The sequence below is a fragment of the Streptomyces sp. NPDC029159 genome (assembly GCF_055564055.1).
In genome coordinates this window covers 393,620-447,789 of record NZ_JBVHWT010000003.1, presented here as the reverse complement: position 1 = coordinate 447,789, position 54,170 = coordinate 393,620, and the positions used below count along the sequence as shown (strand labels likewise).

Annotated in this window: 53 protein-coding genes (1 of these 53 cut by a window edge); 19 read left to right on the top strand and 34 right to left on the bottom strand. The window is 72.6% G+C overall.

From position 1 onward, the window contains the following. Nucleotides 1-95 precede the first annotated feature (95 nt). From ACZ4U4_RS09040 to ACZ4U4_RS09025, 4 genes are all read right to left on the bottom strand, one after another. A complete protein-coding gene (locus ACZ4U4_RS09040; RefSeq protein WP_467870620.1) occupies nt 96-1,400 on the bottom strand; it encodes a hypothetical protein in 1,305 nt (434 codons plus the stop codon). Beyond that, nucleotides 1,390-1,944, bottom strand: coding sequence for a DUF6114 domain-containing protein (locus ACZ4U4_RS09035; protein ID WP_467870618.1), 555 nt, complete (start codon nt 1,942-1,944; stop codon nt 1,390-1,392). Before ACZ4U4_RS09035 ends, ACZ4U4_RS09040 begins: the two co-directional genes overlap by 11 nt. Before the next feature lie 152 nt (nt 1,945-2,096). Then, complete coding sequence (locus tag ACZ4U4_RS09030; protein WP_391640197.1) at nt 2,097-2,714, bottom strand: DUF6230 family protein; 618 nt, start codon at nt 2,712-2,714, stop codon at nt 2,097-2,099. 604 nt (nt 2,715-3,318) lie between these two features. Then, nucleotides 3,319-4,284, bottom strand: a complete 966-nt coding sequence (locus ACZ4U4_RS09025) for a tetratricopeptide repeat protein (RefSeq protein ID WP_467870614.1) — start codon at nt 4,282-4,284, stop codon at nt 3,319-3,321. A gap of 331 nt (nt 4,285-4,615) precedes the next feature. On the opposite strand from ACZ4U4_RS09025, the gene ACZ4U4_RS09020 reads away from it, so the two are divergent. Continuing rightward, on the top strand, nt 4,616-5,257 hold the full coding sequence (locus ACZ4U4_RS09020) for a TetR/AcrR family transcriptional regulator (protein ID WP_467870612.1): 642 nt from the start codon (nt 4,616-4,618) through the stop codon (nt 5,255-5,257). Between the two features lie 203 nt (nt 5,258-5,460). Here the strand turns inward: ACZ4U4_RS09020 and ACZ4U4_RS09015 are convergent, their stop codons facing one another. From ACZ4U4_RS09015 to ACZ4U4_RS08990, 6 genes are all read right to left on the bottom strand, one after another. Further along, nucleotides 5,461-6,537, bottom strand: coding sequence for an alpha/beta fold hydrolase (locus ACZ4U4_RS09015; RefSeq protein ID WP_467870609.1), 1,077 nt, complete (start codon nt 6,535-6,537; stop codon nt 5,461-5,463). A 128-nt stretch (nt 6,538-6,665) separates the two neighbouring features. Continuing rightward, on the bottom strand, nt 6,666-8,366 hold the full coding sequence (locus tag ACZ4U4_RS09010) for an acyl-CoA mutase large subunit family protein (RefSeq protein ID WP_467870607.1): 1,701 nt from the start codon (nt 8,364-8,366) through the stop codon (nt 6,666-6,668). A gap of 170 nt (nt 8,367-8,536) precedes the next feature. Then, nucleotides 8,537-8,869, bottom strand: a complete 333-nt coding sequence (locus tag ACZ4U4_RS09005) for a DUF3817 domain-containing protein (RefSeq protein WP_143939954.1) — start codon at nt 8,867-8,869, stop codon at nt 8,537-8,539. Nucleotides 8,870-9,005: 136 nt separating this feature from the next. Next, nucleotides 9,006-9,515, bottom strand: coding sequence for a MarR family winged helix-turn-helix transcriptional regulator (locus ACZ4U4_RS09000; protein ID WP_467870604.1), 510 nt, complete (start codon nt 9,513-9,515; stop codon nt 9,006-9,008). A gap of 154 nt (nt 9,516-9,669) precedes the next feature. Continuing rightward, on the bottom strand, nt 9,670-9,996 hold the full coding sequence (locus ACZ4U4_RS08995; protein WP_467870600.1) for an MTH1187 family thiamine-binding protein: 327 nt from the start codon (nt 9,994-9,996) through the stop codon (nt 9,670-9,672). After that, the gene (locus ACZ4U4_RS08990; protein ID WP_467870598.1) at nt 9,993-10,337 is read right to left on the bottom strand and encodes a DUF3817 domain-containing protein; all 345 of its coding nucleotides are present in this window, start codon (nt 10,335-10,337) and stop codon (nt 9,993-9,995) included. The genes ACZ4U4_RS08995 and ACZ4U4_RS08990 overlap by 4 nt, the downstream gene beginning before the upstream one ends. Before the next feature lie 237 nt (nt 10,338-10,574). On the opposite strand from ACZ4U4_RS08990, the gene ACZ4U4_RS08985 reads away from it, so the two are divergent. The 4 genes from ACZ4U4_RS08985 (at nt 10,575) to ACZ4U4_RS08970 (ending at nt 13,252) form a co-directional block, all read left to right on the top strand. After that, entirely contained in the window at nt 10,575-11,213 is a 639-nt protein-coding gene (locus ACZ4U4_RS08985) for an AIM24 family protein (protein WP_078653823.1), read from the top strand. Continuing rightward, nucleotides 11,213-11,863 carry an AIM24 family protein gene (locus ACZ4U4_RS08980; RefSeq protein ID WP_467870594.1) on the top strand — a complete coding sequence of 217 codons (651 nt, stop codon included), beginning with the start codon at nt 11,213-11,215 and terminating at the stop codon, nt 11,861-11,863. The genes ACZ4U4_RS08985 and ACZ4U4_RS08980 overlap by 1 nt, the downstream gene beginning before the upstream one ends. After that, complete coding sequence (locus ACZ4U4_RS08975; RefSeq protein ID WP_467870591.1) at nt 11,860-12,633, top strand: AIM24 family protein; 774 nt, start codon at nt 11,860-11,862, stop codon at nt 12,631-12,633. The genes ACZ4U4_RS08980 and ACZ4U4_RS08975 overlap by 4 nt, the downstream gene beginning before the upstream one ends. A 142-nt stretch (nt 12,634-12,775) precedes the next feature. Further along, complete coding sequence (locus tag ACZ4U4_RS08970; RefSeq protein ID WP_467870587.1) at nt 12,776-13,252, top strand: MarR family winged helix-turn-helix transcriptional regulator; 477 nt, start codon at nt 12,776-12,778, stop codon at nt 13,250-13,252. 118 nt (nt 13,253-13,370) lie between these two features. On the opposite strand, the gene ACZ4U4_RS08965 is transcribed toward ACZ4U4_RS08970, so the two are convergent. Further along, nucleotides 13,371-14,756 carry a sensor histidine kinase gene (locus ACZ4U4_RS08965; protein ID WP_467870584.1) on the bottom strand — a complete coding sequence of 462 codons (1,386 nt, stop codon included), beginning with the start codon at nt 14,754-14,756 and terminating at the stop codon, nt 13,371-13,373. Beyond that, nucleotides 14,749-15,438, bottom strand: coding sequence for a response regulator transcription factor (locus ACZ4U4_RS08960; protein WP_467870581.1), 690 nt, complete (start codon nt 15,436-15,438; stop codon nt 14,749-14,751). Before ACZ4U4_RS08960 ends, ACZ4U4_RS08965 begins: the two co-directional genes overlap by 8 nt. Nucleotides 15,439-15,548: 110 nt before the next feature. Between ACZ4U4_RS08960 and ACZ4U4_RS08955 the strand changes: the two genes are divergently transcribed. Further along, entirely contained in the window at nt 15,549-16,277 is a 729-nt protein-coding gene (locus ACZ4U4_RS08955) for a PepSY domain-containing protein (RefSeq protein WP_467870579.1), read from the top strand. A 75-nt stretch (nt 16,278-16,352) separates the two neighbouring features. Here the strand turns inward: ACZ4U4_RS08955 and meaB are convergent, their stop codons facing one another. Together meaB and ACZ4U4_RS08945 are read right to left on the bottom strand one after the other, a co-directional pair. Then, complete coding sequence (gene meaB / locus ACZ4U4_RS08950; RefSeq protein ID WP_467870576.1) at nt 16,353-17,309, bottom strand: methylmalonyl Co-A mutase-associated GTPase MeaB; 957 nt, start codon at nt 17,307-17,309, stop codon at nt 16,353-16,355. A gap of 65 nt (nt 17,310-17,374) precedes the next feature. Next, nucleotides 17,375-18,550 carry an acetyl-CoA C-acetyltransferase gene (locus ACZ4U4_RS08945; RefSeq protein WP_467870945.1) on the bottom strand — a complete coding sequence of 392 codons (1,176 nt, stop codon included), beginning with the start codon at nt 18,548-18,550 and terminating at the stop codon, nt 17,375-17,377. A gap of 173 nt (nt 18,551-18,723) precedes the next feature. On the opposite strand from ACZ4U4_RS08945, the gene mce reads away from it, so the two are divergent. From mce to ACZ4U4_RS08905, 8 genes are all read left to right on the top strand, one after another. Further along, nucleotides 18,724-19,164: a methylmalonyl-CoA epimerase gene (gene mce / locus ACZ4U4_RS08940; protein ID WP_030280672.1), complete on the top strand. Its 441-nt coding sequence runs from the start codon at nt 18,724-18,726 to the stop codon at nt 19,162-19,164. Between the two features lie 237 nt (nt 19,165-19,401). Further along, complete coding sequence (gene scy / locus ACZ4U4_RS08935) at nt 19,402-23,727, top strand: polarized growth protein Scy (protein ID WP_467870572.1); 4,326 nt, start codon at nt 19,402-19,404, stop codon at nt 23,725-23,727. A 114-nt stretch (nt 23,728-23,841) separates the two neighbouring features. After that, nucleotides 23,842-24,777, top strand: a complete 936-nt coding sequence (locus tag ACZ4U4_RS08930; protein ID WP_030280676.1) for a coiled-coil domain-containing protein — start codon at nt 23,842-23,844, stop codon at nt 24,775-24,777. A gap of 120 nt (nt 24,778-24,897) precedes the next feature. After that, nucleotides 24,898-25,896, top strand: coding sequence for an ABC transporter ATP-binding protein (locus tag ACZ4U4_RS08925; protein ID WP_467870568.1), 999 nt, complete (start codon nt 24,898-24,900; stop codon nt 25,894-25,896). Nucleotides 25,897-25,898: 2 nt separating this feature from the next. Further along, nucleotides 25,899-26,669: an ABC transporter permease gene (locus ACZ4U4_RS08920; protein WP_467870566.1), complete on the top strand. Its 771-nt coding sequence runs from the start codon at nt 25,899-25,901 to the stop codon at nt 26,667-26,669. Nucleotides 26,670-26,833: 164 nt separating this feature from the next. Then, nucleotides 26,834-28,096: an ABC transporter ATP-binding protein gene (locus ACZ4U4_RS08915; RefSeq protein ID WP_467870563.1), complete on the top strand. Its 1,263-nt coding sequence runs from the start codon at nt 26,834-26,836 to the stop codon at nt 28,094-28,096. A 482-nt stretch (nt 28,097-28,578) separates the two neighbouring features. Further along, nucleotides 28,579-29,466 (top strand): ABC transporter permease, encoded by an 888-nt coding sequence (locus ACZ4U4_RS08910; RefSeq protein WP_467870943.1) that lies wholly within the window; start codon nt 28,579-28,581, stop codon nt 29,464-29,466. 147 nt (nt 29,467-29,613) lie between these two features. Beyond that, nucleotides 29,614-30,354, top strand: a complete 741-nt coding sequence (locus ACZ4U4_RS08905) for a GNAT family N-acetyltransferase (RefSeq protein ID WP_467870561.1) — start codon at nt 29,614-29,616, stop codon at nt 30,352-30,354. Here ACZ4U4_RS08905 and ACZ4U4_RS08900 read toward each other — a convergent pair. Then, nucleotides 30,351-30,668 (bottom strand): ATP/GTP-binding protein, encoded by a 318-nt coding sequence (locus ACZ4U4_RS08900; RefSeq protein ID WP_467870559.1) that lies wholly within the window; start codon nt 30,666-30,668, stop codon nt 30,351-30,353. The genes ACZ4U4_RS08905 and ACZ4U4_RS08900 overlap by 4 nt on opposite strands. 177 nt (nt 30,669-30,845) lie before the next feature. Here ACZ4U4_RS08900 and ACZ4U4_RS08895 point away from each other — a divergent pair, with 177 nt between their 5' ends. Then, complete coding sequence (locus ACZ4U4_RS08895) at nt 30,846-31,895, top strand: LLM class flavin-dependent oxidoreductase (protein WP_467870557.1); 1,050 nt, start codon at nt 30,846-30,848, stop codon at nt 31,893-31,895. A 139-nt stretch (nt 31,896-32,034) separates the two neighbouring features. On the opposite strand, the gene ACZ4U4_RS08890 is transcribed toward ACZ4U4_RS08895, so the two are convergent. Next, nucleotides 32,035-32,427, bottom strand: coding sequence for an SCO5389 family protein (locus tag ACZ4U4_RS08890; protein WP_391640221.1), 393 nt, complete (start codon nt 32,425-32,427; stop codon nt 32,035-32,037). 249 nt (nt 32,428-32,676) lie between these two features. Here ACZ4U4_RS08890 and nucS point away from each other — a divergent pair, with 249 nt between their 5' ends. After that, nucleotides 32,677-33,339, top strand: coding sequence for an endonuclease NucS (gene nucS, locus ACZ4U4_RS08885; protein ID WP_467870554.1), 663 nt, complete (start codon nt 32,677-32,679; stop codon nt 33,337-33,339). A 110-nt stretch (nt 33,340-33,449) separates the two neighbouring features. Here nucS and ACZ4U4_RS08880 read toward each other — a convergent pair whose 3' ends face one another. From ACZ4U4_RS08880 to ACZ4U4_RS08870, 3 genes are all read right to left on the bottom strand, one after another. Then, a complete protein-coding gene (locus ACZ4U4_RS08880) occupies nt 33,450-35,894 on the bottom strand; it encodes an ATP-binding protein (protein WP_467870552.1) in 2,445 nt (814 codons plus the stop codon). Between the two features lie 305 nt (nt 35,895-36,199). Next, nucleotides 36,200-36,523, bottom strand: coding sequence for an STAS domain-containing protein (locus ACZ4U4_RS08875; protein WP_467870549.1), 324 nt, complete (start codon nt 36,521-36,523; stop codon nt 36,200-36,202). Between the two features lie 363 nt (nt 36,524-36,886). Continuing rightward, nucleotides 36,887-37,735: a 3-hydroxyacyl-CoA dehydrogenase family protein gene (locus tag ACZ4U4_RS08870; RefSeq protein ID WP_391640224.1), complete on the bottom strand. Its 849-nt coding sequence runs from the start codon at nt 37,733-37,735 to the stop codon at nt 36,887-36,889. A gap of 253 nt (nt 37,736-37,988) precedes the next feature. On the opposite strand from ACZ4U4_RS08870, the gene ACZ4U4_RS08865 reads away from it, so the two are divergent. Beyond that, on the top strand, nt 37,989-38,561 hold the full coding sequence (locus ACZ4U4_RS08865; protein WP_467870544.1) for a cob(I)yrinic acid a,c-diamide adenosyltransferase: 573 nt from the start codon (nt 37,989-37,991) through the stop codon (nt 38,559-38,561). Between the two features lie 42 nt (nt 38,562-38,603). Here ACZ4U4_RS08865 and ACZ4U4_RS08860 read toward each other — a convergent pair whose 3' ends face one another. Continuing rightward, nucleotides 38,604-39,176: a hypothetical protein gene (locus ACZ4U4_RS08860; protein ID WP_467870542.1), complete on the bottom strand. Its 573-nt coding sequence runs from the start codon at nt 39,174-39,176 to the stop codon at nt 38,604-38,606. An 88-nt stretch (nt 39,177-39,264) separates the two neighbouring features. Here ACZ4U4_RS08860 and ACZ4U4_RS08855 point away from each other — a divergent pair, with 88 nt between their 5' ends. Then, nucleotides 39,265-40,569: a sensor histidine kinase gene (locus ACZ4U4_RS08855; protein WP_467870538.1), complete on the top strand. Its 1,305-nt coding sequence runs from the start codon at nt 39,265-39,267 to the stop codon at nt 40,567-40,569. Continuing rightward, complete coding sequence (locus tag ACZ4U4_RS08850; RefSeq protein WP_467870536.1) at nt 40,566-41,252, top strand: response regulator; 687 nt, start codon at nt 40,566-40,568, stop codon at nt 41,250-41,252. The genes ACZ4U4_RS08855 and ACZ4U4_RS08850 overlap by 4 nt, the downstream gene beginning before the upstream one ends. Before the next feature lie 10 nt (nt 41,253-41,262). On the opposite strand, the gene ACZ4U4_RS08845 is transcribed toward ACZ4U4_RS08850, so the two are convergent. From ACZ4U4_RS08845 to ACZ4U4_RS08780, 14 genes are all read right to left on the bottom strand, one after another. Beyond that, a complete protein-coding gene (locus ACZ4U4_RS08845; RefSeq protein WP_467870533.1) occupies nt 41,263-41,712 on the bottom strand; it encodes a DUF2550 domain-containing protein in 450 nt (149 codons plus the stop codon). 148 nt (nt 41,713-41,860) lie between these two features. Next, the gene (locus tag ACZ4U4_RS08840) at nt 41,861-42,244 is read right to left on the bottom strand and encodes a F0F1 ATP synthase subunit epsilon (protein ID WP_018087383.1); all 384 of its coding nucleotides are present in this window, start codon (nt 42,242-42,244) and stop codon (nt 41,861-41,863) included. A gap of 108 nt (nt 42,245-42,352) precedes the next feature. After that, nucleotides 42,353-43,807, bottom strand: coding sequence for a F0F1 ATP synthase subunit beta (gene atpD / locus ACZ4U4_RS08835; RefSeq protein ID WP_467870531.1), 1,455 nt, complete (start codon nt 43,805-43,807; stop codon nt 42,353-42,355). A gap of 5 nt (nt 43,808-43,812) precedes the next feature. Then, nucleotides 43,813-44,736: a F0F1 ATP synthase subunit gamma gene (locus ACZ4U4_RS08830; RefSeq protein WP_467870529.1), complete on the bottom strand. Its 924-nt coding sequence runs from the start codon at nt 44,734-44,736 to the stop codon at nt 43,813-43,815. 20 nt (nt 44,737-44,756) lie between these two features. Further along, nucleotides 44,757-46,349 carry a F0F1 ATP synthase subunit alpha gene (gene atpA, locus ACZ4U4_RS08825; RefSeq protein WP_467870527.1) on the bottom strand — a complete coding sequence of 531 codons (1,593 nt, stop codon included), beginning with the start codon at nt 46,347-46,349 and terminating at the stop codon, nt 44,757-44,759. Nucleotides 46,350-46,564: 215 nt separating this feature from the next. Continuing rightward, a complete protein-coding gene (locus tag ACZ4U4_RS08820) occupies nt 46,565-47,380 on the bottom strand; it encodes a F0F1 ATP synthase subunit delta (RefSeq protein WP_467870525.1) in 816 nt (271 codons plus the stop codon). Then, nucleotides 47,377-47,949 carry a F0F1 ATP synthase subunit B gene (locus ACZ4U4_RS08815; RefSeq protein ID WP_467870940.1) on the bottom strand — a complete coding sequence of 191 codons (573 nt, stop codon included), beginning with the start codon at nt 47,947-47,949 and terminating at the stop codon, nt 47,377-47,379. Before ACZ4U4_RS08815 ends, ACZ4U4_RS08820 begins: the two co-directional genes overlap by 4 nt. Before the next feature lie 47 nt (nt 47,950-47,996). Then, nucleotides 47,997-48,239 (bottom strand): ATP synthase F0 subunit C, encoded by a 243-nt coding sequence (gene atpE, locus ACZ4U4_RS08810; RefSeq protein ID WP_030280712.1) that lies wholly within the window; start codon nt 48,237-48,239, stop codon nt 47,997-47,999. Between the two features lie 76 nt (nt 48,240-48,315). Then, the gene (atpB, locus tag ACZ4U4_RS08805; protein ID WP_467870937.1) at nt 48,316-49,113 is read right to left on the bottom strand and encodes a F0F1 ATP synthase subunit A; all 798 of its coding nucleotides are present in this window, start codon (nt 49,111-49,113) and stop codon (nt 48,316-48,318) included. A 279-nt stretch (nt 49,114-49,392) separates the two neighbouring features. Continuing rightward, the gene (locus ACZ4U4_RS08800) at nt 49,393-49,830 is read right to left on the bottom strand and encodes a hypothetical protein (protein WP_391640233.1); all 438 of its coding nucleotides are present in this window, start codon (nt 49,828-49,830) and stop codon (nt 49,393-49,395) included. A gap of 301 nt (nt 49,831-50,131) precedes the next feature. Continuing rightward, nucleotides 50,132-51,475 (bottom strand): MraY family glycosyltransferase, encoded by a 1,344-nt coding sequence (locus tag ACZ4U4_RS08795; RefSeq protein WP_467870522.1) that lies wholly within the window; start codon nt 51,473-51,475, stop codon nt 50,132-50,134. Nucleotides 51,476-51,616: 141 nt separating this feature from the next. Next, nucleotides 51,617-52,942 carry a serine hydroxymethyltransferase gene (locus tag ACZ4U4_RS08790; protein ID WP_467870519.1) on the bottom strand — a complete coding sequence of 442 codons (1,326 nt, stop codon included), beginning with the start codon at nt 52,940-52,942 and terminating at the stop codon, nt 51,617-51,619. 308 nt (nt 52,943-53,250) lie between these two features. Next, nucleotides 53,251-53,982: an arsenate reductase/protein-tyrosine-phosphatase family protein gene (locus ACZ4U4_RS08785; protein ID WP_425423804.1), complete on the bottom strand. Its 732-nt coding sequence runs from the start codon at nt 53,980-53,982 to the stop codon at nt 53,251-53,253. Next, nucleotides 53,979-54,170, bottom strand: partial view of an L-threonylcarbamoyladenylate synthase gene (locus ACZ4U4_RS08780; RefSeq protein WP_030280723.1) — the 3' end only. The gene runs 456 nt beyond the window's last position; 192 of the gene's 648 nt are visible here — the last part of the coding sequence; its start codon lies off the right edge, out of view; the stop codon is at nt 53,979-53,981. Before ACZ4U4_RS08780 ends, ACZ4U4_RS08785 begins: the two co-directional genes overlap by 4 nt.

Sequence of the window (54,170 nt, the reverse complement as noted above, 5' to 3'; positions counted from 1 at the left end):
GGGAGGGTGTCTCTGCCGCTGAAAAAACACAGCGGGGTTTCCCCCCCCTTCGCGCGGGGGGCCCCCCACCGCCGTTTTTCCCGGTTCCTGCCGTCTCAGCTGTTCTCGATGGTCTCGTGGAGCCCGGGGACATGCAGGGTGCCGCCGAACTGTCCCGCCTGGGCGAGCTTCACCTTGGTGAAGAACGCGAACGGGATGTTGATGGGCGGCGGGTGCTCCGGGTCGAAGACGATCGGGATCAGCCCGAAGAGGTTGCCCTGGAGCCGCTCGGTGTAGAGCGTGACCTGTCCGTCGCGGATGGTCGACGTGGAGCCGGGCGTGGACCGGACGTGGTACTTCAGGCCGTTCGGCCCGTCCACGATCTGGTGCAGATCACCGATGTCGATACCGCCGGCGGTGAACTTCAGCGCCTGCTTGGTCCGCCCGCTCGGCGTCCGGAGGTTGACCACACCCTTGTAGTCGAGGTCCTTCAGCGTCAGCGAGGTGGCTTCCAGGTGCCAGGGGCCCTCCGGCACGGCGGCCGGGGGCTGCTCGTCCGTACCGTCCGACTTCTTCTCGACGACACACGGGAACGGCTTCTTCCCGTCCGCGTCCGGCGCACCGGGATCGGCCGTCGCCCCGGCCGTGGGCGTGGCGTCGTCCTTCCCGTCGGTGGCGTTGCCCGCCGCGTCCCCCGCGTCCTGCGCAGGATCCGCGGAGGTGTCCGCCGTGTCCTTCGCCGGATCGGCGGGCTTCGGTGCGGACGGCTTCGCCGGGGCCGACGCCTTCGAGGGCTCCGGCGTCGCGGACGGGCTCGGGCCCGGCGACGCCGCGTCCTCGCCGGTGTCCTTCGTACCGCCGGGGTGGAAGGCGTCCTCGATCTTCTTGCCCCAGCCCAGCGGGTCGTACCAGGGGTTCCCTTCGTCGTCCGTGGGGGACGGCGACGGGGTGGCGGACGGGGACGGCGCGGAGCCGGTGTCCTTGCCGCCGGACGCGGAGCCGGACGGCGACGGCGAGGCGTCGGGCGACGGCGTGCCCGGCTCCGGCGCCTTCTCCTTCTCCCCGGCCTTGGCGTCCTCGGCGGCCTTGGCGTCCTCGGCGGCCTTCTTGTCCTTGGCGGCCTTCTCCTCCGCGGCCTTCTTCCTGGCGGCCTTCTCCTTGGCCTGCGCCTCCTGCTCCTGCTGGTCCGGAGCGGTGACGCACGGACCGTCCTTGAAGGGGCTCTTGGGCGCCGGCTTGGCCACCGCCAACTGGGGTGTGAACCCCATGCCCATGAGCACGGCGGACGGCATCGCGGCGATGGCTATCGCCTTGCCTGCGGGCACATGGAACCGCGTCAGCAGCGGCTTCTTCGGTGCCGCGTGCCTCGGTCCGGATCTCGCCCCGGCGGCTGCGTTCTCGTGCAGCTCGTCACCCGGCACGGTGCCTCCCGTTCGTTCCGTTGGTCGGGCTCGTTCCTGACAGGTCGTCCAGTCCGTCGCCCGGCCCCGGGGCCGCCCCGGCCACCGCCGGCTGCCCGCCGACCGCCGCCGCGGCCCGCGCGCCCTGCGGCCCGTCGCCCTCCGTCGCCCGGCCCGGCGCCCAGGAGACACCGAGCGCCCCGCCGAACAGTCCCAGCAGGAAGCCGACGAGGAAGGCACCGAAGTTCGAGACGACCAGGGAGACGAGGGAGAGCAGGATGGCCGCCACCCCCGCGAAGACCCGCGAGGCCGGCTGGAACCACAGGGTCAGACCGAGGACGACCAGCAGCACGCCGATGATCAGCGATCCGGCGCCGGCGGTGGTCGCCATGCGCACGGTCAGCGAGCCGATCGTGAGATTGGCGTAGGGGAAGTACATGATCGGCAGACCGGCCAGCAGCGTCAGAAGACCGGCCCAGAACGGGCGTTGCCCGCGCCACTGCCGGAACACGAGACGCTTCCGTCCGAAGTTCTCGTTCAGTCGTGGTCGCGTATCGGCGCTCATGCCATACCTTCGCTTCGCTCGGCCCCGCATCCACGCGGCGCGCACGGTGGTTCTGGGCTGGACGACGTGACTGCTGACGCCCTCGCGGACAGGCGCGGGGTCGCCACGGCGCGGCCACCGGCCCCGCCCCCCGCGCCCGTACGCTCAGCGCGTCAGTAGCACTCGCTCTTGCCCTTGGTGACCTTCATCTGCAGGCCACTCAGCTTGAACGTGCCGGCCGTGGTCGCCCACGCCGTCTGCTTGACGCCGGTCAGCGTGGCCGTGTCGGCTTCCTGGGCGAACGAGCCGGGATCGGCCTTGTCGCCCTTCTTCATGCCGGGGCCCTTGGACGTCGAACCCGCCGCCACACCGATGTTGATGTTCTGGAAGGTCGCATCGGCGTTGAGCTGATCGAGGTCGATGTAGAGGTTCTTCGCCTCGACCGGCGTGCTGCCGCCGCCCGCCATGAGCTTCATCGACACATCGCCGAAGACCGGCACCGGTACGACGACCGACTGGCACAGGTTCTTGATCTTGGCGTCGGAGAACGCCGAGACCGCGACCGGTACCTGCTTGCCGTCCTTCTGGGCGTCGACCGCTCCGTACTGGACGAAGCCGGTGCCGTCCAGCCGGTCGGTGCTGACCTTGAACTGCTGGCCGGACACGCTGAACGATGCCGCGAGGGCGCCCTGCGACAGGGCGACGCCTATCGCGGCGGTCGCCGCGACGCTGGGCACCATGACGACGGCGAACCGCTTCCATCTGGTCCCGCCACGAGCCAGGGACTCCATGACTTTCCTCCTTCTCGGACGTACATCTCCGGCACCGGCGGACTCGGTCGAGTTCCGCGGTACCCGGGATGGGAGAAGTGCTACGTCCTCGGGAAGGAGAGCGCCCGTGCTCGAAAGGCGCATGGCGTTCCGAATACCGGCGTTCACCCCCGAGCGACAACCACTGGCCACGCTCTCGCGCAACCTCCTGGGCAGGCCCTGCCGTTGATGGCCGAGACCCCCCTGCCCACGGTCGGCAACAGGGGCCGCCGACCCACTCGGTGGGGACCCATCTGCCCGCGGTGTCGACCGGCTGCCGCACTACGGAAATGGACCGAGCGTGGCCGATCGTGGTGCATTCCACGCCGCCGCACAAGGGGTTCGTTACTTGCGGGTAACGGGCAGATCACCGGGGTGCGACCGAGCGATATCACGCAGGCACACAGCGTTGCCGCGCCCGACCCGGAAATACGGGGCAATCCCGGCGATACGCCGACACATCACCCCGCAGGACTTACTACGAGTAACAGCGGCCACGATTACCAAGATTTGGTAAAGCGTGGCCGCTGATCGTTTCACCCGTCCGGTGTACGCCCCGGTCGGCGGGCGGGCCTTCGAGGAGCCGTCAGAAGAGCACCCGGGCCAGCGCGGTACGCGCCGAGACGACCCGCGGATCGTCCGTGCCGATCACCTCGAACAGCTCGAGGAGGCGCACCCGCGCGGTCTCCCGGTCGTCACCGGCGGAGCGCTTGACCGTGTCGACGAGACGGCCGAAGGCATCCTCGACATGACCGCCGACGAGATCGAGATCGGCGGCACGCATCTGCGCCTGCACGTCGGCCGGGCTCTCGGCTGCGGCCTTGCGGACGTCCGCGGGGACGAGGTCCTGCACCCGGCGCAGCAGTTCGGCCTGGGCGAGACCGAGCTTCGCCTCGGGGTTGGCGGGGTCGTCGGAGAGGACGTTCTTGTACGCCTGCACCGCACCGCCCAGATCACCGGCGTCCAGCGCGGCACCGGCGGCCGCGAGCGCCGCGTCGTACGGACCGGCCGGGGCCTCGGCGGGCGCCGGGGCGTCCGCGGCCTGCGGTTCGACGGGGGCACCGACGATGCCGAACTGCTGCTCGGCGGCCTGGATCAGCTGGTCGAGCACCTGGCGGATCTGCGCCTCGGGGGCCGCACCCTGGAACAGCGGGATGGGCTGCCCGGCGACGACGGCGAAGACGGCGGGGATGCCCTGCACGCCGAACTGCTGGAAGAGCATCTGGTTGGCGTCGACGTCGACCTTGGCGAGCACGAACTTCCCGGCGTACTCACCGGCCAGCCGCTCCAGCAGCGGGCCCAGCTGCTTGCACGGCTCGCACCATTCGGCCCAGAAATCGAGGACGACCGGCACTTCGGTGGAGCGCTGCAGGACGTCCTGCTGGAACCCCGCCTCGTCGACGTTGATCACCAAGGGGGTACCGGCGGCGGGCGTCGCGCCCGTGCGCGCCGCTTCGGCGCGCGCCTGCTCGGCCTTCTGCTTCGCCTCCCCGGCGGCCTTCACCGCTGCGAGGTCGACGACTCCGCTCATGGACATGTTGCGTGGCTGCATGGGTCCATCCTCCCCCCTGAACGGCCCGTTCCGGAAAGCGATGCCGAAAATCCGGCCCGAGGGCCGCACCGGATCCTCTTCCCGGGTGCTCCGGCCGTCCGTACACTCCGCCGGGATGCGGTGCACGGCCGGGCCTGGCGCCCGATTCCGGCCCCTCGCGGGGCCCCTGCGTGGCCGCGGGTCCCCACCCGGGCCGATGTGATCGTCGCTCTTACGCTACGACCCGTAGCGTAACTACTGGTGGTCCCGCGACGACACCCCCGCCGAGCAGCCGCAGCCGTGATCTGCCTCACCAGAGGCAGCGGAGCTACCGGCCGGTATGGTCGCCCGCATGCCGCACTCCTGCCCCCGGAAACGCCGCACGGGCCGCCCGCGCAGCGTCGAGACCGACCGCGCGATCCTCGACGCGGCGCGGGCCGCCCTGGTCGATCTGGGGTGGGGCCGGTTCACCATGGGCGATGTCGCCGCCCGCGCCGGGGTCGCCAAGACGACGCTCTACCGGCGCTGGGCCAACAAGAACGAACTGGTCGTCGACGCCGTCGCGGTCCTCTTCGACGAGCTGGAACTCCCCGACCGCGGCAGTCTCCAGGCCGACATCGAGGACGTGGTGCTGCAGTTCGGCCGGTTGCTGGAGCGGCCGGAGACGAAGACGGCGCTGATGGCGGTGGTCGCCGAGTCGACCGCCGACGCGGCGCTGCGCGAGCGCATCCGCACCACCATCGTCGACCGGCAGATGGGCCTGGTGATCCTGGGCCGCGAACGCGCCCAGGACCGCGGCGAACTCCCCCCGGACCCGCCCGACCACGACGGCACCCGCGCCGCCGCCGAGACCGTGGGCCTGATCTTCGACGTCATCGCCGGCACGGTCGTCCACCGCACCCTGGTCTCCGCGGAACCCGTCGACGCCGTCTGGGCCCGCCGCCTCGCCACCATCCTGCTGACGGGACTGGCGGGGCTGGCGGGGTTGGGGTGAGGGGGCGGGGGCGGGGGCGGGAGTTGTAGGGGCGACGTTGTGCCGCGGGCCCGTAGGGCTCATCCCGTAGGGGTTCGGCGCCCCCCTTGGGGGCCAACTACCCGCCGGACCAGCGGATTTAACGATTCCATCCGGCGGCACTCGACGGCGCCAGGCACCCAGCACCCAGCCCCCGGCACCCCGCCCCCGGGCCCCCTCCCCCGCTACTTCTTCTCCCGCCAGGCGCAACTGCCCAGCGTGGCGCTTCCCTTCGCGAGCAGCCGGCGGGCCTCCGCGGCCGGGGCCATGGCGCTGTGGCCGCGGTGGCAGATGACGGTGCGGTCGCCGTGGCCCGCGAGGTCGACCAGGATCTGGTCCCAGTGGCGGTACTGCACGTCGTGCCCGGTGTCCGCGTACGAGCGCACCACCGGCGCGGCCGGCAGGTGGTGCCGCCAGGCGGCGAGGGTGACGGGCGGCACGGTGGTGTCCTTCTTGCCGCTGTAGAGGTACACCGGCGCGGTCAGCCGCGACAGGTCCGGGCCCGGCCGCTCGCAGTAGAGCCGCTGCTCATGGACCTGAGGCGCCGGATCGGCCTGCTGCCCGCGCTGGTTGTACGTGCGGGCACCCTCCTCGTACGCGGTGTCGGCGAAGCCGGGGATCTGCTGCACCGGGCTGTCGTCGGGGAACGCCCACCAGACGCGCGGGTCGGTGATCTGCTTCTTGACGGCGGCGGTCAACTGCTCGTCCGACAGGGCGCAGTAGGCGGGCCGGGCTCCGTACGGCGGCAGCGCGGCGGCCAGGTGCAGCGCCTGGATGCGCTGCGGGGCCCGGGCGGCCAGCTCGGCGGCGTACGGGCCGCCGCCGGAGATGGCGATCACGGAGACCTTCCGGACGCCGAGGCGGTCGAGGACCGCGAGGGCGTCCTCGGCGAAGTCGGCCTTGCCCAGCTTCGGGTCGTAGGCGGTGTCGCCGAAGCCGTTGCGTTCGACGGATATCAGCCGCAGCCCCAGCGATGCGCGGGTGGAGCGGAAGAAGTCGGTCATGTGGGCGGCGCGGGCGCTGGTGCCCGTACCGCCGATGAAGAGCACCGGGCGGCCGTCGCGCGGCCCGTCGTCGATGTAGTGCGCGGTCCGCCCGGAGGCGAGTCGGGCGGCGTGGACGTCGGGCCCGAGCGGGTCGAAGTCGTCCTGGACGCGGGCCGGTCGGCCGCCCGCCCCCTCCGGCGCGGATGGCTCGGCGCTCGCGACGGCGGACCCGCCCAGCAACGCCGCCGCGAGCACGGCGGCGGAGGCGGCACACACGGTACGGACTGTTCTCTTCACGCGTTCTCCCGGTACGACGAGGGGCACACAACTGCCTGCACCTACCCCGAAGTTCCGGGAGAACGCCTGGTCATGGGCGAGGGCGCGGCCGGACGGCCACGCTCCGCTCAGAACCCCGCCGGCTCCGTGTAGACCCCCCACTCGTCGCGCAGGGCGTTGCAGATCTCGCCGAGGGTGGCTTCGGCGCGGACCGCCTCCAGCATCGGTTCGATCATGTTGCCGCCGTTGCGGGCGGCGGTGAGCATCGCGTCGAGGGAGGCGGTGACGCGGGCGTCGTCGCGGGCGGCCTTGCGGTCGGTGAGGGTGCGGACCTGTTCGCGTTCGACCTCGTGGCTGACGCGGAGGATCTCCAGATCGCCGGTGACCGAGCCGTGGTGGCAGTTGACGCCGACGACCTTCTTGTCGCCCTTCTCCAGGGACTGCTGGTAGCGGAAGGCGGATTCGGCGATCTCGCCGGTGAACCAGCCGTCCTCGATGCCACGCAGGATGCCGGAGGTGACGGGGCCGATGGCGTGCTGCCCGTCGGGCACCGCCCGGGCGCCGCGCGCCTTGATCTGCTCGAAGATCTTCTCGGCGTCGGCCTCGATCCGGTCGGTGAGCTGCTCGATGAACCACGAACCGCCCAGCGGGTCGGCGACGTTGGCGACGCCGGTCTCCTCCATCAGCACCTGCTGGGTGCGGAGCGCGATCTCGGCGGCCTGTTCGCTGGGGAGCGCCAGGGTCTCGTCGAGGGCGTTGGTGTGCAGGGAGTTGGTGCCGCCGAGGACCGCGGCGAGCGCCTCGACGGCGGTGCGGACGACGTTGTTGTACGGCTGCTGGGCGGTGAGCGAGACCCCGGCGGTCTGGGTGTGGAACCGCAGCCACTGGGCCTTCTCGCTGGTCGCGCCGTAGACGTCGCGCATCCAGCGGGCCCAGATGCGGCGTGCGGCGCGGAACTTGGCGATCTCCTCGAAGAAGTCGAGGTGCGCGTCGAAGAAGAAGGAGAGGCCGGGGGCGAAGGTGTTGACGTCCAGGCCGCGGCTGAGGCCCAGCTCGACGTAGCCGAAGCCGTCGGCGAGGGTGTACGCCAGCTCCTGCGCGGCCGTCGCCCCGGCCTCGCGGATGTGGTAGCCGGAGACGGAGAGCGGCTTGTACGCGGGGATCCGCGCCGCGCAGTGCTCCATGAGGTCGCCGATCAGCCGCAGATGCGGCTCGGGCGGGAAGAGCCACTCCTTCTGGGCGATGTACTCCTTGAAGATGTCCGTCTGAAGGGTGCCGTTGAGGACGGCGGGGTCGACGCCCTGGCGTTCGGCGGCGACGAGGTACATGCAGAAGACGGGGACCGCGGGGCCGCTGATCGTCATCGAGGTCGTGACGTCGCCGAGCGGGATGTCCTTGAAGAGGATCTCCATGTCGGCGGCGGAGTCGATGGCGACGCCGCAGTGGCCGACCTCGCCGAGCGAGCGCGGGTCGTCGGAGTCGCGGCCCATCAGCGTCGGCATGTCGAAGGCGACGGAGAGGCCACCGCCGCCCGCCTCCAGGATCATCTTGTACCGCTCGTTGGTCTGCTCGGCGTTGCCGAAGCCGGCGAACTGGCGGATGGTCCAGGTGCGGCCCCGGTAGCCGGTGGGGTACAGGCCGCGGGTGAAGGGGTACTCGCCGGGCCAGCCGATCCGCTCGAAGCCGTCGACGGTGTCGCCGGGGCGCGGGCCGTAGACGGGCTCCACGGGGTCACCCGAGAGTGTGGAGAAGTCCGCATCGCGCTTACGGGCGGAGTCGTACCGGGCCTGCCAGCGGCGGCGGCCCTCTTCGATCGCGTCGGCGTCCATACCGTTGAATTTACTAGGACGTCCTAGTAGTTGTCGATGGCAAGCGCCTGCCGTGTCCCCTGATCACTCCCCCATTTACTCCCCTACGGGTTCCGCACCCGCCCTGAACAGCACGAACGCGCCCGTCCCCGGGCGGGGAGGGCGCGTGGCGCGGGTGGGGTGCGGCGCGGTCAGACCTTGACCGGCTGCGGTGTGCCGTCCTGGAGCTGCGGGCGGATCTCGGCGACGACCTGGCGCTCGACGAAGAACGCGGCGGTCGGGATGGTGCCGGCGACCAGCACCCACAGCAGCTTGCCGAACTTCCACTTCGCCTTGGAGCCCAGGTCGAAGGCGAAGACGAGGTAGATGATGAACAGCACGCCGTGGATCTGGGAGACGACGAGGGTGAGGTCCTTGCCCGCACCGAAGCCGTACTTGGCCACCATGCAGGCGCACAGGACGAGGAGCATCACGGCGGTGGCGTAGGCCATCACCCGGTAGCGGGTCAGGACACTGGGCTTCATGCCCCCGAGCGTAACCGGACCTCCTGGGGCGATCTTCGCCACCCCCGTGGCGTGGCGGCGAAGATCGGGGGCGCGTGAGAACGGCCAGGTCGGGCGTGGGTGGGCGGCCTGACGGGGCTCCGGTGGGCGGGCCCGGTCAGTCCTCGGCGAAGTCGCCCGCGGCGACCCGCAGCGGGCGGAGCATGGCGAAGATCTCCGCGCACTCCTCGGCGTCGTAGGCGCCCAGACCGAAGTCCATCCCCATCAGGTCACGGGTGGCGGCGTCGCACATCTCGCGGCCCTTCTCGGTGATGGTGGCGAGGGTGCCGCGGCCGTCGTTGGGGTTGGGCCGCTTGGCGACCAGACCCGACTTGACCAGCCGGTCGACGGTGTTGGTGACCGAGGTCGGGTGCACCATCAGCCGCTCGCCGATCTTCGACATCGGCAGCTCGCCCGCCTTCGAGAAGGTCAGCAGCACCAGCGCCTCGTAACGCGCGAAGGTCAGGCCGTACGGCTTGACCACCGCGTCCACCTCGGAGAGCAGGATCTGGTGGGCCCGCATGATCGAGGTGATCGCGGACATCGACGGCACGGCTCCCCAGCGCTGCTGCCAGAGTTCATCGGCGCGCGCGATGGGATCGAAAGCAAGACTGAGCGGCTTCGGCACGCCCTTGACCCTATCGGGCGGCCATATACCGGTCGGGGGCGTCTCGGGATACGGGCGACCCGCCGGCGCTTTCCGGCAGCGAACGGCCCGCCCGGCCGCCGCCCCGTCGCGTGCGGGAGGGGTGGCGGCCGGGCGGGCCCGGGGTGGTGCGGGGTCAGGCCGGGATGGCGCCGTCCGCCGGGGCGGTGTCGGCGGCGAGGTGGCGTTCGACGGTGGCGACCTTCGAGGTCAGGCCGTCGGTGACGCCCGGCCGGATGTCGGCCTTGAGGACGAGGGAGACCCGGCCCGCGCGGGCCTCGACGGCGGCGACGGCGCGCTTGACGACGTCCATCACCTCGTCCCACTCGCCCTCGATCGAGGTGAACATGGCATCGGTGCGGTTCGGCAGGCCGGACTCGCGGACGACGCGGACGGCGTCGGCGACGTATTCGCCGACGTCCTCGCCCACGCCCAGCGGGCTGACCGAGAAGGCGACGATCATGCGTTGACCGTGCTTTCCCGGCGGGCGCGGGCCGCGATGACCGAGCTCTCGGCCTCCCGCTTGAGCTTGCGCTCGGCGAAGAAACCGCCGGTCGGCAGCACCGAGAGGACGAAGTAGAGGGCAGCGGTCCTCAGGTCCCACTTGGTGCGGTTCCAGGCGTCCAGCCAGAAGACGACGTACAGGATGAAGAGCACGCCGTGGACCATGCCCATGACCATGACGCCGTCGAAGCTGGTGGTGCGCTTGAGGACCGAGCAGCACAGCAGCAGGAGGAAGGAGATCGCCTCGGGGGCGGAGATCAGGCGGAGCCGGTGGAGTGCGGCGGCGGTCTTGATGTCCACGGGAACCTCGTTCGGGTGGCAGGGGCGACAGGCGGAGGGGAAAAGCGCTTGTGCAAGGGTTCACAAGCCTGCCGACCATTGTTACAGCCGCGCCCGGGATCACTGCGCCGGGGGCCGGGCGGCGGCCCGTAGGGGAGGAACGGCCGTGGCCGTCGGGGAAGAGCCAGGGGAACCCCGAGCGGTTCAGGGGGCGGTGGACCTCCCGCGGCGGGTGACCTGGCGGCTACCGTCTGGGACGTGGCTCAGTTTCGGCTCCACGGGAGCAAGGTGCTCGCCGTCGACATGTCGGGCGACGCCGTCAAGGCGAAGAACGGCGCGATGGTCGCGTACGAGGGACAGATGTCGTTCAAGAAGAAGACCGGAGGGGGTGAGGGACTGCGCGGGATGGTCACCCGGCGGCTGACCGGTGAGCAGATGGCGGTCATGGAGGTGAAGGGGCAGGGCACCTGCTATTTCGCCGACCACGCGAGCGAGATCAATCTGGTGCAGCTGCACGGCGAGAAGCTGTACGTGGAGGCGAGCAACCTGCTGTGCACGGACGCCGCGCTGCGCACCGGCACCACCTTCACCGGGCTGCGCGGCGCCTCGCAGGGCAACGGTCTGTTCACCACCACCGTCGAGGGCACCGGCCAGGCGGCGCTGCTCTCCGACGGGCAGGCGGTGGTGCTGCGGGTCACCCGGGAGTATCCGCTCCAGGTCGACCCGGGCGCGTACATCGCGCACACCGGCGATCTCAAACAGCACTTCCAGTCCGGGGTGAACTTCCGCACGTTCCTGGGCGAGGGGTCCGGCGAGGCGTTCCAGATCCGCTTCGAGGGCGAGGGCCTGGTGTACGTCCAGCCCAGCGAGCGCAACACCCTCGGCGGTGAGGTCTGATGCCGTTCACGGTGCTCAATTCCCGCATGGTCGAGGCACGGGTCACGCCCGGGGCGCGGCTGTTCAGCCAGCGCGGCGCGATGCTCGCCTACCGCGGCGAAGTCTCGTTCACCCCGAACATCCAGGGCGGTCAGGGCGGCATCGGCTCGATGATCGGCCGCCGGCTGGCCAACGAGGCCACGCCGCTGATGACGGTGGAGGGCGACGGCACGGTGATGTTCGGCCACGGCGGCCACCACATCCACGTCATCGACCTCACCGGCGAGACGCTGTACGTCGAGGCCGACCGGCTGCTGGCGTTCGACGGTGCGCTGCGCCAGGGCACGATGTTCATGGGCTCGCAGGGCGGGGTGATGGGCATGGTGCGCGGCCAGGTCACCGGCCAGGGCCTGTTCACCACCACGCTGGAGGGTCACGGCTCGGTGGCGGTGATGGCCCACGGCGGCGTCATCGAACTGCCGATCAGTCCGCAGCGGCCGGTCCACGTCGACCCGCAGGCGTACGTCGCCCACCGCGGCGAGGTGCGCAACAAGCTCTCCGCCGCGCTCGGCTGGCGCGAGATGGTGGGTCGCGGCTCCGGCGAGGCGTTCCAGCTGGAGCTGTCGGGCCAGGGCACGGTCTGCGTACAGGCGTCGGAGGAGAAGCTGTGAGCACACCCGTCATCCACGACGTCCACACCCTGCCGCGGAACGACAACGTCAATGCGTACGCGTTCTCGGTGGAGCTGGACGGGCGGTGGTTCCTGCAGAAGGGGAAGATGATCGCGTACTACGGCGCGATCGACTTCCACGGCATCGGGCACGGCCCGCTGGAGCGGCTGATCGCGACGAGTTTCCACTCCCCGCTGCACGCGGCGGACTGGGTGGTGGCCGAGGGCCGGGGGAAGATGGTCCTCGCCGACCGGGCGTTCGACGTCAACTCCTACGATCTCGACGACGGCAACCTCACCGTTCGCGCCGGCAATCTGCTCGCGTTTCAGCCATCTCTGTCACTGAAGCAGTCGATCATTCCGGGCTTTCTGACGCTGCTGGGCACCGGCACATTCGTCGCCGCGTCCAACGGTCCGGTGGTCTTCGCCGAGCCGCCGATCCGGGTGGACCCGCAGGCGCTCGTCGGCTGGGCGGACTGCCCCTCGCCGTGCCACCACTACGACCACCGGTATCTGCAAGGGTTCCTCGGCGGTGTCCGGGCGCACACCGGGCTGGGCGGGGCGTCGGGCGAGGAGCACCAATTCGAGTTCGTGGGCGCGGGTACGGTCCTGTTGCAGTCGACGGAGCAGCTGATGGCGGAGCGGGCGACGGGTGAGGTGACGCCGGAGGCGGGTGTGCCGGGGTCCGGGGTGCCGGTCGGGGCGGGTGGCTCACAAGCACCGCAGCTGCCGGGTGCGCTCGGCGGCCTCCAGCAACGTTTCGGGCTGTGAACGGTAGTCTGCGCACCGTGAGCAGCTCGAACGTCTGAGCCACCCCATCCGGCCCGGGGAGCCGGTACCGGCGACCACTGTGCGGTTGCCCGATCGACCCGCATTTATTTCATCATTCAACTTTTACGGGTAGAATTCATCCATGACGACCGACAGCGACACCCCCTGGCTGACCGACCAGGAACAGCGCGCCTGGCGTACCCATCTGGACGTCAGCAGGCTGCTGATGCACCAACTGGAGCGCGATCTCCAGCCGTTCGGGCTGACCAACAACGACTACGAGATCCTCGTCAATCTCTCCGAGGCCGAGGGCCACCGGATGCGGATGAGCGATCTCGCGTCGAGCACGCTCCAGTCCAAGAGCCGTCTCTCGCACCAGATCACCCGCATGGAGAACGCCGGTCTGGTCCGCCGCGAGCACTGCGAATCGGACCGCCGCGGGCTCTACGCCGTCCTGACCGAGGAGGGCTGGGAGACCATGCGCCGGGTCGCGCCGCACCACGTGGCCTCGGTGCGCCGGCACTTCATCGACCTCTTCACCCCGGAGGGCCTGGCGCAGCTGCACTCCTCGCTGGGGCCGGTCGCGGCCCGGCTGCGGGAGCACCGCGGCGCCCTCTGAGCCCACGCCGCGGTCCGCGCCCCCGGACCGCGGCGGCGGCCGCCCGCGGCGCAAACTCGCCCCGACGGCCCGCGCCCCGGCGCCCCGCCCACGCCCGCCGGCCCGGCGATCCCGCAGGTCAGCGCAGTGCCGGCAGCCGCAGCTCGAACACCGAGCCCTCGCGCACCCGCAGCGAACCGCCGTGCCGCTCGGCCACGTCCCGAGCGATGGCCAGTCCCAACCCGGCGCCGCCGTCGTCCCGGGCCCGTGCGTCGTCGAGCCGGACGAACCGCTCGAAGATCCGCTCGCGGTCACCGGGCGGAACCCCCGGCCCGTCGTCGTCGACCCGCAGCACCACCTCCGCGCCCTCCCGCACCACCGCCACCCGTACCGCCGCGGTGGCATGGCGCTCCGCGTTGTCCAGCAGGTTGCCCAGCACCCGGCCCAACTGGCCGCGCGAGCCGGTCACTTCCGCCTCGTCCAGCCGTCCGACGGTGACGGCGATCCGGTCGGCGGGCCGCTGCGACACCTCCTCCCGCACCAGCGCGGCCAGCGCGACCGGAGCCCCGGCGGGCCGCTCCCCCGCGTCCAGCCGGGCCAGCAGCAGCAGATCGGCGGCGAGTTGCTGGAGCCGTACGGTGTCCTCGACCGCGCCCGGTACGTCCAGCAGGTCGGGGTGGGCGGCGCCCACCTCCAGCTGGGTGCGGAGGCTGGCGATCGGGCTGCGCAGCTCGTGGGAGGCGTCGGCGACGAAGCGGCGCTGCCGTTCGACCGACGTCTCCAGAGCCGCCAGCGTCTCGTTGGTGGTCCGCGCCAGCCGCCCGATCTCGTCCCGCGCCGCGGGCACCGGCACCCGGCGGCTGAGGTCCGTACTCGCGGTGATCGCGGCCATCTCGCCCCGGATGCCCTCGACCGGCCGCAGCGCCCGCCGGGTGACCAGCCACGTCACGCCCGCCACGACCAGCAGCAGCAGCGGCAGACCGAGCAGCATCGCGGTGCGGAGCGAGTCCACCGCCTGCTCCGCCGTCGCCAGCGGCGCCCCGGCGCGGACCACCGCCTTGCGGCCCGCGGTGTCCTCCGCCTCGACGGTCGCGAAGCGGTAGTCGGCGCGGTGCCCGTCGACGGTCGCGGTGCCGTCGGCCACCTTCACATCGTCGTCGACCTCGCCGTGGTGGTCGCCGTCCGTCCCGTCGTCGCCGCCGTCACCGTCGGGCCCGCCCGCGACCCGCTTCCCGTCGACCTCCTCGACGTCGTCGCCCACGGCCAGCAACCGGCCGTCGTCGTCGGTGACCACCACCGGCCGGTCGTCGCCGTCCGGCAGATGGAGATCGCCGTGGACGGAGCCGGTGGCGATCCGGACGGCGACGGCGCGGGCGGCGACCTCGGCCTGGAGGTCGGTCTGGGCGCGGAGGTTGCCGCGCAGCACCAGCAGCAGCGCCGTCCCGGCCAGGACCAGGGCCACCGCCACCACCAGCGTCGCCCCGGCCGTCGCCCGGGCGCGGACCGAGCCGAGGGCGTTACGCATCGGCCACCAGCCGGTACCCGGCGCCGCGCACGGTGCGGATGTGCTCGGCGCCCAGCTTGCGGCGGAGCGCACTGACGTAGACCTCGACGATGTTGAGGTCGCCCTCGTAGGCGAAGTCCCAGACGTGGTCGAGGATCTCGGCCTTGGAGACCACCTCACCGGCGCGGAGCGCGAGCTGTTCCAGGACGGCGAACTCCTTGGCGGTCAGCGTCACCTCGGCGCCGTCCCGCAGCACGGTGTGCGCGCCCTGGTCGACGGTGAGCGTGCCGACCCGCAGCACCGGCGCCGCCGTCCGCCCGTGGCGCCGCAGCAGGGCCTTCACCCGGGCGACGAGGACCACGTACGAGAACGGTTTGGTGAGGTAGTCGTCGGCGCCGGTGTCGAGCCCCTCGGCCTCGTCGTACTCGCCGTCCTTGGCGGTCAGCATCAGGACGGGCACCTCGCTCCCGGCGGCCCGCAGCGCGGCGCAGACGCGGTAGCCGTTGAGGCCCGGCAGCATGATGTCCAGCACGACCAGATCATGGCCGCCCTCGCTCGCGCGGCGCAGGCCCTCGGTGCCGTCGTGGACCACGTCGACGGTGTAGCCCTCGGCGCGCAGCCCGCCGGCGAGCGCGCGGGCCAGCCGTTTCTCGTCCTCGACGAGCAGCAGACGGAACGGGCGCGCGGGCGTGGCAGCAGACATGGGTTCAGCTTCGCACCCCGTTCCTGAAGCGCTCTTCAGGGTCCTTCAGCTCCGCTTCAGCTCGGTTTTGCCACGGTGGGGTCATCGCCGATCACAGGGGAGCAACCACCATGAAGCGCCGTTCCGTCCTCGCCGCCGCCACCGCCGCCGTCCTCATCGCCGGGGGCGCCACGACCGCCGTCGCCGTCAACACCGGCGGCCCCGGCGGCCCGCAGTCCCACGCACAGACCGCCGAGCAGCTCGTGGCGACCGCCGGTGCGGAGGGCGTCGCGGCGGCCGGCGGACACGACCGCCGGGAGGCCGGGGAGGTCGGGGAGGTCGGGGAGGTCGGGGACGCCGGGCGGGCCGCCGGGGCGAAGACCGACGCCACGCAAGCCGCGGTCGCCGCCCTGCGGGCCGTCCCCGGCACGGTCACCGAGATCGAGCTGGACGAGGAGCGCGGCCAACTGGTCTGGGAGGCCGACGTCCTCGGCCGCGACGGCGCCTGGCACCACCTCGACCTCGACCCGCTCACCACCCGCGTCCTGCGCTCCCACACCGACCCCGACACCGGCGGCGCGCACGGTCAGGACCGGGTGCGGGCGGCGCTGCGGGGCACCACGGTGGACGCCGCGTCCGCCGCCCGCGCCACCGGTCCGGGCCGTGGCACGGTGACGTCGGTGGACTTCGAGGACGACGACCACGGCGCCCAGGCCGTCTGGGAGGTCGAGACCGTCACCCGGGACGGTAAGGAGCACACCTACCTCGTCGACCCGCGCACCGCCGCGGTGCACACCGCCCCGGCGGACGGTGACCACGACGACGACCACGACGGTGCCGGGGACCACGACGACGACTGAGCCGCCGCGCCCGCACGGACAGGCCCCGGCTCCCGCAGCGTGCGGGAGCCGGGGCCTGCGCGGGGGCGGAGCGCGTCAGCCGCCCGTCAGCCCCGCGATCAGCTCGTCCGCCGCCCGGTACGGGTCGCTCTCGCCCGCGACGATGCGGTCCGCGAGGGCCTCCAGACGCCGGTCGCCGTGGAGATCGCCGATCCGTTCGCGCAGCGCCGTCACCGCGATGGTCTCGACCTCCTGGGCGGCGCGGGCGTGGCGGCGCCGGGCCAGCACGCCGTGCTCCTCCATCCACGCCCGGTGCTTCTCCAGCGCCTCGACGACCTCGTCGACACCCTCCGCGCGCGCCGCGACGGTCTTGACGATCGGCGGCCGCCACTCCCCCGCGCCCCGCGCGGCGCCGAGGCCGAGCATGTGGTTCAGCTCCCGCGCGGTGGCATCGGCGCCGTCCCGGTCGGCCTTGTTGACCACGTAGACGTCGCCGATCTCCAGGATTCCGGCCTTCGCCGCCTGGATGCCGTCGCCCATGCCCGGCGCCAGCAGCACCACGCTGGTGTCGGCCTGGGAGGCGATCTCCACCTCGGACTGCCCGACGCCGACCGTCTCGACGAGGATCACCTCGCACCCGGCCGCGTCCAGCACCCGGATCGCCTGCGGCGCCGCCCAGGCGAGACCGCCCAGATGGCCGCGGGTGGCCATCGACCGGATGTAGACACCGGGGTCGGAGGCGTGGTCGCTCATCCGGATGCGGTCGCCGAGCAGCGCCCCGCCGGAGAACGGCGAGGACGGGTCGACCGCCAGCACCCCGACCCGCTTCCCCGCCCTGCGGTACGCGGTGACCAGCGCCGAGGTGGTGGTGGACTTCCCCACGCCGGGTGAGCCGGTCAGCCCGACGACATAGGCGTTCCCGGTCAGCGGCGCGAGCTGGGCCATCACCTCCCGCAGATGCGGGGAGGCCCCCTCCACCAGGGAGATCAGCCGGGCCACCGCCCGGGGCCGGCCCTGCCGTGCCTGCTCCACCAGCTGCGGGACGTCCACCATCGCTGCTCGGCTCCTTCTACGGGTTCGTACGGACGGTGCGGTTCACCGGCGCGGGCCGGCGGTGCTCACTTCCCCGGGACGCGGACGATCAGCGCATCGCCCTGGCCGCCACCGCCGCACAGGGCGGCCGCGCCGGTGCCGCCGCCGCGCCGCTTCAGCTCCAGCGCGAGGTGGAGGACGAGGCGGGCGCCGGACATGCCGATGGGGTGGCCGAGCGCGATGGCGCCGCCGTTCACGTTCACCTTTTCAGGGGACACCCCGAGGTCCTTCACGGACTGCACGGCGACCGCGGCGAACGCCTCGTTGATCTCGATCAGATCAAGATCTTCGGTGGTCAGGCCCTCCTTGCCGAGGGCGTGGAGGATCGCGTTGGACGGCTGCGACTGGAGGGAGTTGTCGGGGCCCGCGACATTGCCGTGCGCGCCGATCTCGGCGATCCACTCCAGGCCCAGCTCCTCGGCCTTGGCCTTGCTCATCACCACGACCGCGGCGGCGCCGTCGGAGATCTGCGAGGCGGAGCCCGCGGTGATCGTGCCGTCCTTGGCGAACGCCGGGCGGAGCTTGCCGAGCGATTCGGCGGTGGTCTCCGGGCGAATGCCCTCGTCCTGGCTGAAAACGACCGGCTCGCCCTTACGCTGCGGGATCTCCACCGGGGTGATCTCCGCCTCGAAGAGGCCGTTCTTCTGCGCGGCGGCGGCGCGCTGGTGGGAGCGGGCGGCGAACTCGTCCTGCTCGGGGCGGGCGATGCCGAGGCGGGTGTTGTGCTTCTCGGTCGACTCCCCCATCGCGATGTTCTCGAACGCGTCGGTGAGGCCGTCGTGCGCCATCGCGTCGAGCATCTCCACCGCGCCGTACTTGAAGCCCTCCCGGGACTTCGGCAGCAGATGCGGGGCGTTGGTCATCGACTCCTGGCCACCGGCGACGACCACGTCGAACTCCCCGGCGCGGATCAGCTGGTCCGCCAGGGCCACGGCGTCCAGACCCGAGAGGCAGACCTTGTTGACGGTCAGCGCCGGGACGCTCATCGGGATCCCGGCCTTGACGGCGGCCTGGCGGGCGGGGATCTGGCCCGCGCCGGCCTGGAGCACCTGGCCCATGATCACGTACTCCACCTGGTCACCGCCGATGCCCGCGCGGTCCAGCGCCGCCTTGATGGCCACCCCGCCGAGGTCGGCGCCGGAGAAGGAGCGCAGCGAGCCCAGGAGACGGCCCATGGGGGTGCGTGCCCCCGCCACGATCACGGAGGTGGTGCCGTTGGTTCCGTTCGTTGCAGACATGCGGTGCGGCCTTCCTTTGCAGGGAAGTTAACGAGGGTTCCCGTCAATGTACTGAGGGGTACGCGCCGGGTCACCGGCAAGTGGGTGTGACGGCGCGCACGTTGCGTAACCAGCTGTGCGAGCGGTGCACTGGAGCCATGCTGACGCGAATCGACCACATCGGGATCGCCTGTTTCGACCTGGACCGGACCGTCGAGTTCTACCGTGCCACCTACGGCTTCGAGGTGTTCCATTCCGAGGTCAACGAGGAGCAGGGCGTCCGCGAGGCGATGCTCAAGATCAACGAGACCTCGGACGGCGGCGCCTCCTACCTCCAGCTCCTGGAGCCCACCCGCGAGGACTCCGCGGTCGGCAAGTGGCTCGCCAAGAACGGCGAGGGCGTGCACCACATCGCCTTCGGCACCGCCGACGTCGACACCGACGCCGCGGACATCCGTGACAAGGGCGTCCGGGTGCTCTACGACGAGCCACGGAAGGGCTCCATGGGGTCACGGATCACGTTCCTGCACCCCAAGGACTGCCACGGTGTACTGACCGAACTGGTCACGGCGGCGCCTTCCGCCCCGGACGACCACTGACCGATGTCCTCCCCGGCCGGTAGAGTGCAGCTTCGGCCGGGGTACGAGCTGCTCACGCACGGTGCGAGCGCTTCCTGGGGATGGGGCTCGGTCCATACTCCGCCGATGATCTGACACCATTTCTTCGGAAGGGTCGGCTCCGGGGGCGCAGCCTCGTACGACGTGACGTGTACGGGCCCGCGTCCGCAGCACCGGGGACGGCCGCCACCATGACCATGGGACGGATGGGACCGCGCAGTGCGGGGCAACGAGCGCCAGGAGCGTCAGCGGGCTGAGGCCGATCACCTCTCGCAGTTCGAGGCCGAGATGGAGCGGCTGAAGACCGAGCGGGACAAGGCCGTCCAGCACGCCGACGACCTCGGCTATCAGGTCGAGGTGCTGCGCGCCAAGCTGCACGAGGCGCGTCGCACGATCGCGAGTCGGCCCGCCTACGACAACGTCAGTCACCAGGCGGAACAGCTGCTGCGCAACGCGCAGCTGCAGGCGGAGCAGTTGCGCGCCGACTCCGAGCGGGAGCTGCGCGAGGCCCGGGCGCAGACCCAGCGGCTGCTCCAGGAGCAGGCCGAGCGGCAGGCCCGGATGGAGGCCGAGCTGCACGCCGAGGCGGTCGAGCGCCGCCAGCGGCTCGACGAGGAGCTGAACGAGCGCCGCCAGACCGTCGAGTCGCACGTCAACGAAAACGTCGCCTGGGCCGAGCAGTTGCGCGCCCGTACGGAGTCCCAGGCCCGCCGCCTGATGGACGAGTCGCGGGCCGAGGCCGAGCAGGCGCTGGCGGCCGCGCGCGCCGAGGCGCAGCGCCTGACCGAGCAGGCCCGGGAGCGGCTGGGCACCGAGGCGGAGGAGGCCCGCGCCGAAGCGGAATCCATCCTGCGCCGGGCGCGGGCCGACGCCGAGCGGCTGCTGAGCGCCGCCTCCACCCAGGCCCAGGAGGCCACCGACCAGGCGGAGCAGCTGCGTTCGAGCGCGGGCACCGAGTCGGAGGAGGCGCGCCGCGCCGCCGCCGAGCTGACCCGCAGCGCCGAGGCGCGGCTGAAGGAGGCCGACACGGCGCTGCGCGAGGCGCGCGCCGAGGCCGAGAAGCTGGTCGAGGAGGCGCAGCAGAACGCCACCAAGCGGCTGGCGGCCGGCGAGTCGGAGAACGAGCAGCGCACCCGTACGGCCAAGGCGGAGATCGCCCGGCTGGTCGGCGAGGCCACCAAGGAGGCCGAGGCGCTGCGGGCCGAGGCCGAGCAGCTGCGCAAGGACGCCGCGGCCCAGGCCGAGCGGCTGGTCGAGGAGGCGCGCGAGGAGGCCAGGTCCAAGGCGGCGGAGGACTCCGCGGCGCAGCTGGCGAAGGCCGCGCGGACCGCCGAGGAGGTGCTCACCAAGGCGTCCGAGGATGCCAAGGCCACCACGAAGGCGGCGGCCGAGGAGGCCGAACGGCTGCGCAGCGAGGCCGAGTCGGAGGCCGACCGGCTGCGCGAGGAGGCGCACGACACCGCCGAGCAGCTCAAGGGCGCGGCGAAGGACGACACCAAGGAGTACCGCGCCAAGACCGCCGAACTCCAGGAGGAGGCGCGGCGGCTGCGCGGCGAGGCGGAGCAACTGCGCGCCGACGCCGTCGCGGAGGGCGAGCGGATCCGCGGCGAGGCGCGCCGCGAGGCGGTCCAGCAGATCGAGGAGGCGGCCGGGTCCGCCGAGGAGCTGCTGACCGAGGCGAAGGCGGACGCCGAGGAGACCCGTACCAAGGCCGGTGCGGAGAGCGAGCGGGTCCGTACGGAGGCCATCGAGCGGGCCACCGCGCTGCGCCGCCAGGCCGAGCAGGCGCTGGAGCGGGCCCGTACCGAGGCCGAGGAGCTGCTGTCCGAGGGCGCGCAGGCCGCGGAGCTGGTCGCGTCGGAGGCGGAGGAGGCCGCGGCGCGGCTGCGCGAGGAGACCGAGGCGGCCGTCGCGGAGCGGCGCGAGGAGGCGCAGGCCGAGCTGGACCGGCTCACGGCGGACGCCGAGGAGAAGGTCGCCTCGGCCGAGGAGGCGCTGCGCGAGGCGCGCGCCGAGGCGGAGCGGCTGCGCCGCGAGACCCAGGAGGAGGCGGCCCGGCTCAAGGCGGAGGCCGCCGAGCGGCGCCGGACCCTCCAGCAGCAGGCCGAGGAGGAGGCCGAGCGGCTGCGCACCGAGGCCGCGCAGGACGCGTCGGCGGCCCGTACCGAGGGCGAGTCGGTCGCCGAGCGGCTGCGCACCGAGGCGGCGGCCGAGGCGGAGCGGCTCAAGAGCCGGGCGCGGGAGAGCGCCGACCGGGTGCGGGCGGAGGCCGAGGCCGCCGCCGAGCGGGCCGGCAACGAAGCGGCCGAGGCGCTGTCCGCGGCGCAGGAGGAGGCCGCACGCCGCCGCCGGGAGGCCGAGCAGCTGCTGGGCGAGGCCCGCGAGGAGGCCCACCAGGAGCGCACCGCGGCGCGCGAGCAGAGCGAGGAGCTGCTGACGTCGGCGCGGACCCGCGTCAGCGAGGCGCAGGCCGAGGCGGAGCGGCTGGTCGAGGAGGCCGAGCAGCGCTCCGAGGAGCTGGTGACGACCGCCGAGACCGCCGCACAGCAGGTGCGCGACGCGGTCGCCGGGCTGCACGGCGAGGCCGAGGAGGAGATCGCCCAGCTGCGGTCGGCGGCCGAGCAGGCGGCGGAGCGGACGCGGACGGAGGCCGGCGAGGAGGCCGAGCGGGTCCGCGCGGACGCCTACGCCGAGCGCGAGCGGGCCTCCGAGGACGCCACGCGGCTGCGGCAGGAGGCGCAGGAGGCGTCCGAGGCCGCGCAGGAGCTGGCGGAGCGGACGGTCGCGGAGGCGATCGAGGAGTCCGAGCGGCTGCGCACCGAGACCGCGGAGAAGGCCGAACGGCTGCACGCCGAGGCCACCGAGGAGGCCGAGCGGCTGCGTGCCGAGGCCGCGGAGGTGCTCGACGAGGCCCGCCGGGACGCGGGCACCGCCCGTACGGAGGCCGCGGAGCAGGCGGACCGGCTGGTCACCGAGGCGAGTGCGCAGGCCGAGAAGCTGGTCGCGGACGCCACCGCCAAGGCGCAGCAGCTGCGGACCGACGCGTCGGACGCGCTGGCCGCCGGTGAGCAGGACGCGGCGCGGGCCCGTGCGGAGGCGCGCGGCGATGCCAACCGCATCCGGTCGGAGGCCGCGGAGCAGGCCGACCGGCTGGTCACCGAGGCCCGCGCGGAGGCCGAACGGATCGTCAACGAGGCGGCCGAGCTGACCTCTTCGGCGCAGGAGGACGCCGACCGTACGGTCGAGGAGGCCAAGGAGGCCGCCGAGCGGATCCGCACCGAGGCCGAGGAGCAGGCGCAGGCCCGGCTGGCGGAGGCGACCGCGGAGGCGGAGCGGCTGCGCCAGGAGGCCGAGGAGGCGCTGGAGCAGGCCCGTACGGAGGCCGAGCGCATCGGCGACGAGGCGCGCAAGGCCGCCAACAAGACCCGTTCGGACGCCGCGGTCCAGGCCGACGAGCTGCTGACGGAGGCGGGCACCGAGGCGGAGAAGCTGCGGACGGAGGCGGCCGAGACCGGCGCCCAGGCCGAGCGGGACGCCGACCGTACCCGGGCGGACGCCCGGGAGCAGGCCGACCGGATGGTGGCCACCGCAACCGCCGAGTCGGACCGGCTGCGTACCGAGGCGGCCGAGACGGTCACCTCGGCGCAGGAGCACGCCACCCGCACCCGCAAGGAATCGGCCAAGGTCAAGGAGGAGGCCGAGGCCGAGGCGGAGCGGCTGCGTACCCAGGCGCAGGAGGAGGCCGACCGGCTGCTGGACGAGGCGCGCAAGGATGCCGCCAAGCGCCGTGCGGACGCCGCCGAGCAGGCCGATCAGCTGGTCGCGAAGGCCCAGGAGGAGGCGGTGCGGGCGGCCGCGGCCGCCGAGGAGCAGGCCGACACGATGGTCGGCGCGGCCCGCAAGGAGGCCCACCGCATCGTCCAGGAGGCGACGGCGGAGGGCAACGCGCGGGTGGAGAAGGCCCGCACGGACGCCGATACGCTGCTGAGCGAGGCGCGCGGGGACGCGACGGCCATAAGGGAGCGCTCCGAGGAGCTGCGGACCCGTATCGAGTCCGAGGTCGAGGAGTTGCACGACCGGGCGCGCCGGGAGTCGTCGGAGGCGATGAAGAACGCCGGCGAGCGGGTCGACAAGCTCATCGCGCAGGCCACGCAGCAGCAGAAGGAGGCCGAGGAGAAGGCCGAGAAGCTGGTGTCGGACGCGAACAGCGAGGCCAGCAAGGTCCGGATCGCGGCGGTGAAGAAGGCCGAGGGCCTGATCAAGGAGGCCGAGAACAAGCGGGCCGAGGCGGTGCGCAACGCCGAGCGGATGCGCACCGAGGCCGAGGCCGAGGCCGCCCGGATCATCGAGGAGGGCCGTCGGGAGCTGGACGTCCTCTCCCGTCGCCGCAAGGACATCAACACCGAGATCTCGCGGGTGCAGGACGTGCTGGAGGCCCTGGAGTCGTTCGAGACGCCGGGTGCGGGTGAGGGCAAGTCCGGTGGCGGAAAGACCGCCGCGGGGGCATCGTCAACTCGTTCGAGTGGCAAGCCCTCTGAAGGGTAGCCACTCAAATGAGGGGTCATTCTCCTCTTCAAACGGACATGGGCTCGATGACACGCCGGTCGGGCCCCTAGGATTCTCCTTATCACCTCACCGGTCTCTTTCGACAGGAACCCCATGAGCGACACTTCCTCCCCCTTCGGCTTCGAGCTCGTGCGGCGTGGGTACGACCGCGGTCAGGTGGATGACCGCATCACTAAGCTTGTCGCCGACCGCGACAGCGCGCTGGCCCGTATCACCTCGCTGGAAAAGCGGATCGAGGAGCTGCACCTCGAAACGCAGAACGCCCAGGCCCAGGTCACCGACGCCGAGCCGTCGTACGCGGGGCTCGGGGCCCGCGTCGAGAAGATCCTCCGTCTCGCCGAGGAGGAGGCCCAGGAGCTGCGCGAGGACGCCCGTCGCTCCGCCGAGCAGCACCGCGAGCTGGCCGAGTCCGCCGCCCAGCAGGTCCGTAACGACGCCGAGCAGTTCGCCGTCGAGCGCAAGGCGAAGGCCGAGGACGAGGGTTCGCGGATCGTCGAGAAGGCGAAGGGCGAGGCGTCCACGCTCCGTTCCGAGGCCCAGAAGGACGCGCAGTCCAAGCGCGAGGAGGCGGACTCCCTCTTCGAGGAGACCCGCGCCAAGGCCGCCCAGGCCGCCGCGGACTTCGAGACCAACCTCGCCAAGCGCCGCGAGCAGTCCGAGCGCGACCTGGCCTCCCGTCAGGCCAAGGCCGAGAAGCGCCTCGCCGAGATCGAGCACCGCGCCGAGCAGCTGCGCCTGGAGGCCGAGAAGCTGCGTACGGACGCCGAGCGCCGCGCCCGCCAGACGGTGGAGACCGCGCAGCGCCAGGCCGAGGACATCGTGGCCGACGCCAACCAGAAGGCCGACCGCGTCCGCAGCGAGTCCGAGCGGGAGCTGGCGGCGCTCACCAACCGCCGCGACTCCATCAACGCCCAGCTCACCAACGTCCGCGAGATGCTGGCGACGCTGACCGGTGCGGCCGTCGCCGCCGCCGGCGCCCCGGACGACGAGACCGCCACCCGCGGCATCCCGGCGCAGCAGTCCCACTGACGCGCAGTCCGTTCCGTACGAGCGCCCCCGCACCGCCTGTCAGGCGGTGCGGGGGCGCTCGGCCGTCCGGGCGGCGGCCGTCCGGTGGCGGGGGTTTCCGGGCGGCTTTAGCGTGCTTACATGATCGAGCTGGACGGGCTGACCAAGCACTACGGTGACACGGTCGCGGTGGACCACCTCACCTTCACGGTGCGGCCGGGCATCGTCACCGGTTTCCTCGGCCCGAACGGCGCGGGCAAGTCCACCACCATGCGGATGATGCTCGACCTGGACAATCCGACCGCCGGTTCGGTGCGGATCGACGGGGAGCACTACCGGCGGCTGACGGATCCGCTGCGGTCCGTCGGGGCGCTGCTGGACGCGAAGGCGGTGCACGGCGGGCGCAGCGCGTACCACCATCTGCTCTGTCTGGCGCAGAGCAACGGCCTTCCGCGGCGCCGGGTCGGCGAGGTGCTGGACACCGTCGGCCTCACCTCCGTGGCGAAGAAGCGGTCCAAGGGGTTCTCGCTCGGCATGGGCCAACGGCTCGGGATCGCGGCGGCGTTGCTGGGCGATCCGCGGGTGCTCCTCTTCGACGAGCCGGTCAACGGCCTCGACCCGGAGGGCATCCACTGGATCCGCAATCTGATGAAGAACCTCGCGGCCCAGGGCCGTACGGTCTTCGTCTCCTCGCATCTGATGAGCGAAATGGCGCTGACCGCGGACCATCTGGTGGTGATCGGACGGGGCCGGTTGCTGGCGGACACCTCGATGGCGGAGTTCATCCGCGGCAACTCGCGCTCCTACGTACGGCTGCGGTCGCCGGAGGCGGAGCGGCTGCGGGACGTGCTGCACACCGAACGGATCACGGTGGCCGAGGCGGCGGACGGGGCCCTGGAGGTCGACGGGGTGCCGGCCGAGCGGCTGGGGGAGCTGGCGGCCCGGCACGCTCTGGTGCTGCACGAGCTGAGTCCGCAGCAGGCGTCGCTGGAGGAGGCGTTCATGCAGCTGACGGCGGAGTCGGTGGAGTACCACGCGCACGGCGGGGAGCCCGCCGCCGACGGCCCCGCGGAGCCCGTGCCGCCCGGGGTGGCGGCCGGACCCGGCGGGTGGGGCGGCGGCTGGAAGAAGGGGAGCTGACGATGGCGGCGGTCGGACAGGTGCTGCGCTCGGAGTGGACGAAGGTCCGCTCGGTGCGGTCGACGGTGTGGACGCTGGGCATCGCGGTGGTCGTCACCGTGGGGCTGGGCATGCTGATCTGCGCGCTGACGGCGAACGACATCCGTACCGCGCCGGCCCGCGACCGGGTGGCCTTCGACGCCACCAATGTCAGCTTCGCCGGGATGGGCCTGGGCCAGCTGGCGATGATCGTGTTCGGGGTGCTGGTGGTCTCCAACGAGTACAGCACCGGCATGATCCGCAGCTCGCTGGCGGCCGTACCGCAGCGCGGCACCTTCCTGTTCTGCAAGCTGGCGGTGGCGACCACGCTGGTCTTCCTCGTCGGCCTCGCCACCAGCTTCATCGCCTTCTTCGCGGGGCAGGCGATGCTCGGCGACCACCGGGCGTACCTCGGCGATCCCGGGGTGCTGCGCGCGGTCTTCGGCGGCGGGCTCTACATGACGATGATCGCGCTGTTCTCGATGGCGGTGGCCACGATGCTGCGCAGCCCGATGCTGTCGCTGGGCATCCTGATGCCGTTCTTCTTCCTCGTCTCCAACATCCTCGGCAACGTCTCCGCCACCCGGAAGATCGGCCGGTATCTGCCGGACCAGGCGGGCCGGAAGGTGATGCAGGTGGTCCCCCTCGACTCCGATGTGCCGTACGGGCCGTGGGGCGGCTTCGGGATCATGGCGGCGTGGACGGCGGCGGCGCTGGTCTGCGGTTACGTCCTGCTGAAGCGGCGCGACGCCTGAGCGGGGCGTACGGGGCGGGGCGCGGGGAGCGCAGCCGGGGCGCGAGCCGCGGGTGGGGCCGCCCGCGCCCCGTTTTGGCGAGAACCGTCAAGGGACAGATAGCCTCCTAATCCTCACGGGGGCACGAGGGCGCCTCTGCCCCGACCATCTGCGAGGGGCGGAGAATGATCGAGGCAGTCGGCCTGACGAAGCGCTACGGCGCCAAGACGGCCGTGCACAACCTGTCGTTCCAGGTACGGCCGGGAACCGTCACGGGCTTCCTGGGACCGAACGGTTCCGGCAAGTCCACGACGATGCGCATGATCCTGGGCCTGGACACCCCGACGTCGGGCCACGCCACCATCGGCGGCCGTCCCTTCCGTCAGCTCCCCAACGCCCCGCGGCAGGTGGGCGCGTTGCTCGACGCCAAGGCGGTGCACGGCGGGCGCAGCGCGCGGGCGCATCTTTTGTCGCTGGCGCAGCTGTCGGGCATTCCGGCCCGCCGGGTCGAAGAGGTGCTCGGCGTGGTCGGGCTCCAGGACGTCGCGGGGCGCCGCTCCAAGGGGTTCTCGCTCGGTATGGGGCAGCGGCTGGGCATCGCCGCCGCGCTGCTGGGCGATCCGCAGGTGCTCCTCTTCGACGAGCCGGTCAACGGCCTCGACCCGGAGGGCATCCTGTGGGTGCGCAACCTGATGAAGCAGCTGGCGGCGGAGGGCCGTACGGTCTTCGTCTCGTCGCACCTGATGAGCGAGATGGCGCTGACCGCCGAGCACCTGATCGTGATCGGCCGGGGCCAGCTGATGGCGGACATGCCGGTCAAGGACTTCATCTCGGCCAACTCTGCCGACTTCGCCCGGGTCCGTACGCCCGACACCGAGCCGGAGCAGCGCGAGAAGCTGACCGCGGCGCTCGGTGAGGCCGGTGCGCAGATCGCGCCGGAGCCGGACGGCGCGCTGCGGGTGTCGGGGCTGGCACTCCCCCGGATCAGCGATCTCGCCCACGAGGCGGGCGTCCGCCTCTGGGAGCTGTCGCCGCATCAGGCGTCCCTGGAGGAGGCGTACATGCGCCTGACCCAGGGTGCGGTGGACTACCGCTCGACCGCCGACGCGCGCGCCGGGCTCCAGCAGGCGCCCGGCGGGCACCCGCAGCAGTTCGCCGCCCCGCACGGCTTCCCGCCCGCCCAGGGCGGACCGGCGCCGCAGGGCGCGATGCCCGGCGCGCAGCCGAACCCGTACGCCCCGCAGGGCCCGTACGCGCCGCAGGGCCCGTACGCGCCGCAGGCCACGCCGGGCCAGGGCTACCCGCCGCCCGCCCAGGGCGCTCCGGCGCCGCAGGGCCCGATGCCCGGCGCGCAGCCGAACCCGTACGCCCCGCAGCCGCCCGCGGCCCCGATGCCGCCGGCCGCCCCCGCCGACCTGTCCGCGCCGCACCACGAGGAAGCCCGATGACCAGCCCTCAGCAGCCGCAGCCCGAGCGCGGCCCGAACGACGACGCCGCGGCGCAGGGACAGCCCGCGGGGCAGGGCCAGCCCACCGCCGCGCAGCCGCCCGCCGCCCCGCCGCAGGCCCCGGCCGCCCCGCGGGGCGCAGCCCCCGCGCAGCCCGCCCCCGCGGCCCCGGCCCAACCCGGTCCGGAGGCGGCGCAGCCCGCGCCCGCCGCGCCCCAGGGGCAGCAGCCCGCCCGTGAGCAGGGCACCGTCGTGCTCGGCGCCGTGCCGCAGCCGCCCGCGCGTGAGGCCGGGACGATGGTGCTCCAGGCCCAGTCGCTCCCCGCGCACCAGGGCGACGGTCCGCCGCCGCAGCCGCTGGCGGCCGGCGGCAGCCTGGCCAAGGAGCCGGGCACGATGATGCTCAAGGCCCCGGCGGCCCAGCCCGGTCAGCCCGCCCCCGGCGCCCCGCAGCCCGGCGTCCCGGCCCCCGCCGGTCAGCCCATGGCCCCCGCGCAGGGCCCGCAGGCGGGCGCCCCGGGACAGCCCGGCCCGGGGCTCCCCCCGCAGGGGCAGCCGTTCGCCCCCCAGGGGGCGCCCACCGGTTACACCTCGCCGATCCCGGTGCGCTCCACCCACCTCGGGCACGCGCTCGCCTCCGAGTGGACCAAGATCCGTTCGGTCCGCTCCACGATCTGGACGCTGGGCGCGCTCTTCGTCCTGATCTTCGGCGTCGGCACACTGACCGCCCTCGCCCTGGGCACCCAGAGCTTCGTCGACCCCAAGCTCGGCATGGCGTTCTTCGGCGTCCTGCTCGGCACGCTCTGCATCATCCCGCTGGGCGTCCTGGTGATCTCGTCCGAGTACGGCACCGGCATGATCCGTACGACGATGACCGCCTGCCCCAGCCGCGCCCGGGTGCTCGCCGCCAAGTCGATCGTCTTCACCGCGCTGGCCTTCGTCATCACGACGATCACCACCACGCTCGTCGCCGTGCTCACCAACGCCATGGTGACCGGCCCGGACCCGACGTCCGGCGAATGGCTCCGGGTCACCGTCGGCGCCGGTCTGTACGTCGCGGTGCTCGGTCTGCTGGCGCTCGCCGTCGGCTCGCTGCTGCGCCACTCCGCGGGCGCCATCAGCGCCATGCTCGGGCTGGTGCTGCTGCCGATGCTGCTGGCGGTCTTCATGCTCGGCTCGGAGAGCCTGAAGTCGGTGAGCAAGGCCCTGGTCGAGTTCTCGGTGCCCAACTCGCTGGCGTCGCTCTACGGCAACCCGTTCCTCGGCACGGACACCGGCCCGCAGGGCTGGGAGCCCCTCTGGATCCTGATGGGCGTCACCGCGGTCGTCCTGGGCGCCGCCTTCGCCGTCCAGTCCCGGCGCGACGTGTAATCCGGCTCCTGGGAGCCCACCAGGGCGTGCCCGCCCGTTCCGCCACCGCGCGGGACCGGCGGGCACGCCCTTCGCCGTTCCCGGGCGCCGTTCGGGCCCGCGGAAAACCCGGTGCCCTCCGCCGCCCGCGCCACTACCGTCGCGGGCATGATCCGCGACGAGGCACGGCTGCTGGCCCTGGAGGTCGAGGCGATCCACGGCCTCGACCGCTCCCCCGGCGGCGCGCCCGCCCGGCTGCGGGACCCCTCCGTGCTGGCGCTCTGGGCCTGGTCCCCCCGGGCCCGCCTGGCAGCCCTCGGCCCCGGTCTCCCGCACTTGGCCCCCCTCGACGACACCGGACAGCCGTACGCACCGGAGCTGCGCCCCGAACCACTAGTGCGGCTCGCCGCGTCCCTGGGCGAGCGGGCGGTCACCCTGGAGGGCGGCCCCTGCTTCGTCTTCCCCACGCCGCTCCCCGATCCGGGCCCGGCGCCGCTGCCCGTCCTCGTCTCCTGCGCCGCGGGGCGCGCCGCGGCGCAGCAGCTGATCCGGCCGGACAACTGGCAGCCCGGCGAGTGGGCCGAGCTGATCGGCGGCGCCGCGGGCGCGTGGGCGATGGCCGTGCACGACGGGCAGCCGGTCTCGATCTGCCACACCCCGGCCGCGGGCGCCACCACCGCGGAGGCGGGCATCTGGACCCGCGCCGACTTCCGCGGCAGGGGCCTCGCCCCGGCCGTCGTCGCGGCCTGGTCCCGGCGCGCCGCCCCCGGCACGGAGGCACTCTTCTACAGCACCACCGCCGCCAACCACGCCTCCCGGTCGGTCGCCCGCCGGCTGCGCCTCACCCCGCTGGGGTGGCTGTGGCGGCTGCGGGAGGCGCCGCCGGGGAGCGGCAGCGGCACCCCCTAGTACCGCGGCGCGTTCCGTGACCGCTGGAGGCGGGCGCTGCGGCGGTCGCGCGCGTTCCAGCACGCCTTGTGCCAGTGGCGGCGGTCGTCGACGTCGCCGAGCCGCGGCCAGGCGACGACGTGCGGGACGCCCGGCGGGATCTCCTGGTCGCAGCCCGGGCAGCGGTAGTGCTTGGCGGCGCCGCCCCCGCCGACATGGCGGACGACCCACTCCTCGCCGCGCCACTCGGCGGTCTGTTCCAGACCGTAGCGGTCCCCCCCTGCGCGTTCGGTGGGCTTCGCACCGCCACGCTGGCGGTTTCGACGCGGAGACACAGGGCACCTCGGGAGATCTGCGGGGTCACGGGCCGTCACCAGCGTACGCGCCGTTCGGGTGGCGGTGCGTTCCTGCGATCATCGGCAAATCCCGGCGGCGGACCGTGCCTTTGGCACGTGTCGGCCGTTATTGGCTGCGTGGGGGGAGCCGCGTCGGCTGCGAGGAGGCAGAGAGCGATGCGCGTTGGGGCTTTCGTCCTGGCCGCTCAATTCCCGGGCCAGGGACAGGGGGAAGCACTGCACAGAGCGGTCCGCTGCGCGGAGGTCGCGGAGCGGGCGGGGCTCGATGACGTATGGCTGGCGGAGCACCACTTCGTGCCGTACGGCGTCTGCCCGTCGGCGGTGACGCTCGCCGCCCTGCTGCTGGGCCGGACGGCACGGATCGGCGTCGGCACCGCGGTCAGCGTGCTGCCGACCCAGCACCCGGTGGCGCTGGGGGAGCAGGCGGCGCTGCTGCACCTCACCTCCGGCGGCCGCTTCACCCTCGGCGTCGGCCGCGGCGGCCCCTGGGTCGATCTGGAGGTCTTCGGCGCCGGTCTCGCCGCGTACGAGCGGGGCTTCCCGGAGTCGCTCGACCTGCTGCTGCGCTGGCTGCGCGAGCCGCGGGTGGGCGCGGCGGGCGAGCGGTACGCCTTCCGGGAGGTGGCGGTGGTGCCGCGCCCCGCGCAGGCGCTGGCGCCGCCCGACGCCCCGGACGCGGAGCTGCCCGGTCCCGGGGTGCTGGTGGCGTGCACCTCCCCCGCGTCGGTGCGGCTGGCGGCCGCGCGGGGGCTGCCGATGCTGCTGGGCATGCACTCCACGGACGAGGAGAAGGCCGAGATGGTGGCGGTGTGGCGGACCGCGGCGCGGGAGGCCGGGCGGGACGGCGACGAGATCGCGGCCGCCCGCCATGTCTCGGCCGGGGTGGTGCAGATCGCCGACGACCGGCGGGACGCGGTCGAGACGCTGACGAAGGCGATGCCCGGCTGGCTCCGTCAGGGGCTGGGCGCGCATGTCACCGTCGACGGCCGCACCCGCACCATGCGGGACCCGCTCGCGTACACCGAGAAGCTGTGCGCGCTGCATCCCGTCGGGACTCCGCGGAGTTGCGCGGACCAGCTGGCGGCGACGGCGGAGCGTACGGGCATCACCACCCATGCGCTGCTCGTCGAGGGTTCGGGTGATCTGGCGGCCACCGAGGAGAACATCCGCCGCCTCGGCGAGGACGTCGCACCGCAGTTGAGGTGACCGGCCCGGCCGGCCGCCGGATCCGGTGGCCGGCCGCGCGGTGCGTCCGCGCGGCCGGCCGGTGCCGCTGCCCCGCGCACCCGTGTGCAAGGCGCCGGAAAGGCGCGGCGGAAGGGGTGCGCGGCGGCAGCGGTAGGGGTCAGCAGTCGCGCAGTACCGGGGACTGGTTCAGCAACTGGCCGCGGATGGAGGTGAAGCGGGCCAGGCGGTCGTCGACCGCCGGGTCGAGGGGGAAAACCGCGACGCGATGGCAGTTCTGGAAGGCGAGACGCACACCGAAGTGACGTTCCAGCGACCCGCGGATCGCATCGCTCGCCAGCGCACGCAGCAACTGACCGCGCGCCTGCTCGTCCGGCGGCGGCGTCAGGTTGTCGGCGAACTCCCCGCCGTCCGTCTGCAGCCGATCCACCAGCGAGCTGATCATTCCCCATGCGTAGGGCAGGGAGGTCCGGACGCAGTCGACAAAGGCGGCTTCATCGACCTCGCCTCGCTCGGCCTGTTCGAGGAGGGCCGGTGAGACGTCGAGCGACATGAGGTTCTCCTCTCGCGGCCCCGCCGGGTCGGGGGGCCTGAAGGGACGGGACATGGGGCATCGCGACGGAGCGTATCTGCCTCACGACCCCCCGCATCAACGGTAGGCCGCGCAAGAGCCGGGCACCAGAAGATTGCACAGACAACCGGCCAAGGACCGCTGCCGGAGGTGCGGGGGTTTCCCCCGGAAAGGGCCGCGGCTCCGGGGCGAATCGCGCGGGCGGCCCCCGGTCGAGTAGCGTGACGCCCCATGCGTCTCGTCATCGCCCGCTGCTCCGTGGACTACGCGGGCCGGCTCACCGCCCATCTGCCCTCCGCCCCCCGCCTCATCCTGGTGAAGGCGGACGGTTCGGTCTCCATCCACGCGGACGACCGTGCCTACAAACCCCTCAACTGGATGTCGCCGCCGTGCACCCTCAAGGAGGGCGACGGTCAGGTGTGGACGGTGGAGAACAAGGGCGGCGAGAAGCTCATCATCACCCTGGAGGAAGTCCTCCACGACTCCACGCACGAACTGGGCGTGGACCCCGGTCTGATCAAGGACGGCGTCGAGGCCCACCTCCAGGAACTGCTCGCCGACCGCATCGAAACCCTCGGCGAGGGCTATTCGCTGATTCGGCGCGAATACCCCACCGCCATCGGCCCGGTGGACATCCTGTGCCGGGACGCCGACGGTCAGACCGTGGCGGTGGAGATCAAGCGGCGCGGCGAGATCGACGGCGTGGAGCAGCTCACCCGCTATCTCGAACTCCTCAACCGCGACCCGCATCTGGCGCCGGTGAAGGGCATCTTCGCGGCCCAGGAGATCAAGCCGCAGGCGCGGGTGCTGGCCACCGACCGCAAGATCGGCTGTGTGGTGCTCGACTACGACGGTCTGCGCGGCATCGAGGACGACAAGCTCCGCCTCTTCTGACCCGGCGGCCCGGTCCCGTACGGACGACGGCCCGGTACGTGCCCGTCCGCCCCTGTGTGGGGTGGCCGGACACGTACCGGGCCGTCGCGCATTCCGGGACGCGCGCTCCGTCAGGCCGTCGGGCTGCCCGAGACGGTGGCCGTACGGGCGGTCGAGCCGTGGGTCTGCGGGTCGGAGGCGGACGGGCTCTGGTCGGTCGGCTTGTCCGTCGGGTCGGTCGGGTCCGGGGTCGTCGGCTCGTCCGTCGGGTCCTCGGTGGGCGTCGGCTCGGTCGGCCGGTGCGTGGGGTGCGTCGGGCGGCTCGTCGGCCCGGTGGGGCGGCCGGTGGGCCGGGTCGGGGCGGTCGACGGGTCCGTCGGCGTCGGGGCACCGGTGGGCGCGCCGGTGGTGGGCGCCTGTGTCGACGGGGGCGCGCTCTCCTCCTGCGACGGCGTGGCCGAGGCGGTGGTGACGGGCGGCGGGGCCTCGGGTGACCAGGTGTCCGCGGGCGTCGTCGGCTCCTCGTCCGGCTCGGCGGGCTGCTCCAGGGTGGTGCGGCCGCCGGGGCTGCTGTCGTCTCCGGAGGAGGTCGCGCCGAGCGTGACGACGGTGCCGAGGACCGCGGCGAGCAGCACGCCCGCGCCCGCCGCGGTGAGGTTGCGGCGGGTGGTGGCGGACTTCCGGGTGGCCAGGGTCGGCTGGACGGCGGTCTCCTCGCCCTTCTTCACGGCGTGCGCGGCGCGGGAGGTGACGACCGGTGTCCCGGCCACCGGCGTCTTCGGGCCGGGGGCGGCGTGGCGCGGCCCGGTGGCCGCCACCGCCGCCGCGGGCGGTACGGGCGGCACGGCGGCGCCGGGCGCGGGCGGCGGCGGGGTCCCGGTGCCCTCGGCGCTCAGCCGCTCCCGGTCGGCGACGAGGGCGAGGGCGCGGCGGCCGGCCACCGCGCCGCTGCGGTCGGAGAGGACCCCGCGCAGCCCGATGGATGCCTCCAGTTCGGCGCGGGCCCGGTCGAGGCTGTCGCCGCAGAGCGCCAGCACGCCCAACTCGTGGTGGAAGTAGGCTTCCTCGGCGACCTCACCGGCCAGCCGGGCGGCCTCCTGGCCGTGGCGCAGCCCGCGCTCCCAGGCGCTCCAGTGCAGCCCGGCGGCGAACGCCGGGGCGGCGGTGCGGGCCAGCAGCACGGCGGCGCTGGCGTGGCCGCCCTCGCGGCCCGCGGTGAGCGCGCCCATCGCGGCGAGCACGGCGTCCGCCTCGGCGGCGGCGCGCTCCGGGGTGACCGAGGGGTGCCCGGCCCACCAGGCGTAGTGCTGGGCCGCGGTGTGCGCCCGGGTGGTCGCGCCGTCGGCGTACCCGGCGGCGGTCAGCTGCTCGCGGACGGTGGCGGCGAGCCGGTAGTGGCCGCCCGCCGGGGTGATCAGCCCGCAGCCGAGGAGGTCGCCGAGGGCGGCGTCGGCGTGGGCGTCCTGGGTGAGGGCCGGCAGATGGGCCTGGTGCGGGAGTTCACCGCCGAGCGCCACGGCGAACCGCAGCGTCTCCTGGGCGGCCGGGCCCAGCCGCCCGGCGATCACCGGTGCGGGCGCCGCGGTGTCGGCGGCGGAGGGCAGCGGGGCGTGCGGCCGCCCGGGGGCGCCCGCGGAGACGGGGGCGAAGAGGCCGGGGCCGTCGACGGGGGCGCCGCCGGGCCGGTCGCGCAGCCGCAGCAGCGCCGCCGCCTGGACGAAGCGCAGCGGCAGCCCCGCGGACTCCCCCCACAGCTCGGTGGCCCAGACCGTCTCCTCGTCGGTCAGCGGCCGCTGCACGGCCCGCTCCAGGAGCCGCAGACCGGCGCCGCGGCCGATGCCGCCGAGGCGGACCTCCTCGACGGGGCAGCCGGGGCTGGGCGCCGCGACGTCGGGGGTGGCGGAGAAGAGGAAGGCGCACTCGGGGGTGGCGTCGAGCAGTTCGTCCAGGGCCCGGCCGCCGAACTCCAGGTCGTCGAGGACGACGATCGCGCCGATCCCGGCGAGCAGCCGCAGCAGCTCGTCGCGGTCGGGCCGGTACTGCGGCGTGCGGTGGACCGCGGCGAGGAGCGCGTACAGCAGGTCGGTGGGGGTGCGGTGGTAGCCGGAGAGGCGGACGACGCCGTCGGGGGCGACGCCGGCGCAGGCGGTGGCGACGGCGTCGAGGAGGCGGGTGCGGCCGGCGCCGGACGGGCCGGTGAGCCGTACCGAGCGGCCGCGGGTCAGCAGCCGTACCAGCCGCTCGGTCTCCTCGCCGCGCTCCTCCAGCGTGGCGGTGCGGGAGGCGTGGACGGGTGCGCCGGGCGGCACCGGGGGCGCGGCGGCACGGGCGGCCTCGGTGCGCTCCTCCTCGGTCAGCCGCTCGGGCTCACCGGGGCGCTCCCCGGGCGGGCAGGGTTCCATCTCGCTGCCGTCGAGGGGGTTGACGGTGACGAGGTAGCGTCCGGCGACGAGCCGGACGGTGCGGACGGGCTCCTCGGGGCCGGTCCGCATCCCGCCGAAGGCCGGTGCGCCGGGTGCGTCGCCGTCCGCCGGGTCGCCGCTCTCGTCGGGTCCCCGCCGGGTGTTCGGGTCCATGGTCACAGCCCCCAGATGCCCTTCTGTTCGCTCCGCCCGGCCGCGCGGCCCGGCCTCGTGGGCCGGGTGCGCGCCGTGGTCGTGTGGTCCGGCCTGTCCCCCGGTCGCGCGGTGCGGGCGGGGCCGGGCTCGGCCGCCGCGGGTTCCGCGGACGCGGAGGTGACCCTAGCCCCGGGATGGTACGGGTCCGCCGCCGGGGCCCTGACATGTCCGGAACGACCCGTTCCGACGGTATGACCGCGGAGCCCGGAGACGCGAACGGCCCGGAACGGCCGCGGTACGCGGCGTTCCGGGCCCGCCGGGACTCACACCCGGGGCAGTGTCTCCGCCGCGATCCCGCCCTCGATGGCGAGAATGCGGTGCAGGCGGGTGGCAACCAGCAGCCGCTGCATCTGGGGCGGCACCCCGCGCAGCACGAGGCGGCGGCCCACCCGGCCCGCCCGCCGGTGCGCCCCCATGATCACGCCGAGCCCCGTGGCGTCCCAGGAGTCCAGCTCGGTCAGATTCAGCACGAGATCGCCGCATCCGGAGTCGACGGCGTGGTGCAGGGCCGTACGGGCGTCCGCCGCGCTGCGGACGTCGAGGCGGCCCTCGACGACCAGCTCGGCGTAGTCGCCCTTGATGTGCATATGCGCTCCCCGAATGGTGTTGTGCCGTGCTGGAGGCCGTCCCGTCGTCCCCGGCGGGCGGAGGACGGCAGGGGCGCCACGCCGCCGTGCCGAACCTCCGGATACACCGGTATCCGGACGCCCGTCCGCCGTGCGGGGCACCGCATCTGCCGCCGTGTGCCGTCCCACCAGGGACAACGGGACACCCTCCGGAGGTCTACCGGACTGACTGCCACTCCGGCGGCGAAGTTGCCGCCCGTGAGCGAACCGATACCGAATTCACCCGACGGGGTGACGACTTCGCCGCCCGTGATCTGACATCGCGTCAGCATCCCTGGACAGACCCCCTCCTGAGCCTTCCAGGATGCCAGGCCGCGCCGCCGATCAGTGCGCGTAGAACCCGTGGCCGCTCTTCCGGCCGATGTCGCCGGCGTCGACCATCCGCCGCATGATCTCCGGCGGCGCGAACTTCTCGTCCTGCGACTCCGCGTAGATGTTGTCGGTGGCGTGCAGCAGGATGTCGACGCCGGTGAGGTCGGCGGTGGCCAGCGGGCCCATCGCGTGGCCGAAGCCCAGCTTGCACGCCAGGTCGATGTCCTCGGCGCTCGCCACGCCCGACTCGTAGAGCTTGGCCGCCTCGACGACCAGCGCGGAGATCAGCCGGGTGGTGACGAAACCGGCGACGTCGCGGTTGACGACGATGCAGGTCTTGCCGACGGACTCGGCGAACTCACGGGCGGCGGCGAGGGTTTCGTCGCTGGTCTTGTAACCGCGCACCAGCTCGCACAGCTGCATCATCGGCACCGGCGAGAAGAAGTGCGTACCGACGACCCGCTCCGGGCAGGAGGTGGCCGCGGCGATCTTCGTGATCGGGATCGCGGAGGTGTTGGAGGCGAGGACCGCGTCGTCCTTGGCGAGCTTGTCGAGCGCCTGGAAGATCTCCCGCTTGACCTCGATCTTCTCGAAGACCGCCTCGACGACGACATCCGCGTCGCCGACCGCGTCCAGATCGGTCGTGGTGGTGATCCGGGCCAGCGCCTGCTCCGCGGCGTCCGCGTCCAGCTTCCCCTTGGCCACGAACTTCGCGTACGACGCCTCGATACCGCCCTTGCCGCGGGCCAGCGCCCCGTCCGTCACATCGCGGAGCACCACGTCCCACCCCGCCTGGGCGGAGACCTGCGCAATACCGGATCCCATGAGTCCGGCACCGATGACGGCGAGCTTCTTTGCCACTGCTGTCCCCTCACACCCTGTGTGTTCCAGATTCGGTCAAGGTGACGTTATCCGTACTGAGCGATCGTTTGGTAGGTAAGAGACACGCGTCACGCCCGCCCCGGGCGAACTGCGCCCGGTGGCCCGCCCGTCCGTGTCCGGCGTCACCCGGAAGGCCGTCAGAGCGCCCCGCGCGCGGCGCAGTTCGGGCACCGCGCCCGGCGGCGTCCCGCGCCCCCGGCCCGCCCGGCGGGGCGCCGCGTACGCTCGTGCCATGGTGAATCTGACGCGCATCTACACCCGCACCGGCGACAAGGGCACCACCGCCCTGGGCGACATGAGCCGCACCGCCAAGACCGACCGCCGGATCGCCGCCTACGCGGACACCAACGAGGCCAACGCGGCGCTCGGCGTGGCGCTGGCCCTCGGCGAACTGCCCGAGGAGGTCCGGGCGGTGCTGCTGCGCGTGCAGAACGACCTCTTCGACGTCGGCGCCGACCTGTCCACGCCGGTCGTCGAGGACCCGAAGTACCCGCCGCTGCGCGTCGAGCAGAGCTACATCGACAAGCTGGAGGCGGACTGCGACCACTTCCTGGAGCAGCTGGAGAAGCTGCGCAGCTTCATCCTCCCCGGCGGCACGGCCGGCGCCGCCCTGCTCCACCAGGCGTGCACCGTCGTCCGCCGCGCCGAGCGCGCCACCTGGGCGGCGTTCGACGAGCACGGCGAGACCATGAACCCGCTCACCGCCACCTACCTCAACCGCCTCTCCGACCTGCTGTTCATCCTGGCCCGTACGGCCAACAAGGAGGTCGGGGACGTGCTGTGGGTGCCGGGCGGCGAGCGGTAGCCGAGCGGTCCGGGCCGCCCCCCGTAGCGGCCCGGACCGCGCTCAGCGCAGCACCTTCGGGGGCCGCGCCGCCTCCGCCTCCCCGGCCGGTGCCTTCTTCGGCCAGAGCAGGTACGACAGGGCGATCACGCCGTGGATGGCGACCAGCCGGGCCATGGTGAGCTGCCAGCCCCGCAGCGTCGCGGTGTCGCCGTCGCCGACGTACCAGACGGCCAGTTGCAGCAGTCCGGCCGCGACCGCGCCCATCGCGACCGTCCGCAGCCACAGCTTCCCCTCGTGGCGGGCGCGGGCCATCCCGTGGCGGGGCGGCTTCGGGGGCCGCTGGGCGCCGCCGAAGCGGTGCGCGACATGGCCGTCGGCCCAGCGGATCGTGTAGTGGCCGTAGGCGACGGTGTAGCCGATGTAGACGGCGGCCAGGCCGTGCTTCCAGTCCGCCGTGGCGCCGCCCCGCAGATCGATCGCCGTGACGATCAGCAACGCCAGCTCCAGCAGCGGCTCCAGCAGCAGTACGGCGGCGCCGGTACGCGGCATCCGGCACCCGTACCGCAGCGTCAGACCGGCCGCGAGCAGCACCCAGAAACCGATCTCGCAGGCGACGATCAACGTGACGACCATGGTGTTCCTCCTCCGGGACCCCTCCAGGCTGCCGCCGCCACCCGGCCCGGGGCGTCGTCGCGGCCGACGATTCCGGCTGCATCTTTCGATGTACCGGCCGCGCCGCGGCGCCCGCCCTGACGTGGAGGCGGGCGGCGCCCGGGCCGTGTTGGATGGACGGGTGCCGCCACTTCCCCGCCCCGCCCGCCCGCACCGCGACGACCTCCTCATCGCGGCCGCCGGGCTGCTCGGCGGTGTGCTCCTGTGGCTGCTGGGGCTGCGCGGGACGGCGCCGGTCGCCGGGGTGCCGCCGTGGCTGTCCCTGGTCGCGCTGACCGTCGCCGCCGGGGCCGAACTGCTGCGCCGTACCGCACCGCTGACCGGCCTGGCACTCGCCACCGCCGCGCTCGCCCTGGACACCTGCGCCGGAACGCTCATCGCCACCGTCGTGATGTTCACCGACCTCGTCTACGCGGCGGTCCTCCACGGCGGGCCCCGCGCGGCGCGCCGCATCCCGCCCGCCACCGCGCTGGTGACCGTCCTCGGCACGCTGATCGCGCTCGCCGTGGCCCGCAGCCCGGAGGCGCTCTTCGTCGGTGTCTTCCTCGGGCTGCTCACCCTCACCCCGGCCTCGACGGGCCTGATCGTCCGCCACCACCGGGACGCGGCCCAGGCGGCCCGGCTGCGGGCCGAGCAGACCGCGCTGCTCGCCGAGATGGACCGGGCGCAGGCGGTCACCGCGGAGCGCGCGCGGATGGCTCGGGAGCTGCACGACGTGGTCGCCGGCCATCTGTCGGCCATCGCGCTGCACACCACCGCCGCGCAGACCCTCGACGATCCGGCCGCGACCCGGGAGGCGCTCGGCGTCATCCGCGAGAACAGCGTGCAGGGCCTGGCCGAGATGCGCCGCCTCATCGGGCTGCTGCGCGCCTCCGGCGGCGCCGAGGCGGACGGCGAACCCGCCGCCGTCCCCACCCTCGACGGCCTCCCGGCCCTCCTCGACCGGGCCCGCGCGGCCGGGGCGGGCGACGGGCTGACCTTCCGCCTGGACGACGCCCGCCGGGAGAACGGCGACACCGCCCGCCTGCCCGCCCCCGTGGAACTGGCCGCCTACCGCATCGTCCAGGAATCCGTGACCAACGCCCTCAAGCACGCCGCGCCCGGCGAGGTCACCATCCGCCTCGCCCGGCCGCCGGGCGGCCCGCTCACCACCGTCGTGACCAGCCCGTACGGCGTCCGCCGCGGGCCGGTCGCCGCGCGGGTGCCGGGCTCCGGCGCCGGGCTGACCGGTATGCGTGAGCGCGCCGCCCTGCTCGGCGGCGACTGCGACGCGGGCCCGGCGGACGGCCCCGGCGGCCCTGTCTGGCGCGTCCGGGCCACCCTTCCCGCCACCGAGGAGACACCCCCGACATGACCGGCACTCCCCCGCGCCCGCTGCGCATCGTCGTCGCCGAGGACCAGTCCGCCGTCCGCGCCGGACTCGTCCTCATCCTCCGCTCCGACCCCGCCGTCGAGGTCGCCGGAGAGGCGGCGGACGGCGAGGAGGCGATCCGCCTCGCCCGCGAGCTCCGCCCCGACCTCGTCCTCATGGACGTCCAGATGCCCCGGCTCGACGGCGTCTCGGCCACCCGCCGCATCGTCGCCGAAGGGCTCGCGGACGTCCTGGTGCTGACCACCTTCGACCTCGACGCCTACGTCTTCGGCGCCCTGCGCGCCGGGGCCGCCGGGTTCCTGCTCAAGGACATGGACGCGCGGGAGCTGCTGGCCGCGGTGCACACGGTGGCCGCCGGGGACGGCATCGTCGCCCCCGCGGTCACCCGCCGGCTGATCGCGGAGTTCGCCGGGGCCTCCGCGCCCCGGGAGCGTACGGAGCCCGCACCCGATCCGGCGGTGCTGGAGACGCTCACCCGGCGGGAGCGGGAGGTGCTGGGCGTCCTGGGCCGCGGCCTGTCGAACGCCGAGGCCGCGGTCCGGCTGAAGATGGCCGAGGCGACCGTGAAGACGCACGTCAGCCGACTGCTGGCCAAACTGGGCCTACGGAGCCGGGTACAGGCGGCGGTCCTGGCCCAGGAACTGGGCGTCGAGCCGCCGGAGTGACCGGAGTGGCTCAGGCCACGTTGACCCGCTGGCCCGGAGGTGCCGCCTCCAGCCACGCCAGGAAACCGGTGAGGGCGTCCTCACTCATCGCCAGCTCCAGGCGGGTGCCGCTGTGGCGGCAGACGAGGACGACGGAGTCGGAGAGCAGCGCCAGCTCCTCCTCGCCCTGCGGGGTGCGGCGCTCGACGACCTCGATGGCGGAGCGCTCCAGGATGCGGCGGGGCCGCGGCGCGTAGGAGAAGACCCGGAACCACTCGACGCGGTCGCCGTTGTAGCGGGCGACGCCGTAGATCCAGCCCTTGCCGTTGGGCTCGCGCTCCTCCTCCGGTACGTCCCAGCGCAGGCTGCAGTCGAAGGTGCCGCCGGAGCGCTGGATGAGCCGCCGCCGCAGCCCGAAGACGAACAGCCCCAGCAGCACCAGCACCACGACCGCGCCGCTCACGAGCAGAGCGAGGACCATCTCGACCGACCTCCTCGCCTCTGTGGGGGATCCCCGCGCCGGGTCGGGCGCGAGGGAGGGAAACGCACCTGCATGGCCTCAGCCGCGGGCCGCTCCGGAAGTCTCCGGGCAGCCCGCGGCTGAGGATCGATCTCGTCGGTGACGGGGCTCAGTGAACGCCCGTCACCGCGCGCAGCCGGACATCGGCGCGACGCTCGGCGGCCGCGTCAGCGTCCGACTTCGCTCGCTCCAGTGCCCGCTCCGCGCGCTGGACATCGATCTCGTCCGACAGCTCGGCGATCTCCGCGAGCAGAGACAGCTTGTTGTCGGCGAACGAGATGAAGCCGCCGTGCACCGCGGCGACGACAGTACCGTCCCCGCTCTCGCCGGTCGTACGGATCGTCACCGGGCCCGACTGCAGCACGCCGAGCAGCGGCTGGTGTCCGGGCATGACGCCGATGTCGCCCGACGAGGTGCGCGCGACGACCAGGCTGGCCTCACCGGACCAGACCTGCCGGTCCGCTGCGACCAACTCGACGTGCAGCTCAGCCACGATGGCTCCTCGGGTCTCCACCTGCCGGGTCCGGCAGATGTTGGGTCAAATACTAGTGGTCGTACGGTCCGGGGGGGGCCAGGGCCGCCCCCGGTGCCGAGGCCGGGGTCAGGAGACGCCCAGCTCCTTGGCGTTCCGCTCCAGGTCCTCGATGCCACCGCACATGAAGAATGCCTGCTCGGGGAAGTGGTCGTACTCGCCGTCCGCGATGGCGTTGAAGGCGTGGATCGACTCGTCGAGCGAGACGTCCGAACCGTCGACGCCGGTGAACTGCTTCGCGACGTGGGTGTTCTGCGAGAGGAACCGCTCGATACGGCGGGCGCGGTAGACGGTGAGCTTGTCTTCCTCACCCAGCTCGTCGATACCCAGAATCGCGATGATGTCCTGGAGGTCCTTGTACTTCTGCAGGATCGTCTTGACGCGCATCGCGCAGTCGTAGTGGTCCTGCGCGATGTAGCGCGGGTCCAGGATCCGGGACGTCGAGTCCAGCGGGTCGACCGCCGGGTAGATGCCCTTCTCCGAGATCGGACGGGACAGAACGGTCGTCGCGTCCAGGTGGGCGAAGGTGGTCGCCGGCGCCGGGTCGGTCAGGTCGTCCGCGGGGACGTAGATCGCCTGCATCGAGGTGATCGAGTGACCACGGGTCGAGGTGATGCGCTCCTGGAGGAGGCCCATCTCGTCCGCCAGGTTCGGCTGGTAACCCACCGCGGACGGCATACGGCCGAGCAGCGTGGAGACCTCGGAACCCGCCTGGGTGTACCGGAAGATGTTGTCGATGAAGAAGAGGACGTCCTGCTTCTGGACGTCACGGAAGTACTCCGCCATCGTCAGACCGGCCAGGGCGACGCGCAGACGGGTGCCCGGGGGCTCGTCCATCTGACCGAAGACCAGCGCGGTCTTGTCGATGACGCCGGAGTCCGTCATCTCCTCGATGAGGTCGTTGCCCTCACGGGTGCGCTCACCGACACCGGCGAACACCGACACACCGTCGTGGTTGTTGGCCACGCGGTAGATCATTTCCTGGATCAGAACGGTCTTGCCGACACCGGCACCACCGAACAGACCGATCTTGCCGCCCTTGACGTACGGGGTCAGCAGGTCGATGACCTTGACGCCGGTCTCGAACATCTCGGTCTTGGACTCGAGCTGGTCGAAGGAGGGCGCCTTGCGGTGGATCGGCCAGCGCTCGGTGACCTGGGTGGCCGCCTCGGGCTTGTTCAGGATCTCGCCGAGGGTGTTGAAGACCTTGCCCTTGGTGATGTCACCGACGGGCACGGTGATGCCCGTGCCGGTGTCGGTCACCGGAGCCTGGCGGACCAGACCGTCGGTGGGCTGCATCGAGATCGCCCGGACGAGGCCGTCACCCAGGTGCTGGGCGACCTCGAGGGTCAGGGTCTTGGTCGCGCCCTGCTCGGCAGGGTCCTCGACGTCGACGTGCAGCGCGTTGTAGATGTCCGGCATCGCGTCGACGGGGAACTCCACGTCGACGACCGGGCCGATGACCCGCGAGACGCGGCCTGCGGCCACGCCCGACGCGGCGGTCGGCTCAACAGTGGTGGTCATAGTTGTCAGTCACTCCCCGCGGTCGCGTCGGCCAGGGCGCTCGCGCCACCGACGATCTCGCTGATTTCCTGGGTGATTTCGGCCTGGCGGGCCGCGTTGGCAAGCCGCGAGAGCGACTTGATGAGCTCTTCGGCGTTGTCGGTGGCCGACTTCATCGCGCGCCGCGTGGCGGCGTGCTTCGAGGCGGCGGCCTGGAGCAGCGCGTTGTAGATCCGCGACTCGACGTACCGCGGCAGCAGGGCGTCGAGGACGTCCTCCGCCGAGGGCTCGAACTCGAAGAGGGGGAGGATCTCCCCGCCCTTCGCCGACTCCTCCTGCTCGTCCGCGGCGGTGCCGAGGCTGAGCGGCAGCAGCCGGTCGTCGAGCGCCGTCTGCGTCATCATCGACACGAACTCCGTGAAGACGATGTGGAGTTCGTCCACACCACCGTCAGCGGTGTCCTTCTGCACGGCGGCGATCAGCGGCGCGGCGATCGCCTTCGCGTCGGCGTACGTCGGGCTGTCGGTGAAGCCGGTCCACGACTCCTGCACCGTCCGCTCGCGGAAGGCGTAGTACGACACGCCCTTGCGCCCGACGATGTAGGCGTCGACCTCCTTGCCCTCGGCCCGGAGCCGCTCGGTGAGCTGCTCCGCGGCCTTGATGACGTTGGAGGAGTAGCCGCCGGCCAGACCGCGGTCGCTCGTGATGAGCAGCAGCGCGGCGCGGGCCGGCCGCTCCGCCTCGGTCGTGAGCGGGTGCTGGGTGTTCGAGCCCGTGGCAACCGCTGTCACCGCGCGGGTCAGTTCACTCGCGTACGGCGTCGATGCCGCCACCTGGCGCTGCGCCTTGACGACGCGCGAGGCGGCGATCATCTCCATCGCCTTGGTGATCTTCTTGGTCGCGGTGACGGAGCGGATGCGACGCTTGTAGACCCGGAGCGAGGCTCCCATGGATCAGGTCCCTTCCGTCGTCACTTGGCGGTGCTGACCGGAGCGTCCTCACCGAGAAGCTTGCCGTCCGAGGTCTCGAACTGCTGCTTGAAGGCGGCGACGGAATCGGTGAGCGCCTGGATGGTGTCGTCGGACATCTTGCCGCCCTCGACGATGCTGACCAGCAGGTCCTTCTTCTCCCGGCCCAGGTAGTCCAGGAGCTCCCGCTCGAAGCGGCGGATGTCCTCGACGGGCACGTCGTCCATCTTGCCGGTGGTGCCGGCCCAGATGGAGACGACCTGGTTCTCGACGGGGTACGGGGCGTACTGACCCTGCTTGAGCAGCTCGGTCATGCGCTTACCGCGCTCCAGCTGGGCCTTCGAGGCAGCGTCCAGGTCGGAACCGAAGGCGGCGAACGCCTCCAGCTCGCGGTACTGGGCGAGGTCCACACGGAGACGGCCGGAGACCTGCTTCATGGCCTTGTGCTGGGCGGAGCCACCGACACGGGAGACGGAGATACCGACGTTCAGCGCCGGGCGCTGGCCCGCGTTGAACAGGTCGGACTCCAGGAAGCACTGGCCGTCGGTGATGGAGATGACGTTGGTCGGAATGAACGCCGACACGTCGTTCGCCTTGGTCTCGACGATCGGGAGGCCCGTCATCGAACCGGCACCCAGCTCGTCGGAGAGCTTCGCGCAGCGCTCCAGCAGACGCGAGTGCAGGTAGAAGACGTCGCCCGGGTACGCCTCACGGCCCGGCGGGCGGCGCAGCAGCAGGGACACGGCGCGGTAGGCGTCGGCCTGCTTCGAGAGGTCGTCGAAGATGATCAGGACGTGCTTGCCCTGGTACATCCAGTGCTGGCCGATGGCCGAGCCGGTGTAGGGCGCCAGGTACTTGAAGCCCGCCGGGTCGGACGCCGGGGCGGCGACGATGGTGGTGTACTCCAGGGCGCCGGCCTCCTCCAGCGCGCCGCGCACGGACGCGATGGTGGAGCCCTTCTGACCGATGGCGACGTAGATGCAGCGGACCTGCTTCTTCGGGTCGCCCGAGCGCCAGTTGTCGCGCTGGTTGATGATCGTGTCGACGGCCAGCGCGGTCTTGCCGGTCTGACGGTCACCGATGATCAGCTGACGCTGGCCACGGCCGATCGGGACCATCGAGTCGACGGCCTTGTAGCCGGTCTGCATCGGCTCATGGACCGACTTACGGACCATGACGCCCGGAGCCTGCAGCTCCAGGGCGCGGCGGCCCTCGGACTCGATCTCGCCGAGGCCGTCGATCGGGTTGCCCAGCGGGTCGACGACGCGGCCGAGGTAGCCCTCGCCCACGGCGACCGAGAGCACCTCACCGGTGCGCTGCACCGGCTGGCCCTCCTCGATCCCGTTGAACTCGCCGAGGACGACGGCACCGATTTCGCGCTCTTCGAGGTTGAGCGCGAGGCCGAGGGTGCCGTCCTCGAACTTCAGCAGTTCGTTCGCCATCGCCGAGGGAAGGCCCTCGACCTTCGCGATGCCGTCACCGGCCTCGCTGACCGTGCCGACCTCCTCGCGCGAGGCCGCGTCCGGCTTGTACGCCTGGACGAAGTTCTCCAGCGCGTCCCGGATCTCCTCCGGCCGGATCGTGAGCTCCGCCATCTGGGTTCCCTGCTCTCCTTGTTGGGCCCGAAGTTACTTGCGGGGGTCTGGGGGTTACGTCCCCAGGGGGTTTCCGCTTACGGCCCAACTCGGGCCGCCGTCGTGCTTGTGCTGTCTCCCGGCGCGGGCTCCCGGCCGCGGCCGGACCTCTCGGTCCGGCCCGTCGGTGCCGGCGCCCTGCCACCGGTGGTGCAGCTCTTGAGTTGGTGGCTGGGTCAGCCGGCCATCCGCCGTGCCGCCTCGTCGAGGCGGTCCGCGATGCTCCCGTTGATGACCTCGTCGCCGATCCGGACCTGCACACCGCCGAGGACCTCGGGGTCCACGTCGAGGTTCAGGTGGATCTGCCGTCCGTAGACGTTCGCCAGCGCGGCGGCGAGGCGCGTGCGCTGTGCGGCGTCCATCGGCACCGCCGTGGTGACCACGGCGACCATGCGGTCGCGCCGGTGCGCGGCCAGCTTGGAGAGGGCGTCGAGCCCTGCTTCCAGGCTACGGCCTCGCGGCTGTGCCACGAGCCGGCCCACGATCCGCGCGGTCACCGGGTTGGCCCGGCCGCCCAGCAGCGTGGTCACCAGCTCGGTCTTGGCGGCGACCGAGGCGTTGCGATCGGTCAGCGCGCGGCGCAGGTCACCGTTGGAGGTGAGGATCCGGCCGAACCGGAACAGCTCGTCCTCGACGTCGTCGAGCCGGCCGGACCGCTGCGCCGCGGCGAGGTCGGCGCTGTAGGACAGCTCCTCCATCGCGTCGGTGAGGTCGCGCGAACGCGACCAGCGGGACCGGACCATGCCGGACACCAGGGCGGCGGCCGAGCCGCCGATCTTGGTGCCGAGCAGCCGGTCGGCCAGCTCGGCGCGCGCCTCGCCGGACTGCGCCGGGTCGGTCAGGACCCGACGCAGCGAGACCTCGCGGTCGAGCAGAGCGGTGACGGCAGCCAGCTCCTCGGCGAGCTTCGCCGCGTCGACGGACGCGTTGTCCGTCTGCGCGTCGAGCTGCTCGCGTGCGGAGGCGAGTGCCTCGCGGCTCGCTCCGTTCATCGGCCGGCCTCAGCCTTCGTCGTGTCCGACGCCGCCTTGGCAGCACCGCTTTCGAGTTCGTCGAGGAAGCGGTCGATGGTCCGGCTCTGCCGGGCGTGGTCCTCCAGGGACTCGCCGACGAGCTTGCCGGCCAGGTCGGTGGCGAGCTTGCCCACGTCCTGGCGCAGGGACTGCGCAGCCTGCTTGCGGTCGGCCTCGATCTGGGCGTGACCGGCAGCGATGATTTCCTCGCGCTGCCGCTGGCCCTCGGCGCGCATCTCGGCGATGAGCGTCGCGCCCTGCTCCTGCGCCTCCTGGCGCAGGCGCGCGGCCTCGTGGCGGGCGTCGGCGAGCTGGGCCCGGTAGTCCTCCAGGACCTGCTGGGCCTCGGCCTGAAGGGCCTCCGCCTTCTCCATGCCGCCTTCGATGCTCTCGCGGCGCTCGTCCAGAACCTTGTTGATGTTCGGGAGGAGCTTCTTGGCGAGGAAACCGAAGACGATGAAGAAGGCGATCAGGCCGATGACAAGCTCTGGGATCGGCGGGATGAGCGGGTTCTCGGGAACCTCGACCTCACTCGCCAGGCTGACCAGGGTCACGTCAATGCCTTCCGTCTAAGGGTCGTCAGTGGGGCTTCGGTTTACTTGAAGACGAAGCCCATGACGATGCCGATGAGGGCGAGCGCCTCACAGAAGGCGAAACCCATGATCTGGTTGGTGCGGATCAGGCCGGCGGCCTCGGGCTGACGGGCCAGGGCCTGGGTGCCGTTACCGAAGATGATGCCGACGCCGACGCCGGGGCCGATGGCGGCCAGGCCGTAACCGATCGCGCTGGCGCTGCCGGTGAACGCGTCTGCGGAGGCGAGGGTCTGGAGAGCGGACATGCCGGTTCTTCCTTCTCTTTCAAGTACCGGTGGGGGTTGGCCACCGGACGTCTGTGGGTTGAGGGAGGCGGGGTGCTCAGTGGTGCTCGGCGAGCGCGCCCTGCACGTAGTTGCAGGCCAGGAGGACGAAGACGTACGCCTGGACGGCCTGGATGAACAGCTCGAAGGCGGTCATCACGATGGTCATCACGAAGGAGGCGCCTGCGTAGACGAAGCCGACGCCGTTCGCCAGGTAGAAGCTCGCGACGGTGAACATCACGATCAGCATGTGGCCGGCGAACATGTTCGCGAAGAGTCGCACCGCGTGGGTGAACGGCCGGATGATCAGGTTCGAGAGCAGCTCGATGACCATCAGCAGCGGGAGAACCCAGCCGAGCGACTTGTCGTAGCCGGAGAAGTTCTTGAGGGCGCCGACGAAGCCGTGCTTCTTGAAGGTCAGCCCCACCCACAGGAGCCAGACCAGAAGGGCCAGACCCGCGGGGAAGGCGATGATCGACGTCACCGGGAACTGGGCGACCGGGATGATCGACCAGAGGTTCATGATCCACACGAAGAAGAACAGGGCGACCATGAAGGGGACGTACTTCTCGCCCTCCTTCTTGCCGAGCGCGTCGTACACGAGCCCGCGGCGCACGAAGTCGTAGCCCGCCTCAGCGACCATCTGGAGCTTGCCCGGCACGACCTTGGCGCGACCGAAGGCGGCCCAGAAGAACCACACCACGACGACCGTGCTCAGCAGAGCCAGCAGCATCGGCTTGTTGAAGTTGAAGCCGCCGATGGTGAAGAGCGGATCGAAGACGAACGAATGAAGGCCCGGGGCCTCGAAGCCACACCCCGGGATGAAGAGGTGGCACTCCGTGTCGAAGGCGAGCATCGTTTCAGCACTCACCGCGGGCTCCTTCAGCGTGGCGCATGGGTACGGCAACCTCGTTGTGTCGGCGCGGCATTGAGCCACGGAGCGGCACTGGACTGGTCTTGCGGATTAGGGGGCGGCGTCTCGGCGCTTGGCCGGGTCGGATCGCAGGCATCGGCCACGAGGCCCACCGGCTCCAGCTCGTGGAACTCGGGTGCTCAGCCGCCTGCGCCAACTGTGCCGTAGTTGGCACCGGACGATAGCAGGCCCGCGATCGGGCTTTTATTCCGGCCCTACGTGTCACGTCGGCGACCCCGCCGTCTCCGCCTTCTTCGCCTCTGCGGAGTCAGGGTCCACGTAGAGAATCTTCGCCTTCATGTGACCGCGGGTCTGTGCAGCGATCCACACGAGGGTGGCGCCGAGCAGCGTGAAGGCAAATGCCTTCGTATCAAAGAGCGTTGTGTCCTTGAAAGCCAGCAGGAAGACCGCAACTGCCAGGATCTGCACGGAATAGAGCAGAAGGCCCATCATCTGGAAAAGATCCGGGAGCTTCTTCGCGGTCTGCTGCAGGACGACGAGTCCCGCCCCCATGACGAGCACCACCAGCAGCGTGCCGATCACGGCACCGACAGCCCCCGCGCCGCCCGCGAGCGCAGCGCTGACCGCGACGGCGACAACGCCGGCGACGAGCGTGGGCACGAGGGCATGAACGAGAAGTCGGGCGTCATTCGACTGCATGGCGGCGCTCCGGCAAGGGGTGGGGGTGTGTCGTCAGGGACGAGCGTAGACCCGGCCGGCGGAAGAACCTGCTGAGACCAAAGGCCCCGCGCTGTGCGGACCTTCGGCCCTGTCGCCGAGTCTCGTGAACGGTATCACAAACTATTTGATGAGGTCTTTACCTCTATCGTGTGCCGCCTGTCACACGTGAGCGTGATCCTGCGCGTTGGTGCAGCGACAGGCGGCACTTTGTCTGCTATAGCGGCAAGTCACCCGATTTAGCGACGCGGTTGACGGACGTCCGTGACGTCGCACACGGGTTTCAGTGGTGACTGTCCGCCCGGCGCCGGTCCACGAAGCGTGATCGCTCGCCGATCGCGGTGGCGCCGTGCAGCCCCGCGGCGACCGCCTCACGCGCCTCGTCCCGCTCCTCGCGTACGCCCTCCGCGGGCTCCCCCGCGGTGGCCTCGGCGGGCTCGGGACGGACGACCCTGCGGTAGCGCGGCGGCACGATGCGCTGCGCCCACATCGGCGCCCGCGGGGTGAAACGCGGCAGCAGGAGCAGCACCAGCCCGACCGCGCTCAGCAGCACGATGCCCAGGACGATCCACATGCTCGCGTTGTTGACCGAGTAGGCGACCGCGCCGAACGCGATCAGCGCCGACCAGAAGTACATGATCAGGACAGCGCGGCTGTGGGAATGACCGATTTCCAGCAGCCGGTGGTGGAGGTGACCGCGGTCCGCGGCGAACGGCGACTGGCCGTTCCAGGTACGCCGGACGATCGCCAGGATCAGGTCGGCGACCGGCACCGCGATGACGGTCAGCGGCAGCAGCAGCGGGATGTAGACCGGCACCATCGAGTGCGTCGCCTCGCGGATACCGCCGGTCTTCAGGCTGAGCAGGTCCGGGTCGACCTGACCGGTCACCGACACCGCGCCGGCCGCCATCACCAGGCCGATCAGCATCGATCCCGAGTCGCCCATGAAGATCCGCGCGGGGTGCATGTTGTGCGGCAGGAAGCCCAGGCACATGCCCATCAGCACCACCGAGAACAGCGTCGCGGGCGCCGCCGCCTCGATGCCGTAGCCGAACCACATCCGGTACGCGTACATGAAGAACGCCGCGGCGGCGATGCACACCATGCCGGAGGCGAGGCCGTCGAGACCGTCGACGAAGTTCACCGCGTTGATGGTGATGACGACCAGGGCGACGGTCAGCAGCGTGCCCTGCGTCGGCGACGGCAGGTACGTGCCGACGCCGGGGATCGGGATGTAGAGGATCGTCAGGCCCTGGAGGACCATCACGCCCGCGGCGACCATCTGGCCGCCGAGCTTGACCAGCGCGTCCACGCCCCACTTGTCGTCCAGGACGCCCAGCAGCCAGATCAGCGCGGCGCCGGAGAGCAGGGCACGCGGTTCGTTGGAGTCCGCGAAGACGCTCTTGAGATTGGTCAGATGGGAGGCCACCAGCAGGCCCGCGCACAACCCGCCGAACATCGCGATACCGCCGAGCCGGGGCGTCGGCTCGCGGTGGACGTCACGGGCCCGGATCTCCGGCATCGCCCCGGCCGCGATGGCGAACTTGCGCACCGGGCCGGTCAGCAGATAGGTCACCGCGGCCGTGACGCACAGCGTCAGCAGGTATTCACGCACGGGCTGCCCCACAGATATAGCTGGCCATCACAGCCCCACACCCTATGCGGGTCCACGACCGCGCCGTACACACAGGTGGCGGGCTGCCGGGTGACGGGCGTCCCACGCCGTCCCCGCGGTCTGGGACGGAAGGGGACCGTACGCGGTTCCCGTTCAGTTCCGGCCGGGATACGGCGGAAAACCGCCGACGAGCGCCGCGGTGCGCGCACGGACCGCGCCGTCGCCGCGCAGCGCCGCCCCGATCAGCTCCGCGATCCGCGCCATCTCCGCCTCGCCCATCCCCTGCGTCGTCACCGCCGCACTGCCCAGGCGGATGCCGGTACGCCGGGCGGTGCCGTCCGGGCAGGCCAGCGCGCAGGTGTCGAGGACGATCCCGGCGGCGGCCAGCCGGGCCCGGGCCACCTGCGCGTCGAGGTCCAGCGGTGCGGTGTCGGCGACGATCAGATGGGTGTCGGTGCCGCCGGTGGCGAGCGTCAGGCCCTGGTCGGCGAGGGCGGCGGCGAGGGCGCGGGCGTTGGCGACGGTCTGCCGGGCGTAGCCGCGGAACGCGTCGGTGGCCGCCTCGCGGAAGGCGACGGCCTTGGCGGCGACGGAGTTCATCTGCGCACCGCCCTGCGAGAAGGGGAAGACCGCGCGGTCGATGCGCTCGGCGAGGCGCGCACCGCACAGGATCAGGCCGCCGCGCGGTCCGCGCAGCACCTTGTGCGTGGTGGCGCAGACGACATCGGCGTACGGCACCGGGTTGGGCGCCACTCCCCCGGCGATCAGTCCGGCGGGGTGGGCGACGTCGGCGATGAGGTAGGCGCCGGTCTCGTCGGCGATGTCGCGGAAGGCGGCGTAGTCGATGTGGCGCGGATACGCGATCGAGCCGCAGACCAGGGCCTTCGGGCGGCGCTCGCGGGCCAGGGCGCGGACCGCGTCGAGGTCGAGGAGGCCGGTGTCCGCGTCGACGCCGTATCCGGCGAAGTCGAACCAGCGGCCGGAGAAGTTGGCGGGCGACCCGTGGGTGAGGTGTCCGCCGTGCGGCAGGGACAGGGCCAGCACGGTGTCCCCGGGGCGCAGCAGGGCGGCGTAGGCGGCCAGGACGGCGGAGGAGCCGGAGTGGGGCTGGACGTTGGCGTGCTCGGCGCCGAAGAGGGCCCTGGCGCGTTCCACGGCGATCCGCTCGGCGAGGTCGACGATCTCGCAGCCACCGTGGTGGCGGGCGCCCGGATAGCCCTCCGCGTACTTGTTGGTGAGCGGGGAGCCGAGGGCGGCGAGGACCGCGGGTGAGGTGAAGTTCTCCGCGGCGATGAGCTGGAGCGTCTCGCTCTGCCGGGCGCCCTCGCCGATCAGCACCCCCGCGATCTCCGGGTCGGCGGCGGCCAGCGCCGCGAAATCCGCCGGGCACGCCTCGGCGGCGGCCGCCGCGTCCGGCGCGGTGCCCGGGCGCGCATCGGCCGGTGACGTGCTGCGGGATGACGCGGTGGTGGCGGACATGGCGCGCTCCGGGCCTCGTGCGGGGACTCACGTCCAATGTAGGCGCGGTACGGCGATCGGGCGCGGCGGCCGGGCACCGGACGTACGGGCACGGCCACGGGGCCGGGAGAGGGGCGGCGGACGGCCGGGAAGGGCGGTTGCGGACGGGCCGGGAGGTGCGGGGCCGGGCGCCCGGGCCGGGAGGTGGGCGAAAGCCCCGTGGGGCGCGGGCGGGAGCCCCGTCGGCTGCGGGGACCGGCGTGCGGGTGGCCCGGGGCGGTGTCGTGGAGCGCGCGCCGGGTGCCCGGCCGCCCGCCCGTGGCCGGGGGTCAGGCGCGGGCCGGGACCCCGGTGAGGGCGGTGACGACCGGGTCGAGGGCCTGGTTGATCTCGTCGCCGATGGAGCGGAAGAAGGTGATGGGGGCGCCGTAGGGGTCGTGGACCTCGTCGGACTCCGGGTCGGGCGCCAGCAGCCAGCCGCGGAGCGCGGCGGCGGCGCCGACCAGGGCGCGGGCCCGCTCGACCAGGCCGTAGTCGGGCAGCTGCGGGTCGGGCTCCGGCAGGGTGGCCGGGTCTATCGCCCGGACCAGGCGGTTGAACTCCTTCAGCGTGAAGGTGCGCAGCCCCGCGGAGTGGCCCATCGAGATGACCTGGGCGCGGTGGTCACGGGTGGCGGTCAGCACCAGGTCGGCGCGGATGACGTGCTCGTCGAGCAGTTCGCGGCCCAGGAATCCGGCCGGGTCGGCGCCGTAGTCGGCGAGGACCGTAGCGGCGTGCGTCTCCATGGGCGCGCCCTCATGGCCCCAGGTGCCGGCGCTCTCCACCACCAGGCCGCTGCAGCCCGCCCCGCCCAGCCGCAGGTCGAGGGCGTGGCGGTGCAGCCGCTCGGTGATCGGCGAGCGGCAGACGTTGCCGGTGCTGACGTGCAGGATCCGGAAGCGGGCGGGCGCGACCGGCGCCGCGGCGCGGGCCTGGACGGCGGCGGCGTAGCCGGACGGCGGCACCGACGGGAAGGCGGTCTCGCCGGGCCCCGTTATGCCGCGCCCCAGAGGCGCCATCAATTGGCCACCTCGAGCTCGGGCACGACCTTCCGCAGCTCCTCGGCGCTGAGGGCACCCTCCCGCAGCAGCACGGGGATACGGCCGGTGACGTCGACGATGGAGGACGGCACGGCGGCGGGCGTGGGGCCGCCGTCGAGGTAGACGGAGACGGAGTCGCCGAGCATCGCCTGGGCGGCGTCGCAGTCCTG

Coding starts and splice junctions, on each gene's coding strand:
- ACZ4U4_RS09035 (WP_467870618.1), bottom strand. CDS start 1,944: ATGAGCGCCGATACGCGACCACGACTGAACGAGAACTTCGGACGGAAG.
- ACZ4U4_RS09030 (WP_391640197.1), bottom strand. CDS start 2,714: ATGGAGTCCCTGGCTCGTGGCGGGACCAGATGGAAGCGGTTCGCCGTC.
- ACZ4U4_RS09025 (WP_467870614.1), bottom strand. CDS start 4,284: ATGCAGCCACGCAACATGTCCATGAGCGGAGTCGTCGACCTCGCAGCG.
- ACZ4U4_RS09020 (WP_467870612.1), top strand. CDS start 4,616: ATGCCGCACTCCTGCCCCCGGAAACGCCGCACGGGCCGCCCGCGCAGC.
- ACZ4U4_RS09010 (WP_467870607.1), bottom strand. CDS start 8,366: ATGGACGCCGACGCGATCGAAGAGGGCCGCCGCCGCTGGCAGGCCCGG.
- ACZ4U4_RS09005 (WP_143939954.1), bottom strand. CDS start 8,869: ATGAAGCCCAGTGTCCTGACCCGCTACCGGGTGATGGCCTACGCCACC.
- ACZ4U4_RS08995 (WP_467870600.1), bottom strand. CDS start 9,996: ATGATCGTCGCCTTCTCGGTCAGCCCGCTGGGCGTGGGCGAGGACGTC.
- ACZ4U4_RS08980 (WP_467870594.1), top strand. CDS start 11,213: ATGCCGTTCACGGTGCTCAATTCCCGCATGGTCGAGGCACGGGTCACG.
- ACZ4U4_RS08970 (WP_467870587.1), top strand. CDS start 12,776: ATGACGACCGACAGCGACACCCCCTGGCTGACCGACCAGGAACAGCGC.
- ACZ4U4_RS08965 (WP_467870584.1), bottom strand. CDS start 14,756: ATGCGTAACGCCCTCGGCTCGGTCCGCGCCCGGGCGACGGCCGGGGCG.
- ACZ4U4_RS08960 (WP_467870581.1), bottom strand. CDS start 15,438: ATGTCTGCTGCCACGCCCGCGCGCCCGTTCCGTCTGCTGCTCGTCGAG.
- ACZ4U4_RS08955 (WP_467870579.1), top strand. CDS start 15,549: ATGAAGCGCCGTTCCGTCCTCGCCGCCGCCACCGCCGCCGTCCTCATC.
- meaB (WP_467870576.1), bottom strand. CDS start 17,309: ATGGTGGACGTCCCGCAGCTGGTGGAGCAGGCACGGCAGGGCCGGCCC.
- mce (WP_030280672.1), top strand. CDS start 18,724: ATGCTGACGCGAATCGACCACATCGGGATCGCCTGTTTCGACCTGGAC.
- ACZ4U4_RS08930 (WP_030280676.1), top strand. CDS start 23,842: ATGAGCGACACTTCCTCCCCCTTCGGCTTCGAGCTCGTGCGGCGTGGG.
- ACZ4U4_RS08925 (WP_467870568.1), top strand. CDS start 24,898: ATGATCGAGCTGGACGGGCTGACCAAGCACTACGGTGACACGGTCGCG.
- ACZ4U4_RS08920 (WP_467870566.1), top strand. CDS start 25,899: ATGGCGGCGGTCGGACAGGTGCTGCGCTCGGAGTGGACGAAGGTCCGC.
- ACZ4U4_RS08915 (WP_467870563.1), top strand. CDS start 26,834: ATGATCGAGGCAGTCGGCCTGACGAAGCGCTACGGCGCCAAGACGGCC.
- ACZ4U4_RS08910 (WP_467870943.1), top strand. CDS start 28,579: ATGGCCCCCGCGCAGGGCCCGCAGGCGGGCGCCCCGGGACAGCCCGGC.
- ACZ4U4_RS08905 (WP_467870561.1), top strand. CDS start 29,614: ATGATCCGCGACGAGGCACGGCTGCTGGCCCTGGAGGTCGAGGCGATC.
- ACZ4U4_RS08895 (WP_467870557.1), top strand. CDS start 30,846: ATGCGCGTTGGGGCTTTCGTCCTGGCCGCTCAATTCCCGGGCCAGGGA.
- ACZ4U4_RS08890 (WP_391640221.1), bottom strand. CDS start 32,427: ATGTCGCTCGACGTCTCACCGGCCCTCCTCGAACAGGCCGAGCGAGGC.
- nucS (WP_467870554.1), top strand. CDS start 32,677: ATGCGTCTCGTCATCGCCCGCTGCTCCGTGGACTACGCGGGCCGGCTC.
- ACZ4U4_RS08880 (WP_467870552.1), bottom strand. CDS start 35,894: ATGGACCCGAACACCCGGCGGGGACCCGACGAGAGCGGCGACCCGGCG.
- ACZ4U4_RS08875 (WP_467870549.1), bottom strand. CDS start 36,523: ATGCACATCAAGGGCGACTACGCCGAGCTGGTCGTCGAGGGCCGCCTC.
- ACZ4U4_RS08865 (WP_467870544.1), top strand. CDS start 37,989: ATGGTGAATCTGACGCGCATCTACACCCGCACCGGCGACAAGGGCACC.
- ACZ4U4_RS08860 (WP_467870542.1), bottom strand. CDS start 39,176: ATGGTCGTCACGTTGATCGTCGCCTGCGAGATCGGTTTCTGGGTGCTG.
- ACZ4U4_RS08855 (WP_467870538.1), top strand. CDS start 39,265: ATGTACCGGCCGCGCCGCGGCGCCCGCCCTGACGTGGAGGCGGGCGGC.
- ACZ4U4_RS08850 (WP_467870536.1), top strand. CDS start 40,566: ATGACCGGCACTCCCCCGCGCCCGCTGCGCATCGTCGTCGCCGAGGAC.
- ACZ4U4_RS08845 (WP_467870533.1), bottom strand. CDS start 41,712: ATGGTCCTCGCTCTGCTCGTGAGCGGCGCGGTCGTGGTGCTGGTGCTG.
- atpD (WP_467870531.1), bottom strand. CDS start 43,807: ATGACCACCACTGTTGAGCCGACCGCCGCGTCGGGCGTGGCCGCAGGC.
- ACZ4U4_RS08830 (WP_467870529.1), bottom strand. CDS start 44,736: ATGGGAGCCTCGCTCCGGGTCTACAAGCGTCGCATCCGCTCCGTCACC.
- atpA (WP_467870527.1), bottom strand. CDS start 46,349: ATGGCGGAGCTCACGATCCGGCCGGAGGAGATCCGGGACGCGCTGGAG.
- ACZ4U4_RS08820 (WP_467870525.1), bottom strand. CDS start 47,380: ATGAACGGAGCGAGCCGCGAGGCACTCGCCTCCGCACGCGAGCAGCTC.
- atpE (WP_030280712.1), bottom strand. CDS start 48,239: ATGTCCGCTCTCCAGACCCTCGCCTCCGCAGACGCGTTCACCGGCAGC.
- atpB (WP_467870937.1), bottom strand. CDS start 49,113: ATGCTCGCCTTCGACACGGAGTGCCACCTCTTCATCCCGGGGTGTGGC.
- ACZ4U4_RS08800 (WP_391640233.1), bottom strand. CDS start 49,830: ATGCAGTCGAATGACGCCCGACTTCTCGTTCATGCCCTCGTGCCCACG.
- ACZ4U4_RS08790 (WP_467870519.1), bottom strand. CDS start 52,942: ATGTCCGCCACCACCGCGTCATCCCGCAGCACGTCACCGGCCGATGCG.